This is a genomic window from Pandoraea pnomenusa, assembly GCF_040391475.1.
In the GTDB taxonomy this organism is placed as follows: Bacteria; Pseudomonadota; Gammaproteobacteria; order Burkholderiales; family Burkholderiaceae; genus Pandoraea; species Pandoraea pnomenusa_C.
In genome coordinates this window covers 111,671-155,240 of record NZ_JBEBXS010000013.1, presented here as the reverse complement: position 1 = coordinate 155,240, position 43,570 = coordinate 111,671, and the positions used below count along the sequence as shown (strand labels likewise).

Genomic DNA, 43,570 nt, shown 5'->3' with positions numbered 1-43,570 from the left:
GTGACTTGGTGGGGCGTGAGTGACTCGAACACTCGACCTACGGATTAAGAGTCCGCTGCTCTACCAACTGAGCTAACGCCCCGGTGCTACCGGGAACAAAAAAGGCTGCAAGCGGTGCAGCCATTTTTGGTGTGACTTGGTGGGGCGTGAGTGACTCGAACACTCGACCTACGGATTAAGAGTCCGCTGCTCTACCAACTGAGCTAACGCCCCAACGAGACCGAGATAATATCGGCTCTTCGTTATGGGGTCAACCCTTAAAGGTGAAAATCCGCAAAAAGGTCTCAGGCGAGCAAGGGGACGAGCTCGAACGCGAGCACGGCAAGCACGGCACCAACGACCACGAGCAGCGAACGCCAGCACATTCGAATGGCGCCCTTGCACGGCATGGCACCGACCACGATCGCACCGAAAACCGCGATGGCAAACATGGTCACGAGTTGGGCGTTGGAAAGGTTGGGCACGATCATGGTCGCTCTCCCTGCCGTTAGCACGCAATGTGTGGGGATGCACTTCGAGTATAGAAAACGGCACCCGCCAAGCAAAGCGGCGCGGCAACCGGGATTTCCCCAGTGACCGCGCCGCGCGCACTTTGACTCGTCACGCTGCGCTTCGTCCGATTTCAGTGCTGCCAACGGACGCCGCGCATGCGTATCGATGTTATTCGGGCAGATCGAGAATCAGGATGATCGTCCATGCGTCTTCGCCCTCGTGATGGTACTGACGCTCCACCACGATGAACGGTTGCTTCTTGTCGCCCTGGCCGAGGAACAGCACGTCGCCTTCGGCCGGCATGCATTCGATCGGCGGCAACGCAAGCGGGGTGCCCTTGGGAACGAGACGTTCGGCCTTCTTCGCTGCGCGCTCGGTCCACTCGATATCGAATTCGATCTGACTCACCGGATGATCCTGTCTATGCAAATTGAAACGGCTGCATGGTAGCACGCAGCGTGCGCAGGTCACGAGAAATGCACGAGAGGCAAGCGGCGGGGCGCAGGGATGGAGGTGACGCAACACAGGCTGGCGATGCCGTCCTGCCTGTGTGCGTCACGTCGCGCTGCCGGGGTACGGCAACACGACGAGGGGCGGTGCGAAATGCTACGGCGACCTATGGGGCCGCAGGGCCGCGGGGCCGACTCAGGGATTCGAGTGCTTCATCTCGCCGTTCTGGCGAGCGCGCACGAGTTCTTCGTACACTTGAGCGCGCGTCTTGGCGGCGGCGCTGTTCTGCGCGGTGAGCACCGGGTAGTCGTAATCGTTCTGGGGGATGAGGCCTTGGGCGCGGGCGTCGGCCAGTTCCTGGCGCACCTGTTCGCGCGTGACATGCGACGTCTGCGGCACCCAACCGAATTGCGATCCTTCGGGGTACGCGTCGCTGGTGCGGCCGGCCTGAGCGAAAACCGATCCTGCGGCGGCAACGAGGGCGGCGGACAGCGCGGCCGAGGCGATCAACTTGCGATTCATGGTGAAACTCCTGTTCTTCCGGACTGCGGGGGCGGGCAAGGCATCGGTACCGGTGGTCATTGGGTTTTGACGCGGTATGCGTTGTGCGCGACCGTTGAGAACAGAATAGGGCTTTGGCTATTGCGGAAAAATAGCAATTGAGAGAATAAATACTTAACGCAATCGAAACAATGCGTCGCGCCCGTCTCGATGGCCAAAGAAAAACGCCACCGAAGTCGGTGGCGTTTTTGTGGCCCTTGGGCGGTGGGTCCGTTGCGTCATGCAGATGCGCTGCTGAGCCTTACATCGACCCTCGAAGACTACCGCGTGGCGATCGCGACGGCAGCCCCCGCCATGACCGTGCCTGTGGCGCGATTCAGGCGACGCACGGCGCGTGCGGAGCTCAGCAATCGACGAGCGCGCGCGGCGAGCGCGATATAGGTACCGAAGACGATGGCCAGGACCATCATTGTCACGCCGACGACTTCGATGTAGCCCAGCGGTGTCACCCGTTCCAGGTCGAGCAGGTTGGGCAGCAGTGCGAAATAGAACACCACGACCTTCGGGTTGCCCAACGTGATCGACAGGCCGCCGACGAACGGACGCCACGACCGCTCACGCGGCGCGGCCGCCATCGGTTCGGCCGGGGGAATGGCCGGCGCATGCCACATCTTCCACGCGAGATAGAGCAGGTAAGCGGCGCCGGCGTATTTGATCGCGAGGAAAACCCCCGAGAATGTATGCGCAAGCGCGGCGACGCCGAGCACGGCGAGCGTGAGCCAAACGATGTCGCCGACCGCCAAGCCTGCGGTGAAGGCAATGGCGCCTTGCGTGCCGCGTCCGAGAACGCGCGCCACGATGGCGGCAATGCCCGGCCCGGGCGTACCTGCCCCGACGAACAGGGCAAGGGCGAAAGTCAGCAGGTGTGTCCAGTCCATCGCGGCGTCTCCTCGCGTTGATGACGATTCAGGATTGTCTGATAAAGCTGTGGCACGACACGGTGGGGCGATCCTCGCGGGCGGCGGTGTCCGCCGCCGCGACTTTACAGGTCAGGCGCCGACCCAGGGCAAATTGCGGAAACACCAGCCGCTGACATGCTTGCGATGGCCGGCGCTGTCCTTGTCGCCTTCGAAGCCTTCGAGAATGTCGAACGATTGCGTGAAGCCGGCTTCATAAGCGACCTTGGCGGCCGCCTTGGAGCGCGCGGCACTGCGGCACAGGAACAGCAGCGGGGCGTTCTTGTCGGCCGCCTGCGACGTCAGTTGTTCGAGGAAGTGCTCGTTGGGCACGCCGCCCGGATAGCGAACCCATTCGACGTTGGCGTACTGGCCATCCGGCACTTGTGGGCGGCCGACCCAGTCTAGCTCTGCGCGCGTGCGTACGTCGATCAGGCGCACGTTGGCGTCGGCGTTGAGCAGCGCGAGCGCTTCTTCCGGCGTGACGGCACCCGCATAGGCGAGTTGGCCGCTGGCGCGACGTTGCGTGGCTTGCTCGAGAATGGCTTTGGCGCTTGTCATATTGCTGTGATCTCGTTGGTCGAAGGTTGTCCTTCATTCTAGCGTGCCGTTCGCGCAAAGATGCGCTTTAGGTAACATCCCTGAGTCCGGCGTGACCGAGCATCGCGAGACGTGTGCATGTCGGCGGTGCATGCCGATGCACAACTTCCGGTCGCGCATGACCGTTGAGGGCACTAAAAAGGTGCATAATCGACAAATGCACCAATTCGGTGACATTTCGATGCGAGGTGCACCGAAATGGCGAATTGAGGCCCACGAGCGGGAATTCGGCGCTGGGCGCACCAGAATCGATAATTTCCTTAGAAATCAGTGGGTGACGTTGAAGTGAAGCGGGTCGACGCAGGGCTGGCACGCTTCCTGCTTATCAATGGCGAATCCGAACACGGAGTTCGTTAAGAGGGTGCGGCGACGCAGGCGATGAGCGCCGGCAGCGCCAGATTGAATCTTTCGGGAGATAGCATGAGCAAATCAGTGGCAGATGTGATGAATCTGGTTAAGGAAGAAGACGTCAAGTTCGTCGACTTCCGCTTTACCGACACGCGCGGTAAGGAACAACACGTCTCGGTGCCGGTGTCGCACTTCGACGCCGACAAGTTCGAGAGCGGCCACGCTTTCGACGGCTCGTCGATCGCCGGCTGGAAGGGCATCGAAGCCTCGGACATGCTGCTGGTGCCGGACGCCAACACCGCCTACATCGATCCGTTCTACGAAGAAAGCACGCTGGTGCTGACCTGCGACGTGATCGAGCCGGCCGACGGCAAGGGCTATGACCGTGATCCGCGTTCCATCGCCAAGCGCGCCGAAGCCTACCTGAAGAGCACGGGCCTGGGCGACACCGCCTTCTTCGGTCCGGAGCCGGAATTCTTCATTTTCGACTCGGTCCAGTGGAAGACGGACATGTCGGGCACGTTCGTGAAGATCAACTCGGAAGAAGCGCCGTGGTCGTCGTCGTCCGACTTCGACGGCGGCAACACGGGTCACCGTCCGGGTACGAAGGGCGGTTACTTCCCGGTCGCACCGGTCGACACGTTCCAGGACATGCGCTCGGAAATGTGCCTGTTGCTCGAGCAACTCGGCGTGCCGGTCGAAGTGCACCACCACGAAGTGGCGGGCCAGGGCCAGAACGAAATCGGCACGAAGTTCTCGACGCTGGTCGAGCGCGCCGACTGGACGCAGATCCTGAAGTACGTGGTCCACAACGTGGCCCACAGCTACGGCAAGACGGCCACGTTCATGCCGAAGCCGATCGTTGGCGACAACGGTTCGGGCATGCACATCCACCAGTCGGTCTGGAAGGACGGTCAGAACCTGTTCGCCGGCAACGGCTACGGCGGCCTGTCGGAGTTCGCGCTGTACTACATCGGCGGCATCATCAAGCACGCCCGTGCCCTGAACGCGATCACGAACCCGTCGACCAACTCGTACAAGCGTCTGGTGCCGCACTTCGAAGCCCCGGTGAAGCTGGCCTACTCGGCCCGTAACCGCTCGGCCTCGATCCGTATCCCGTACGTTGCCAACCCGAAGGGCCGCCGCATCGAAGCGCGCTTCCCGGATCCGATGGCCAACCCGTACCTGTCGTTCGCCGCCATGCTCATGGCCGGTCTCGACGGCGTGCAGAACAAGATCCACCCGGGCGAAGCTGCCGACAAGAACCTGTACGACCTGCCGCCGGAAGAAGATGCAAAGATCCCGACGGTGTGCTCGAGCCTCGAACAGGCGTTGGAGTACCTGAACGAAGACCGCGAGTTCCTGACCCGTGGCGGTGTGTTCACCGACGGCATGCTCGATTCGTACATCGCACTGAAGACGGACGAAGCGCGCCGTGTGGCCATGACCACGCACCCGCTCGAGTTCGAAATGTACTACTCGCTGTAATCGAATCGCTGCGCAGGGAATGCGCCGGCATGACGGAACGCCAGCGGCCGACCGTCATGCTCGACGAGCAAGGGGGATGGCCGCGGCCGTCCCCCTTTTTTATCCGCGGCTTGTCCGCAGCGCAAATTCCTTACGTGGCTGGCCATGGACCTATCGCCTCGATCCCTGATGAAAAGTGTTCGCACCGGTGTGAAAGGGCAAAGCCGACATGCTTCGGATGCGGCGGGCGCCGACACCTCTGTCGGCGAGACGCCGGACACCACGGGTACGCCGGAAGCAGAGGGCCACGCCGTGGCGTTGCCGATGAGTGCCGACCCCTGGGAGGCGAAGCTCGCGGCCACGGGCATGCTTGCCGGTCTCGAAGCGCTGCCCACCGTCTTGCTGGTCCTCGAGAAGCATTCGCTGCGCGTGGTGTTCGCGAACCCGGCCGCCGAGGCCTTGCTCGCACTCTCGCGCCGTTCGCTCTCGCAGATGACATGGAACGACGTGTTCACCAACGGCGAGGTTCTGGCGTCGACGATGGCCGACCTCATCGCCAACCAGTTCCAGACGACGCGACTCGATCTGGTGCTCGAACGCACCGCTCAGGAGCCGTTGCACACGCATGCGATCGTGGCGGCCCCCGAGGCGGCACCCGATTTCGTCATCGTCGAACTGATCGAGAACGAGCAGAAGCTCAAGAACGAACGCGAAGAGCGCATCATCGACCAGGCGTTGATGAACAAGCAGCTTATCCGCAATCTGGCGCACGAGATCAAGAACCCGCTGGGCGGCATTCGCGGCGCGGCGCAATTGCTGGAGTTCGAACTCGATCAGCGTGAGTTGCGCGAGTACACGCAGGTCATCATCAAGGAGTCCGACCGGTTGCAAACGCTGGTCGATCGCCTGCTCGAACCGCATCGTCACCCCTACATCGCGACCGATGTGAACATTCACGAAGTCTGTGAGCGGGTGCGTTCGGTGGTGCTTGCGGAGTTTCCGCAAGGGCTGTCGATCGAGCGGGACTACGACGTCAGCCTGCCGGATTTTCGGGGCGACAAGGAGCAGCTCATTCAGGCGCTGCTCAACATTGTGCGCAACGGCGCGGAAGCGCTGCGCGAGCAGATCGCGAGGGGCGACGCACGCATCGTACTGCGCACCCGCGTGGCGCGAAAGATCACGATTGCCAAGCGGCTGCACAAGCTGGCATTGGAATTGCATGTAATCGATAACGGGCCTGGCATTCCCGCCGACATTCGCGATCGCATCTTCTATCCGCTCGTTTCCGGGCGCGATGGTGGAAGCGGTCTGGGACTCACACTGGCGCAGTCGTTCATTCAGCGTCACGACGGTCTGATCGAATGCGAAAGCCGGCCCGGACGGACGGATTTCCGAATCCTGCTGCCCCTGGGCTGATGCGGCCCTCACGCCGTCGGCCGTAACACCTGCGGCCGGGCATAGACGTTACACGGTGAACAATGAAGCCGATCTGGATAGTAGACGACGACCAATCGATTCGATGGGTGCTGGAAAAAGCACTCACCCGCGCCAATCTGCCGGTGCGCAGTTTTACGGGGCCGCGCGAAGCGAGTGCGGCACTCGAACACGACTCACCGCAAGTGCTGGTCTCGGACATCCGCATGGCGGGCGGCTCCGGGCTCGAGCTGTTGCAGACGGTCAAGCAACGGCATCCCGGATTGCCTGTCATCATCATGACGGCATTCTCGGACCTCGACAGCGCGGTCGCCGCATTTCAGGGCGGTGCATTCGAATATCTCGCCAAACCTTTCGACGTGGATCGCGCCGTCGAGTTGATCTTGCGGGCTGTCGAAGAGAGCCTGCGCGAGGCCACGGACGACGAGCGCATTACCGAAGAGCCCGAGATTCTCGGCCAGGCGAGCGCGATGCAGGATGTGTTCCGCGCGATTGGTCGCCTGTCTCATTCGAGCGCCACGGTGTTGATCACCGGGGAGTCGGGGTCGGGCAAGGAACTGGTCGCACGGGCGCTGCATCGTCATTCGCCGCGCGCATCGGGGCCGTTCATCGCGCTCAACACCGCAGCGATTCCGAAAGATCTGCTGGAATCGGAGCTGTTCGGTCACGAGCGTGGCGCGTTTACCGGTGCACAGGCGACGCGACGCGGGCGCTTCGAGCAAGCCGAGAGCGGCACGCTGTTTCTCGACGAAATCGGCGATATGCCGCTGGACCTGCAAACGCGTTTGCTGCGCGTGCTGTCCGATGGCAACTACTACCGGGTGGGGGGGCACAGCCCCATCAAGGCGAACGTTCGCGTGATCGCGGCAACACACCAGAATCTCGAAGATCGCGTGCGCCAGGGGCTGTTTCGCGAGGACTTGTACCATCGTTTGAACGTGATTCGCCTTCGGTTGCCATCGTTGCGCGAGCGCAGCGAGGACATTCCGCTGCTTGTGCGTCACTTCCTCCAGAAGAGTGCTCGCGAGCTGGGTGTCGAGACGAAACGCATCAGCGAAGCAGCGCTCTCGCATCTGACGCGCTTCCCGTTTCCGGGCAACGTGCGACAGTTGGAGAATCTGAGCAACTGGCTGACTGTCATGGCGCCGGCGCAGACGGTGGAAATCAAGGACCTGCCGCCGGAGTTCCAGACACTTGCGCCGGTCGCGGCGACGGGGAATGCCATGGCGCCGGCTTATCCGGGGGCGTCGCTCCCGGCGAACGCCGGATCCATCGCGACGGGCGGGGCCGCGCCGGCTTACGGCGGCGGTCTCGGTGCTGCGGCGGCGAATGGCGTTCCGGCGATGGTGGGCGCGGGCGGTATATCGGGTGTATCGGGTGTATCGGGTGTCGCCGGCGAGATGGCGGGGGTCGAGGGCTGGGAAGCGATCCTGCGCCGTGAGGTTGCGCGGCTGTTGCGTTCGGCGTCGCCTGACGTCATGGACCAGTTGACGCGCCGCTTCGAGACGGCGCTGATCAACGAAGCGCTGGACTTTACCCGAGGACGCAAAGTCGAGGCGGCGAGCCGTCTCGGCATTGGCCGAAACACCATCACGCGCAAAATCCAGGAGCTTGGTCTGGAAACCTGAAGCCAATCGGGGTAGGCTCTCTCGTTTGACTAGTGAGCAACGAGGGAGCCGGATCATGGCAAGACGCATCCTGTTGACAGGCGCTACCGGGCAGGTGGGCTGGGAACTGGCACGCAGCCTGCAAGGCATGGGCGACGTGCACGCGCCCGGGCGTAACGAGATGGATTTGCTCGACACGGATAGCGTTGTACGCACGCTGCGCGACTTTGCGCCCGACGTGATCGTCAATCCGGCGGCTTACACCGCGGTCGATCGTGCGGAGACCGATGAAGCGGCGGCCTATCAGGTGAACGCCGTCGTGCCGGGCATCATGGCCGAAGAAGCCAGGCGCAGCGGCGCGCTGGTCGTGCATTACTCCACCGACTATGTTTTCGACGGCGCGTCCACGACGCCGTATCGCGAAGACGAGCCCACTAATCCTCAGAATGCGTATGGGCGCACCAAGCTGGCCGGCGAAGCGGCCATCGCGGCGAGTGGCGCCAACCACCTGGTGTTTCGCACCAGCTGGGTCTACGGCGCGCGCGGCGCCAACTTCTTGCTGACGGCGCAGCGCCTGGCGCGCGAGCGTGACGAATTGCGCATCGTTTCCGATCAGCACGGCGCGCCGACATGGTGCCGGACCATCGCGGAACTGACGTCGCAAGTGCTGGTGCAAGGACTGAGCGAACCGTCGATCGATGCCGATTTCTGGCGCGAGCACGGTGGCCTTTACCACCTGACGGCGGCCGGGCAGACCACGTGGCACGGCTTCACCGAGGCGATCCTCGATCTGAGTGGCGCGGAGAAGCGCCCGAATGTTGTGCCAATTCCGACTTCTGCGTACCCGCTGCCTGCCAAGCGACCCGCATACTCCGTTCTCGACAACGACAAGCTGTCACGCACGTTCGGCGTGCGGGCGCCCGACTGGCGAGACGCCCTCGCACTCTGTCTCGCCTGAGGCGACGACGCTCCCTGCAGGTGCTGCGCGATTTCGGAAATCCCTTAGCGCGCAGCACCGCATTCCTTCGGCAACATGGTGGCTTTTTGCGCACGCCAACGAGCGCGCGCCAAGGAGCGATGCACCATGCCGTTTCAGCACACCGTCGCCCACCAGGCCCACGCGTTCGCCATCAGCAGCCACTTCGATGGCGGTGCCATGGCATCTGCGGATCTGCGTGCCCGAAGTGATGCGCCTCCGGAGGCGCTGCGTTATGCATGTCTCCATGCCAATGCCGACGAACGGCACATCATTTCCCAGCAGGTAGCCTGGCTGGTTCACGTGTTTGCGCGCGATGGGCAGGCGCCGGCTCGCTTCGGCGGTGCGTCGGTCAGGGACGCGCACGCGGACGCCCGGCGTAGCGACCTGACGTTTGACAAGCAGGCGGTAAAGCGCGCGTGGCGCATGCGCTTCTCGCATCTGTTCGGCAATAGTCAGGCGGAGACGGTCGTGCGCGATCTGTTGCAGTGGTGCCGTGCGCAGCGTGCGGACGCGAACGCGTCGCTTTGGCACTGGCTGCCAGCGGGAGAGGGGGCGCTGGAGGAGCTGGTGGCATGTTCCTCGCGGCCAATGCGCGAGTGGCCCGCGAACTGGCTGAACGTCGCGCTGACGCTTTCCGATTTGCGCGATGCCTTGCTCCCGGATTTACGGCTGCCGAACGCTGATCTACGTGGATTGGTGGCGCCGGGAGCGGAGTTCTGCAACGGGCATTTCAACGGGACGTGGTGGGGTGGCGCTTCGTTGCGCCGCGCGGGATTCGCTTTCACGAATCAATTGCTGGCCGATTTCGAGCGGGCCGACTTGCGAGAGGTGCGCTTTCGCGCGGCGGATCTGAGTGGGGCCAGGCTCGTCAAGGCGGACCTGCGCTGCGCCGAATTCGTGCATACCGTGGCGCGCGGCACCGACTTTGGCGAAGCCCGTTGCCGCGGACTCACGTTCACCAAAACCTGTCTGGATGGGGCGTCGTTTCAACGTGCGGCAATGCGCATGGCGTCGTTCGTCGAGGGCAGTGCCCATGGCGTCGGCATGGTGGGGGCGGACGCAAAGCGGTCGCGATGGACATCCGTGCTGATGCACAACGCGCGCGCCTGTGGGGCAGATTTGCAGGGGGCGGTATTTCATCGGTGCGAACTGCCGGGACTCGACGCGCGCGGCGCCAAACTCAACGATGTGTCGTTCGATGCCTGCGATCTGCGCGGTGCCCGATTCGCTGGCGCGAGTCTGAAGCGCGTGCGAATCGGACCGGGGTGTCGTCTCGACGGCTCGCAATGGCATGACGCCCGGGTTCGTCTGGACGACGTATGGCTACGCCAACTGCCCCCTCCGGAACTCGATCAGGTCGCACGGTCGTGGATGACGTTCCCCTCCGATCAACCCGCAGAACGTGCGGACGTGTTCGTCCAATTGCTGGGTGCCCTCGCGCGACGACCGGTCACGCCGGCACTGGATACGCCGAAGGTGCCATCGCTGCACCGGTTGTCCGACCATGTGAGGAAGAGTGAGTGGCTTGCCGCCCTGATGGTCGCGCCCGCAGAGGAGGGCGGCGTCGGTGAGCAGACGCAATTCGCCGGATTGCGCCACCAGTGGCTGACGCAGCGACTACGCGATCTCGCTCACGTCTGTCAGTCGCCAACGCAAGCGAGTTGGGGGATGGCGGCGCTGGGCGCAGCGTTGCATCGGCAGTGCGGCAGTGGCCAGCCCACGATTGCGTGGTCTGTCGCGGGGGCCATGTGTCAGACGCTCTACTGGGCGGGCGAAGGCGCGGGTGGCGTCGACGCGACATATTCGCAGGCGTTGCGATGCGCATGGTTTGATGCGTTGCCGCCGCAGGTCCATGTGGCGTTGTCGGACGATGGCGTCGATGCTTTCAGCGCCGACCATGCGGTGCTGATTCGTGAAGACGGGGAGCTCGCCATGCGGCTGCCTACCGCAGTGTTGCGAGGCGTGCTCGGCGCGCTCGACGTTCCATCGGGGAACGCGGGCGACGCGCTGCGCGGACACGTTGCGCTGCCCGGGTGGCAATGGCGCGGCACCCGGGGGGTGGCTCGCGACGGCCGATCACACGATTACGTGCCGGCCACCATGGCGCAACTTCACGGGCTGTTGCGCGAGTTCGGTTTCCTTTCGGCCATCTGGCCGGTGCAACATCGACTCGAGGCATTCCACCGCCTGCTCGGGCGATGGTTGGGGGCCGACGGTGCTAGTCGTGCCCGCGCGACGTGTCAGATGACCCCGGTGCCTCCGGGAGCTGCCGGCGGCGTCGGGGTCGCCCGGGCGTCCACCGTGCCGATCGAGCGGATCCAGCAGATCGCTTCGACGGCGCCACTTGCATCGAATGTGTCGGGGGTGACAGAGATCGCCCGGACCCCATTGCGCACGGTCGACCGACACGAGGCCCTGGTGCGCGTGGGTGGTGCGCCGGAGTCTTCCAGGCTTCGGCGCGCCGCGCACCACGATATCGATGAAATCTTTCGCGATATGCCTCTGCACCTGCCCGACAGTGACGGCGGTGTGCCGCAGGCACGGCGGGTTCGTTGGGTTTCGGTCGTTGCAGGGTTGACTTGGCTGGCAACGCAGCCGGAATGGTGCCGTGCGGGACGCCTTGGCCGGGACGTCCCGTCAGGCATGGTGTCCGCCGAAACGCACGAAAGCGAAGGGCGGGACGGCAGAGGGTACTTGCGAGCCTATGCGGTAGCCGCGCTCAATGAAACGATGAGCGGTGATGTCACACGTCAGCCGTTGCCGGAAGCGCTGGCATTGCGCGTCTGTCTGGCGGATGCCGATTGCCCGGCACCGCGTCTGGCGCACGTGCTGGCCGATTGGCTGACGTGTCACGACATCTGCGATCTGCCGGGGCTGGCGCAGGCGTGCGCACAGACACTCCCCTGGTTCTGGGCGATCCGCCTGCCGCTTCGGCCCGATACCCTTTCTACCCTTTCTCACGCAGTGAGCCGATCCGAGCCGTCCGACGGGGCCGTGGCCCGATTTGAGGGTAATTGACGCCGTTTTTGCCCCATATTTCGCCCTCAGAAACCAGCCGCTTTCGTGGTAAAAATACGAACACGCAATACGTTGCCCACTGGGGGCGCGTATCCGGCCGGCCGGACGCGTGGTTTTTCTGGAATTTGCCGACATTGGTGGGGTTCTGGCCACGGATGCCCGCGCGAAGAGGGTCGCCCAAGACGCGATCCCGCGCCCGGGAATGCGGGGAAGGCCAAGACCTCGTTCCCGGGCTTTCAAGGGCTTCGCGCCCTCTCAGGCATCATGCATTCGACTTGTATAGCGTCAGGCTATTCGGGGTTCGTGGCGGTCAATCGTCGCGAGCTTGACGCACATGTTCCACTCTCCTGGCCACTGTTCGACGCCGACGGTACGCCGTTGCTCGCGGCGGGCGAACGTCTGCCGTCCGAGGCCGATCTCGACTGGCTCTTCACCATGTTCGCGCCGCATCGGCCGCTTCCCGAAGGCGCGACGACGGGCGAAGCGGCGGGCCGCACCGAGGCTGCGAACTCGGCGTCACCGCTGGGCGGCGCATCGACCGTGTATTTGCACGGGTTACCGGTGCCGCTGCTGATTGGTGCGTGGCTGCAGGTGCGCGTCTCGCCAGAGGCCGAGACGGTTCGTGTGCGTGCGCGGCTCATCGGCCGGGCACCGAACGGCATGCTGATTATTACCCCGCCATCGTCGGGGGAGACGCGGTTGCCTGTCCAGACGGGGGACAAACTGGCGTTATGGACGTTCCCGGGTGACAACCTGTACGAGTTCACCTGCGAAGTCCATAGCGTGCATCATGGTCCGTTCGACTACCTGGTGTTGTCGCGACCGTCGCAGGTGCGCGAGACGCCGGTGCGTCGTACGCCGCGTGTCGACACGCGTCTGGTGGCGCGCCTCTCGCCGCTCGACGAATCGACTCGCGCGTCGTTCACCCGCATGCTGGCCGATCCGCAGGACACGCCCGAATGGCTCGTACTGGTGCGGGACATTAGCGCCGATGGGGCAGGGATCGTCGCGAAAGCGCCGTTGCCCGACAACTGCCAGCACGTGGCGCTGCAGTTCCGGGTGCCGATCGGCGCCGACGTTGTCCCCATCCTCGGCATGGCGGCCGTGCGGGGTGTCGAAGGACCGCGTGCGGACGGTACCTGGGCGTATGGGCTGGAGTTCATGCAGATGGACATGCGCAACAAGGCCGCCATTCGCTGCTACGTCTACGAATCCCGGCTGTCGGATCCACGCGCCGGACAATGATCGCTCGTGTATCGACGTGATGAAGTGGGGAATACAAAAACGGCACCTGATTCAGGTGCCGTTTTTTATTGCCGCCGGTTCAGTGCGGAACAAGGACCGAATAGCCGAACAAGCGCGGGCTGTCAGTCCTTGAACGTGGCGACAACCGGTGCGTGGTCCGACGGCTGTTCCCACGTGCGCGGCACGCGATCGATCTCGCAACCCGTGCAACGCTCGGCGAGCGCCGACGTCACGAGGATGTGATCGATGCGCAGCCCGGCGTTGCGTCGGAATGCGCCCATGCGGTAGTCCCACCAGCTGAACGTCTTTTCCGGCTGATCGAACATGCGGAACGTGTCGCGCAGCCCAAGGCCTTGCAAACGCGCGAATGCCTGACGTTCCTGGGGCGATACGAGGTTTTCGCCGACCCACTTCGCGGGGTCGTGCACGTCGCGGTCTTCCGGCGCGATGTTGTAGTCGCCAAGCAGCGCGAGTTGCGGATGCCGCTCCATTTCGTCGGAGAGCCAGTGGGTGAGGGCGTCGAGCCAGTTCAGCTTGTAGGCGAACTTGTCGGAGCCGACGGCCTGCCCGTTGGGGAAGTAACCGCAGACGACGCGAACCCCGCCGATGGTTGCGGTGATGAGGCGTTGCTGTTCATCGGCGAAGTTCGGCAGGTTCTTCACGAGATCCGTGGCTTCGCCGACTTTCGCGTGATTGACGAGCAATGCGACCCCGTTATACGTCTTCTGACCGGTGAAGTGCGAGGTATAGCCGAGTGCTGCGATTTCGGTGATCGGGAAGTTCTCGTCGGTGAGCTTCAGCTCCTGCAGGCACAGGACGTCGACCGGGTTGCTGCGCAGCCAGTCTTGTACGTGACCGAGTCGAACCTTGAGCGAGTTGACGTTCCAGGTGGCAAGTTGCATGAAAAATCGTATCTCTTTATTTTATGCGGGTTTCATGGGTGTTTCGCTAAACATATTTTTTCTAGCTACCCATCTAGCTACCCATCTAGCTACCCATGTATTGGGTGGTAGATGGATGTGACGAAACACTTTGGCCCCAGCATTGTAGGCGACTATCCGGTGGGCCGCGATTGTCGAACCAGTTGTTCGATACTCTCGGCCGTAATGCCGCTCGCGTGCTTTCCGATCTTCACCAACGTTAGCCTGCCGTCGGCGACCAGGCGGTAGATCGTCGCCTTCGAGACCCCCAACTGTTGCATTGCCGCTTTCACTCGGTAGAGCTTCGGGGACGTATGCGCGCTCATGTTGCGATTCTCCAATCTCTCGCGGTGACCCGCAGAATTTCGTTCGTACTATCATGGTTGCTCGGCCACTCTCGGGCGCCGCGCCCACCATGCCTTTCCTCAACTTTGTGTATCGCGGTTGCACCGTCGACATCGAGATCGGCGAGCGTGCAACCCTGTGGGACATCACCATCGAGGTCACGCCTTTCGATGGGGTGGAGCTTTTCGAGCCATTCGGTGCCCGCAAACTCAAGCTGCCGAAGACCGAGGAACTCGATGCCATTCAAAACGAACTGGTGAACGAGATTCAGTTGGCAATTGATCGTCGGCTCGTGGGTTGTTGAAATGCCTATTGGCGGCACGCGCGCGCGTCCATGCGCCAATTTGAAACGGTCGTTTGGTTGATCCGGGATTTCCATAATTTCTGCACCAACTGGGCGGAATAAACTGATCTGACCGCGACGTGCCGAATTGCCCCCCGGCGCAGCGGATTCTTGGCCCATCCCCTCGATGGGCCTTTTTCGTTAGGGCCGGGTGGGTGGTCATGTTTCGGTGTCTCAATTCTTCCGATATGTGAAGTGGAAGCCGCCTGCGCCCTCGTGGGCGACAAACGTGACCTGTATGCCGTATGGCTTCGCTTCGTAGTCGGTCAGTCGGCCGTGTACCCAGTCGCGGAGGGCGGCTTTCCATTCGTCCGGCAGTGCGGCAATCACTTGACTCTCTGCCGGGGCCGTGTGATCGAGCGACAGAATGGTGGCCGCGATAACTGCTGTGAACTCCGGGCTTCTAGCGAGCGTGCTTTGGGCCGTCTCCGCAGCGGTCAAGCCGGGGAACGGCCAAGCCTCGAAACGTTCGACTTCCAAAAGCTCGACCCGCTGAACAAGGAAAAGTTGGCCTTGCGCGCCCTGCCGGCAGTCGCCCAGAATGATCTCGTTCTGTCTCATGCTAGGATTCCTCGAAACGAAAGGAGGTCGCTATGCCGGTGAAGTCTTTCGAACACAATGGCCATAACATCGAAGTTTCTGCTGACCAAGACCGGAAAGGTTATTGGAGTTGGTCGTACACAATCGACGGCATCCACTACACGGAAATGCCGGATCGGCCGCTGAAAGCAGAGCATGCCGTCTTGGGCGAAGGAGAGGCCGCCGCAATCCGGCACGCCGACAGATTGGACACATAGCATCACCCCGCCTTAGCGCCGTCGACGCGCGCTGGCCATTCAATGAGCTGTTGATCGCCACGCACATAAAGCGGGTGGCGCGGCGAACCGTCTTTCGTCACGCCCAGACACATCAGCCGGTGCATGCGACCGCCGAAAATCTCGCGCACCGCTTGCACGCGGTCCGGGCGAGCGTTGGTGCCCCATGCGCAAATGACCGTTTCATGCTTCGCCGCGAGTTCTCGCAGATATAGATCGTTGAGCGGCCCGACCGGATCGCCGTGTTTCCATAGCTCAGCCGGATCAGTCGCGCGAAGTGCATAGAGATTCGCCACGACGATCCCGTTGCAGTCCCAAGTGCGTGCGAAGCCGCGGCAGCGGCGGACGGTCGGATCGTCGAGGCTGGCATCGGCCGTGCTCGGGTTGAGCATGATGAAGAGGGCGGTGCCTCGCGTGGTGTACGCGTCGTGCGGCTCGCGGGTCAGGGTGTAGCGGTACTGGCCGCACTGGCTGATGATGGCGCTCACGATTTCCGCTCCTCCGCTGCCTGCGAGGCGATCACTGGCTTCGGCCCAAATACCGATTCGACCCAATAAGGAAGGCGCTCCTCGGGAAATTCTGCTTCGATCTCCGCGAAACATTTGGCGTAGCGCGATCTGGCGTCATTGCGGCGCTTGCTGGCGGCGACTTCTTCGGCACATGCGGCGTCGAATGCATCACCGATCGTGTTCAGTTCTTTCATCTTGTTGATGAATGCCTGCGCTCGCTCTAGCGTTCGCGTGCTCATGCTGTCACCTCACTCTTGGATTTTGCAATGCGCTCTGCTGTGCGGTATGCGCCGTAGCCTTCCTGCTGATTTCCATACCAGCAGTCCATTGCCTTCGTGGCGCATAGGTGTGCCCCCTGCGCAATGATCCAGTCGAAGTGGTCATCACCGAGTACGCGGCGTGCCATGTCCTCGGGCATTGGATCTCGCCAGAAGTCGCTCACGATGCATCCCCCTTCGCCTTGGCGGCAATGGCGGCGTCGATGGCTGCCTCGGCATTGGCCCATCGGCAGCGGTCGATAAAGTTTTCATCACGGGCGGAGGGCAGCGGCTCGTATTCCCAATGGCCGTCGCGATTCAGGCATTCGCTTCCACGCGTGACCTTCCAGAGATCGGGGCCGGTGACCTGCCGTGCGCGCTGAATCTTGACGGGGATGTCTGGATTACCGCCCGGCAATGCATAGGCGTCGATGATCGTGCGGCCCAACCCGCCATCCGCCGACAGCGCGGTGCGGCCGGTCACGCGTGCCTCGATGGCTGCCCACGTCGGTTCGTACTCGGGCCAGTCGCTTTCGACAACAACGCACGCCACGGTAGATATGGCGTTGTCGTGCAAAACGTCGCGCAGGATTTGTTCTTTCGTGCTGGACAGGTTTTTACGTTTGATGACGATGTAACGCTCCTCGCGCTCAAACGCCTCCCTCTCATCCCCGCCCACCTTCGCGGGAGACGAGAGGGCGGCTTGGGCTGAAGCAATCGCCGCGTCAGTCACAGCATTGCGATGCCCCGGCAGGTAGCCGGTCAGGGCCATGAGGGCCTGCTGTAGAGCGCTGCGCATGTTCGGCGCGTTGTCCACCTGCGGCGCATCTGCGGCGCGCTCGCCATCTTCACCAGCTTCCCAGTACCCACAGCCGTTTTCGTTGCAGATGGTCACCGACGACCCTTTACAGCGCGGGCAATGCGACGCCTCATTACCAGCCATCGGGTGATGGCCGCGCTCGCCGCCATTCACGGGCGCGGCGTAGAGCTTAGGCGCGCGGCCTCCATCGGGCATTGCGTACAGTTCGCAATCTCGAGGTTTTCTACCCGTCATCCACCGAAGCTTGCCGCCTTCGGAAACGGCGACATGCTGCAACGCCACCGCCTCTTGCCCTGCGCTCTGTGCGGCTGCCGTGGGGGCGGCGGCGAGCATGGCGGTGTAGATTTCTTCGACGTGAGACTTCCAGCGTCCAGCGGCTGCCATTTCATCGGTCGGCGCCTTCGGCACCAGTTGCCACTGGCTCGCATCGAACGCCACGGTCTTGAGGTCAGACATTTCGGATCTCCTTGTCGGGCGTGACGGGATGGCCCATGCAGCCATGCTCTTTGTGGTCGAAGTTGTCGCACTTGCCGAACGGGATGAAGTTGTGGCCCTTCGACAGTTCTTCGAGCAGCTCGGCTTTCGCTTCGGGGGCCGTCATTAGGCGTCCGTCGTCGTGCTTGAACATGCCTTTGAAGTCCCGGTCCTTCCAGTTCGTAAGTGCGCCGCGAACGTCTAGGCACATGTGGAACTTCTTCGGCACAAACGTGAGCGTCTCCACCACCGAAGGCGGCGCAGGCTCGGTATTCAGCCCTTCGGGGCGTGGGTCCATGTAGGTCATGCCGCTTCCTTCTGGAGGGCCGATTCGACATGGCGCACCAGCGCCGCGCAAATCAACTCGAAATCGCTCTCGTGATACAGCTTCGCGGCCTTGTCGGTCGCCGCGTGCGTGATGCCGAGGCTGGCCAGCCCGTCGGCAGTCAGGCTGATCGGGGCCAGACGCTCGTTGATCTGGCCGAGGCGAAGCGTTGGCGCACCGGTCGGGGTCGCGCGCGGCACCATGTCCCACGGCGGTGACGTGTCAGTCTTGGGCTGCGGCGGTGCTGCCTGGCTGACGGCCACGGATACGGTTGCTGGCGCGGCGGGCGTCGCGTCGGCCTTCTGGGCTTCAGCTTGCTTGTGCTGCTCGATTCGCGTCGTCACGGCCAGCTCGAAGTCTTCGGCTGGCTTCTGAATAAGCGTCTGAAGATCCCGGAACAGGAAGGCGTGGGCTTCGTGCTGGGCAAACCAGGCCAGTTTCTCGCGCAAGTCCCGCGCGGCTGCGTCGGCGGCGATCTTGCCGGCGGCGACCGCCGTATTGATGGCGTCGTGAAGGCTCGCAAGCGTGCGCTTGTTCTTTGCCGCCGCAACGAAGTCCGGTGCGGGAATCACGATCTGGACAGACTTCAGCTCGGCGTTCAGCGCAGCCAAGTGATCCGCGTAAGCCTTACGCCCGCCGACGATGATCTCTCCCTTGATCTCTTCCTTGCGCTTCGTGACGAGTTTGTCGAGGCCCAGCCGCTTTTCGCGCAGTTGTGACTTGATGTAGTCGACTGTGCGGATCAGCTCGTCAATGCTAGACGTCTGCGCGAGTGCCGCGTTTTTTGCGACCTCGAGTTCCTTTTCGGCGGTCTCGCAGAACTTGACCGTCGCTTCGGCGTTCGCGAAGTCCTCGTCGCTCTTCAGGTCGGTCTTGATGCCTTCGATGAAGCGCTCGGCCGCGGCGCGGAACGTCGGCAGGTTGCTCGCGAGCACCTCGCCGCGGATCTGTACGGCAAGCGCCGGCAACGCCATGATCGCGTCGGCCTGTGGCTTCTCGACAATTTCGACGGGCGCGTAGCTCGCGAGGTCGTTCGCGAACTGTTCCCATCCTGCCTGCAGTCGCTCGAACCATTCCGCATCCGGTTCGATTTCGATGCGCTCCATGTTGTCGGGCGTGCCGTCCGAGACAACGAAAATCACCTTCTTCGCACCGGTCACGAGCATGACCTGCTGGCATTGCGGCCAGTACTCTTCGGGCAACTCGCCAGCGCGCACAGCGTTGGCCAGTCCGGCGTTCCACTGCTTGTGTTCGAACGCGACGTCTTCGGACATCGTCAGGCCATCGCAAGACGCCGAAAGGCGCCCCAGCGAGCAGGTAACCGGATACAGGTCGTCGCCGATGAGGCCCTCTACGATCGGGCGCGCCAGCGCTTCGACCTCGTGGCCGTAGTCCAGAATGTTCTTCTGGACCCAGTCCGAGAACTCGCGTGGCGTGCCGACGTACTTCATTTGCAGCAGCTCATTGCGCTTGGTCTTCGTCGAGAGGCCGAGCATTGCGGCAGCTTCGCTCGCGCCGAAGTGTTCCAGGCGGAACTGCGCCCATTCGTCGGATCCCTGAACCAAGTTGTGAATGATGCGTTCAGTCATTTTCGTGGCTCCAAGCGTCGATCGTCAGCTTCTGGTCTTCGGTGAGGCGTAGCCGCGTCTCAATCATCGCGATCAGGTCGGCGGGTGTTTTGGTCTTCTCGATGATTTGCTTCCGCCATCCATCCTTCTTTTTGGCGAAATCTTCGGCTGTGCAGGTGGGGATGGCCTTGCCTTCACCCTGTGTCGCCGCGCCGGCTGCGTCGCCGCCTTGTTGCTCTGCGCGATTTTCCATCACCGACTTCCATGTGGCTTCGCCGTCCTTGATGGCACCGTAGATGCCACGCAGATCGACGAGCTCGGTAGGCGAGCAGGTGTCAAGCGAGTGGCCGAGGTACTTCGTCAATTCCTCAGCCTTCACGCCGATCTCGTGGAACGCGTCCGCAATGCGCTTGCGCTCTGCCGCCGGATCGCGCGCAGCTTCGTCCATGCGAACAGCCTTGATGATCTCCTCGGCTTCGTCCTGCAAGTCGCCGGGGATAATGCGCAGGCCGAGCGTCCGGATAGCCTTTGAAATCAATGCCGCCCGCTTATTGAGCAGATCGTCATCGTTTGCCGGTACGGTGTAGACCAGCTTCTTGTAGCTGTTCGTGCGCACCGAGATGTACGACCCGTCGTCCATCGGCTTCGAGCGCTCGACCGTCTTCGAAACACGAACGTCGAGCGGGTACGTGATGTTCGATTCAAGGTCGGTCACGCTGACGCGGTGCACTTCTTTGGCGTCATCTTCGAAGATCATCGTCGTCTCGACCAGGACGTTCGACATGCAGCGCAGCGCCACCTCGACGAAGCGGATGCCAAGCCCTTCGACACCGTTGCCGATGGGCTTGCGGTAGAACGCGCTCTTGTTGTGGGCGAATGACGGCCGACGGCACTCGCTGAGAAGATCCTGGCGGACCCGGTCCCAATTACGGGGCCGCTGCATCGCCATGATGTAGCGAGCCTCAACCATCGCTTTGGACTGGGCGGCGACTGCCGACGATGCGGTCTCGACGACGGCCATTGTTTGATGTTGCGCGCCGAACTCGTTGCGCGTGGTCAGTGCATTGGTCATGGTCACTCCTGCGGGGCGGCCGGCGCCGCCTCGATCTTCACGTAGGGATACTTTTTGGCGAAAGGCTTGATGGCCTTGTAGAAGTGCGAGCCGATCGACTCGGCGGTGTCGAACGCGATGAAGTCGGCGACCGACACGTGCGAGTAGTGATAGAGCGAGGAGGGGGCGCCATCCTTCGTCTTGAAGCGAACTGCCAACGTGTTCGATGCTGCGTCGTGGCCGATGCTGTGGATCTGCGACGACTGGACTTCCTTCATCTCGATTTGCACGACGCTCGCGTGCTGGGCTTGGTTGTCGATCATGGTGGGTCTCTCAGTGGATGCGGACAAACTCGGGGCCGGTGACGAGCCAGCGGCCAGTGAGGCGGTAGCCGGCCGCGCGCTGCAGGCGCACGTAATCGGCCCAAGTGATTTCGATATGCACGTCAGTTCTCCCAGGTGGTCAGGCAGTACGTCGTTGCGTGGGCCGCGCGGCAGGCGTTCCAGCTCGTGACCTCGCGCCACGCCACGAAGGCGAGGGCGGAACAAATCAGCGAGAGGGCGAGCGCGAGTCGCACGGCGGTGGCCATTACGCGGTGCGCCCGTAGGACGGGACGTCGGCGGCATACGAGTCGGCGCCGTATTTGAAGACGCCGACGAGCAGGAACAGGAAGGCGAGAACCGCGAGCATGCGCACGCAGAATCGGCTGAAGTCGAGGGCGAGCCGGATCATGCGGCACCCCCGTCTTGGGCGTAGCGCACTTCCAACTTGAAATACGTGGCGCGGTGCACGTCGCGCATGTGGTCTGCAAGTCCGGCGGCTTTCACGCGGCGCCCGCAGTCAGGGCAGTAGCACTTCGATGCCTTGTTCGGCTGGTCGAAGGTCGACTCGTCTTGGCAGTCGCAGCAGCGGCGCGGGAAGCCGTCGCCATCACCATCCAGCGCAACACCACACCCTTCGCAGAGCGTGCCGTCGAGCATCATTTCGGCGATTTCGCCCATCTCATTCCCCCGTAGCACGGCGCACGAGCAGGCGGCGCAGGTCACCGCTGATCGAATCGGGGTCGCGCAGCTCGTCGCGCGCTTCCTCGATCGTCAGGCCGTGCTCTTCCGCGTAGGCAGCCAGATCGTCGGCCACGTCGAGCGAGGTCTGGTACCGCTGTTCCTCGATGCTCTCGACGTAGCTGACGTTCATCGCGCTGGCCCCTTCGTGCGTTCACTTCCGAATGCGCTTTCGCGCGGCTGGCGCAGCTACCGGTTCCCGGCCCGGTGACCCCGCGTCATGACTCGTCAGTCAGCGGATTGGGGTGGGTTGTGTGCTGCGTTGGAATGAATGATAGATAATCTATCTTTTGCGGGCAAGAAAAACTGGCATTGCGGGATAGAAATTCTATCTATTGGAATTCGATGTTCGATAGTGGAACTCGTGGGGACGCAAAAAAGCCCGCTTGGGGCGGGCTTGCGGGAGCGTCAGGCAAGAAAAAACCCGCCGAAGCGGGGTGTTCATGCTTAGGCGCGTAAAACGTTTACGTTACTCAGAGTGCGTCAAACTGCACTTTCTGTTGTTCGATTGCGTTCATCATTGCCTCTTTGTTTGCGGTTAGGGATGAAATGAGCACTTTATTGAACTCAAGTAGAACGTGAGTAGGAATGCTGAGGACGGCAACAATATCCCGCTCGCCTTCTGCCTCACCGTCAGTCGCTACTCGCTGCTGAACAAGGCAAAGTTTCGTCATCGGATAGCCGATCATCGCGGGACCAATGCCGTCCGCGTAGATATCGACGATCCCGTCTGGAAGGATGCTGGCCGTTAGCGTCCCTGACGCGGTGGTTTGAGTGATACGTTTGCTCATAGTGAGTTTAGATTGATTCAGTGGTTTCGATGAAAAACGAACCGACTCGGGGGGAATTCGTCGGGCCTACTTTTACGAAGAATTCCTCTGTGCCTCCGCCGATAACGACGGGGGTAACGTAATTCATCTTACAAATCGAACTGCCATCCACCGTGAGCTGTACGGCAGTTGTCGGCTCTCCGGACTCATCAAACTCCTTCTCGTACGAAAGCGGCGTAAGTGCTTGTGGTGAGAGGTCGGCCGTGCGTTTCAAAACGGACGAGAACGAGACAAATTCGGCCCAAAAAGCTACGTCGAAAGATTTTGCGATTCGATGGAGAACGGAGAACGAATATTTCCCGTAGTCTGGATCTTCTAGCCGGGCGATAGCGCTCTGCCGTGACCCAATGCGTTTGGCAAATTCTGACTGACTTAGTCCGTGACTCTCACGCAACAAGCGAATTTGAATCGCAAGTCGATTCGATACATTCGCCTCCGCCATAGCTTCTCTATACGCTTTGCTGCGCATCTTCTGTAGACGCTTGCTAGGCTTAGTCGATCTCGATCTCTTCAGTTCGGCACTTGTTTTCGCAGACACATTCGAATCTGCGCTTTGCAAGTTCGCAGAAGTTCGATGGTTTGTATTGAGATCCTTTATGAGTCGCCCAGACCATAATTGAGAACTCGTCGCTTCCCTGACCAAAATATCCCATTGGCCGCTGCTGGACGCGTCCCGCCTCGAATCTGATTTCATAGATCCCTTGGCAAAGTTTGTCATTTTCCCAACTCAATTTTTTCGCGTGTGGGTCTTTCCACATGTGCGGAGGCTGATCGCGAAGATAGCGGAGTCGCTCGTCACATCGGGCTTGGCCCTTCGCATCCAAGCGGTCGTAGTGCTCCGTGAACTCCGAAGTCTCGTTGCCCTGCTTGACCCAGGCGAGTATCTTATATCTCACTTTAGCACAAATTTGTGATGGTTATTTTGCGGTCAGTCGAGGTAGACGAATAAGCGGCGGCCGCATTCGGGATGCCGCGTGGCGACGCAGATCTTTGCTGTCTAGTACGCATCGCATGCATATAGGCGTGACTACCGTCGCCGGTATCGTCTGTGTTCGACCATCACCCCAACTATGCGAATCGGGTTGCTTTCATTGCTGATCGTCGGGTAGTCGGGGTTCAGCGGCACCAGTTCAAAAATCTCGGTACCAGTTGCGTTGGCGCCCCGAGGCCGATACGTCTTAAACGTTGCTTCGTCGCGTCCATTGGTGGCCACAACGAAATCCCCGGCGATCGGTCGGACCGCCGGATCCACTAGAATCCTGTCACCTTCTCGAAAATCCGGTTCCATCGAACGTCCCTCGATCTCGAGCGCGAAAGCGCTGTCCGACAGGTCGAGATCCGTGAGCAGATATTCGAACGCGCCGCCAGCGGGGAAGGGCGTGACGGTCTCGTGCATCAGACCTGCCTGCACGCTGCTGATCAACGGCACGCGCCGCTTTCCGACTTCGGCTGGGCGCACATTTGCCGCGCCTTCCATAGGACCGGTCCCGTCCCGCAGCCAGTCAGATTCGACACGCAGGAACTTGGCCAGCGCGGCCACCTTTTCTTCTTCGACCGAGTCGACAGCGCCGCTAAACCATAGCGTGACGGCGGCCGCACTGATGCCGCCAGCTTCGGCAATATCCGATTTCTGTCGGACGCCGCGCAACCCCATCGCGTAATGCAGCCGTGCGGTGAAACTCTCAGGCTGGTAGGAATTGAGGTATTTCGGTGCAGCTTTCTGCCCCGGCCCGATGAGCGAAGGAATGCGCTGATTCCCTCGTCCTGTGATCAGCCAGAACATGTTAAAGCCGTATGCTTCTTGAATTCGGGCGGCCTGGTCGTGGCCAATATCCAGCAGTTCGCAGGAAAGCCATTTCGCCACGATGCCCGGCGCCACACCTGCGGCTGCTTCGAGGGCTTCGTGCGTGATCGAGGCGTCGTTCAGAAGGGCCGCAATGCGCTGGGCAACGCCCTCACGTGCCCGCGTTGCGGTGTGTCTGATCTCGGCGTTCGTGGGCACGTCAAATCCTAACGGCGATGGTATTGCCTGTGTTCGATCATCACCCCGTTGAGGGGCGGCCTACGGCTAGCGCTTGTCCAGGTTCCCCATGGGCATCCAGAACGAAACTTTCTTTCTTTCGTCGTTGACCCAAACAACGTTGCTGTCGGTGTCGACGTTCAATATGGTGACAGTTGATCTGTTGGGACCAGAAGCGCAGCGGGCAACTGCCTGATCGAATGTTGAAACACCTGCGCCCCTTCTCAATCCGTCAAGCATGAGGCGCGTCCGGTTTGGTTGACCGCCTTGATCTCGATATTCGGGCTCGCCCGTCTTATCGGAGATGTTCGGGAACGTACCAGACAGGGCCACTTGCATTTGGATCAGACCCACGACCGTATTAGTGTAAGACGCTAGCTCCCGGTTCGGGCATGCGAAGAAGGGATCCTGTTTTGTCGCAACTGTCACCACTTTGTCGCCCACGCTGCACTTCTTCACCAAGCATGAACGATCATTGTCGGCCAATGCACTCGCGGAAACAGTCGCCGCGAGAAGCGCCAAGACGCCCCCAAATCTGGTCATCAAGTCTTATCCTTTTCACTGGTGAAAAAACGCTGGCTGTGGACTTCAGCGTGCAATGTCCAACAAAAATGTCATTCTGGATTGACCTATCGCCTGCGATATCGCCGGTGCTCAACCATCACGCCGATAATCCGAGCCGGCTCGTGTTCGCTGTTGATGGTCGGGTAGTCGTCGTTCAACGGAACAAGCTCGAATACTTCCCGTCCGTCGGCCCCCACGCCACGCGGCCTGTATTTCTTGAAGGTGGCTTCCTCGCGGCCATTCTTCGCGACGACGAAGTCACCGGGCTGTGGCCGCAGGGCAGGGTCCACAATTATCCGATCACCTTCGTTGAAGTCCGGCTCCATTGAACGGCCCTCGATCGCCAGCGCAAACGCGTGCTCGGACAACTTCAAGTCTGTTAGCAGATACTCGAACGCCGCGCCCGCCGGGAATGGCTCAAGTGCCTCGCTCATCAGTCCTGCCTGGACACTACTAATCAGCGGAATGCGGCGCTGGCCTATTTCGGCAGCACTCACATTTCTGTGAGGCTCCGACTCCATGCCTGGAATAGGCACAGCGTGCTTCGTCAATCGAGCGATTTCGAGGATCTGACTGTAGCTCGGCTCATGCCGCCCGTTTTCCCACGCGGAAATATTGCCGCGCGTCTTCCCAAGCTTCTCGGCGAGCTCGTCCTGCTTCAACTGGGCGGCCTCGCGGCTCGCCCGAATCCATTGCGCGATGTCCATATCGCGAATGTAAAGAAAATCTAACCTAGCTTGCGCCATATTTTCTTGCTTTTTGTGTATAGAATTTCTATCATTCGGTCTGATATCAACTTCGCAGAGTGTCGACATGGATCATCCTTTGGATCGAGCGTTGAAGGCGGCGAACCTGAGCGCACAGGGTTTGGCCGACGCGCTCGGGGTAACTCGTTCGGCGGTCCTTCAGTGGAAGCAAGAGGGGCGCCGCGTCCCGGCTGAGCATTGCCCGAAGATCGAAGACTTGGCCGGCGGGGCGGTGCATTGTGAGGATCTCAATGACCGGGTCGACTGGGCATACGTCCGGACCCATCCGGTACCCGAAATGACCGCCGCATGACGAAGGTCACCCCGATCCGCCGCCGCACCCGCCTGCTCGACACCGTCGCCGCGCTTTTCAGTGCATGGCGGCTGCATCGTGCTGACCGAATCCATTCGCGAGGCCGTTGCTGATGTCGCCGCGTATCTCGTTGTTCTTTTCATGTCCCTGCGGCGATTGCGCGCCGTTCCGTCGTTTCGTTGGATTCCATCGTATGAGTCACGTCGAGCACTTGGGAGCAGCGCATGCGTAGCCTCGAAAGCCTCGTGATGAACCGCGTTGCTCCCATGACCCAGAAGAAGGTCGCAGAGCTGATTGGCGTCGAGCCAACGAACTTCTCGCGGTTCCTGAACAACAACGGTCACAGTCTTCCGTTCGCGAAGTTTTGCGAGCTGTTCGATGTCCTTGGCATCGAGGCCGTAGCGGCGGACGACAGCAGCACCGTGACCATCTCGCGCGAGGAATATGAGTCCCTGCGCTTCTTCGCCCGCAAGGGCATCGGGGGCTGAAATGGCACTGCGCTGCAAACCCGGTGATCTGGCGTACATCACGCACAGCGACTATCCGTCGAACATCGGTCGGATCGTCACTGTCATTGAGTGCGTCGGCGTGCAGTACGGCCAGGTTCATTGGGAAGTTGAAGGCCACGGCACCTTTGACGCATGGGACGACGACGAACAGCGAGACACTCGCGCCGATTACTTATTTGTGCCGGACGAACACCTCCGCCCGATCGGCGGCACGCCCGTCCACGATGACATTCGCGACGAGGTGCCCGCATGAGCCGGCACAAGAAGCCCCGCAACAAACCGTACCGCCCGGGCCGCACTGGCTGTGGCATTCGCCTGCGCGCGGAGCCGTGGAAGGTGGCCGCGACGTTCGACCCGGTCATCGCGATCATCGACGAGTTGGAACAGCAGGGGACCGTGAACGTCGACGAGAAGGGCCGGGCCATTGTGCGAAATGCCGCGGACGGGCAGTGGTACACGGCGTGCGACTCGATCATGGGCATCGTCGACGCGTTCGAGATTCACCAATCACGCTGCGGCCGTGCAATGCCGCTGGAACCGCTTCGCCTGCTGGTCCGCAAGCTCGACGCGGGCATGCCGCTGTTCGACACCGACACGGTGCCGGCGCGCGCCGCGCTGGCCACGCTCAAGGCGGAAGCTATGAACATGCGCGCCGATTACGCGCGCGACCTGGCGAACACCGTTTCGATCCAGGACAAACTGCAACAGGTCACGTCATGCACGCCGACATCCCACCGCTGACGCCGGCCGATTGCGACCTGCGTGATTTCGCATTCATGCCGCTCGACGTTGTCCGTCTTCGGGACAGCGATATGACGGCCCTTGTCTCTGGGGACGAGTTCCGCTCGGCCGTGCTTTTGTGGTGCGCGTCCTGGCATCAGTCCCCGGCGGCGTCCCTTCCTGACGACGACCGTGTCCTGTCGAACTTGGCCGGCTTCGGCTTTGCTGTCGACTCGTGGCGGGCCATCAAAGCGGGCGCGTTGCATGGCTGGATCAAGTGCGCGGACGGTCGGCTGTATCACCCCGTGGTGGCTGAAAAGGCCCGTGAGGCTTGGCGCGGCAAGCTAAAGCAGCGTTGGGAAACCGAGAAGGCACGGGTAAAGAAGCACAATCAGCGCCACGAGACGAACTACGTTGTCCCTGACTTCGATGAGTGGTTGTCCTTGGGGCGTCCCGCAACTGTCCTTGGGGACACTCCGCATTTGTCCCCGGGGACACAAGGGGACTGTCCCGGCGCTGTCCCCCCTAAAAGTGCATCCAAGGGACAGGGAGAGGGACAGAGACAGGGACAGGGATATAAATCATCTTCTCCGCGAGAAGACGGGGACGACGACAGAGACCGACTGCCTGACGACTGCGTCCCGGCAAATGCAGCCGAATGGGCGGCCTACTTCGGGCACGAGCACGGCGTCAGCATCGACCCTGCCAGCTCCCACGAGCGAAAGCGATTCGTGCCACTCGCGACAGCGTGGTGCAACGCACGCGTGTCGATCGGCCGCATGCGACAGGCGATCACGAAGGCGCAAGCTGAAGCCACCGAGCCGATTGTGTTCCTGCCTGCCTACGTCGACCGCGTGCTCGCCAGCATGGCCTCACCGCGTGCCTCGCCGCGCAGCGCCGAGAACGCAGCAATCCTCGCCGGCCTCGCCGGTAACCCCTTGGGAGACGAGCATGGGTATGACCCCGGCACCATCGACGTCGACGCGACTGTCATCGGCTGACTGGCCGCACGACGCGGCACCGCAAAGGCTCATCGAGCGCTTGTTTGCCATCCTTGGCCAGCGCTACGGGGCACGACTTGCGGACATGTGGCGCGGCGGTGACCCGTCGAAACCCGAGACCGTGCGGCAGCACCTCGACGGCGTGAAGCGACAGTGGGCGCTCGATCTCGCCGACCTGAACGCAGCAGAGTGGCAGCGCGGCATCGCAGCATTGCGCGATCGCCCATACGTGCCGACTTGCCCAGAATTCCGGCTGCTGTGTCGCCCGCGCCAGCACGTCAATGAACTGCTCGACTACGCCGTCGCGCAGTTGCACCGTCGCGCCACCGACGGCAGCGACGCCTGGCCCGATCCCGCGCTCTACTGGGCGGCGCAGCGCGTCGGCGGGTACGAGATGCGCACACTCGGTCGTGATGTCCTCGTGAAGCGGTTCGCCGCAGCTATCGACGCCGTGCGAGACGAGGGCAGCATGCAGCCGGTGCCCGCCGCTATGGCCGCATTGCCCGCACCCGGCAAAGCCACGACGGACAAGGCGACCGGCCGTGCCCACCTTGCCGCGATTCTGGCCGGATGCAAGGGGCGCTCAGAACGCTCGCTCTCGCGTACGCGCGAGGCGTTGCTCCCGGTTGCAGATCGCCCCGACGCCGTGGCGAAGTTGCTCCCCGATTCTGTCCTCGCGTACGCGCGAGAGGCAGAGAAGGGCGCGCAGCGCTCGCCGCGAGGCTGACGATGGACCTGTGCCCGCTGTGCCGCGCCAACGCCGGACGCCTCGACTTCACGAAGCAATGCTGTCGCGTCCGGCACCTGATGGCGTTGCCGAAGGTGGAAATGCGCCGCGCGACGCTGGACCGGTGGCGCGGGCAGTTGGGGGAGTCAGCCGTGATCGAGATCGAGAACGAAGTGAAAGCCCGATGGGCAGCGAGGAAAGCATGACCGAAAACCGCCTGTTGTTCGATGACGCCCGGCTCCGCCGGGTTGTTTTCTCCGTGCCCGGCCAGCCGGTGGCGAAGGGGCGGCCGAAGTTCGCGCGGCAGGGCGGCTTCGTGCGCACGTACACGCCCGAGAAGACCGTGAACTACGAGACGCTCGTGAAGCTGGCCGCCGGCGCGGCGATGGCCGGCGCCAAGCCCATCGACGGACCGGTCGAGCTTTGGCTCGACATCGAGCTGACGATTCCTGCGAGTTGGTCGAAGAAGAAGCAGGCGGCGGCCGTGGCCGGAAAGGTGGCGGCGACGAAGAAGCCCGACGCCGACAACGTGCTCAAGGCGGTCAAGGACGGAATGAACGGCATCGTCTGGAACGACGACGCCCAGGCGGTCGAGTACCGCATCAGCAAGCGTTACAGCCTGACACCCGGCGTGCGGGTGCAGGTCGAGCAGTTGCCGCTGGAAGCGGCGTAATGGATTGGCACTTTTGACGGGGGAACAGGCCAATGAACGAAGCATTTCAAGACACGCGGCAGGCGCTACACGTGGCGTACCTCGTTCTGTCGCTACCGCCGCGCCAGAAGGCGCCGTTCCGGAACATGCTGATCCGGATCCTCGAAGCCATCGACCGGCCCACGAAGGCGCAGGAAACATGGCTCAACGAGCTGCGCGGGCCGCAGGGCGAATTCGACCCCGAGCGGCTGACGCTTGAGGAATACCGCGCTCAGTGCGCCATGATCGCGGACGCGGCACGCACGCGCCTGCCGTCGCCTGAGTACGCGGCGGTACTCGCGCGCTTCGCGCACGGCGACGAGAAGGTGACAGGCATCAATACGCTGGCAGTCTGGTCGCGGAAGTCGAGCGGCATCACGGCCGTGGCCCTGCTGCGAGATCTGGCGGCGTGGAACTACCTGCCGCGCACCCAGCGAGAAGGGGCGTCGATTCGCGATCTGGCCGATCGGCACAAGGTGACGAAGGACAAGGCTTTCCGCGCCGCGAAGTGGATGGCGGGGCGCTTTACCGAACTCGAAAATCTGGCGGTCGCGCGCCTCGAATCGGGTTTCGTCCTGCACGGGGTGGTGCCCTCTGCAAACCGTCCCGCGTGCGACTTCCCGCAGTCCGTTGCAGCGTAAGGACTTCGAAGGAAAAAACGCTTGCAGTTTTGCGACAAAGCACCTAAGATTTGCCCATACTCACCGCGAGTACACCCAAAGCCCGCTCAATGCGGGCTTTTTCTCGGTACTTACAGCATTCGGTCGCTTGCGTATTTGACGCCGAACGAGATTGCTTCTTCTGCGAGCTTTCTCGCAAGTCCCTTGGCGCCGTCCTTAACGGCGGAGGACATGCGAGATCCCAGTGGCTCTCGACTTTCGATCACGTCAGGGACTGCGCGCAACGCCATTAGTCCCTTGTGCGTCAGGACGACATTCAGTACAAGCAGCGGCGAGCCAAAGCCTTCCGCGCGAATGTAGCCTTCGGCCTCAAGCCATTGCAAAGTTCCATACACGAACGTTTCGTCATCCCCTAGCCAGGTTTCCTCGGCGATGTAGTGGTCCATCGCGAGATCCGTGGGCACAGGGAATTCTTCATAAAGCAAAGCGAAAGTCGTCGACACGACGTCGTTGAATCGATCGATGTTGTCTTGCGACATACGGTCTCCGTGAGCTGATGACTTATGCGTGTTCCATCTCGCGCTGTGCCGCGAGAGCCAGAAACGCCGAGCGCGACATATGCCGCTTCTCGGCCACAGCGTCGATCTGATGCACGAGACGCTCGGGCAGGCTGATGTTCAGTCGTACAGCCTTGCTGCTGACCTTCGACAGATCAATGTCGACGAACATCCAGCAGCCGTTTCCGTCGTCCACCTCGTGCGCATGCAGCTTGTGGATGTCATACGTCGGCGCCGGAATCGCGTCGGCGCTGTCTTCGTACATGAGTTCAACGGCTTCCTGCGCCATACGCTCAAGTTCATCGAGCGTATCCGCAGCAGTGTGCACTCCCGGAAGATCCGGGAACGCGGCGCCGAAGGCGCTATCGCCTTCTTGCCACACGTAGATCGGATATTTCATTCGCTTCTCCAGTCAATGCCCGCTTGCTTGAAGATCGAGCGGGCGGTGCCTATCGGCATGTCCTTTTTCGGGTGCGGGACGATCACCACTCGACCGTTCTCGTGCCGAAACTTGTGATGGCTGCCTCGCACCGAGACTTCGGTGAACCCGGCGGCTTTCAGTCGTTTGATGATGTCTGCGCTTGTCATGTGTGTAACTTTACACAATACACAACGTTGTGTAAAGAAATATTTGCGCAGGGTGACGTGTATCGGTCGATTCGCCCGTCTGGGCACAGACCATAACGCCGCGTCTCTGCCCGGGCCAGCCGGCCAGTGTCCGATCCTTTCCGAATAACCCCGGCAGCGCGCCACGTGTCGCCACTCATACCTCCTGTGAGTGAAGAGCGGCGGGGGCGCGTGGCAGTACGAAGCAATGCAATCGTCAGTGTATGATGGGCCCTCACACACGGGGGACCTATGGCTTTTATGGACAAGTTGAACGTTCCGGTGTCAGTCGTGCCGGGCGGTGCTGTGCGGATGTATGAAGATTCTGGATATACGTGGTCAACATTCAACGGGAAAGTTGCTTCGAAGGGCTGGGAAGTCGTAAGGGCCATTCCGGAAAAGCTCCTGCGCTGGCTCGAGCAATCCAAGTTTTCTAATGCCAGTCTTGGGGATCGGTTCGATGGGTTTCACCCGTACCCTCATAAGCTCGCCGAACTCGAGTCGTTGAAAAAGGGGCAGGGTCGGGACTTGGACATGACGTTGGTCGTCCAGAAAACGGAATGGTCTTATGAGTTTGTCAATGGGCGGCACCGTGCCTATTGGCTCGCCGCGAATGGCGCCGAATTCGTCCCAATTTTGGTCCCTGTGCATCAGGTCGCTCATTTCACGTCGGTCCTGATCTGAATAGCGCGATCTAAGGCCGCACTCGAAATGCGATACTCCACGGCTGCCTATGGGCGGCCTTTTTGCTTTTGCCTTGAATTTTTCCCGTCTATGAAAAAGCCCGCTCAACTCGCGATCGTCTACCGGTCGACCGATGAGCTGGCGAAGTACGAGAACAATGCCCGCACGCACAGCGCGGCGCAGGTCGAGCAGATCCGCGAATCGCTGCGCCAGTTCGGCTGGACTAATCCGGTCCTGATCGCTGACGGTGAGATCCTCGCCGGGCACGGCCGCATCGAAGCGGCAACCGGCATGTGGGAAGCAGGCGAGAACATCGCCATGTGCCCGAAGCCGTTCGAAGTGCCGACGGTCGACCTGTCGCACCTCGACGCCACGCAGCGACGCGCATACATCCTCACCGACAATCAGCTTGCGCTGAATGCTGGCTGGGATGAAGAGCTGCTGGCGGCCGAACTGGCCGATTTGAAGGCCGACGGCTTCGACCTGTCGGTCATCGGCTTCAGCGACGCCGAGCTGCGCGAACTATTCATGGAACCCGGCGAACCCAGTCCCAGCGGTGCTGGATCGCTCGCTGAACTATTCATGGTGCCGCCGTTCAGCACCCTCGATGCCCGCGCGGCGGCGTGGCAGGACCGTAAGGACGCGTGGCTGGCGCTGGGCATCCAGTCCGAAGTCGGGCGCGACGCCCCGGCCTATGGCGACGCCAGCGAGACGCAGAAAGCAGCGCGCGGTGCGACGGCGCAGCACCGAACCAGCGTGTTCGACCCGGTGTTGTGTGAGCTCGCGTATCGCTGGTTCTGCCCGGAAGGCGGGACTGTGCTGGATCCGTTCGCCGGTGGCAGCGTGCGCGGCATCGTCGCGGCGCGCCTCGGGCGTCAGTACGTCGGCATGGAACTGCGCGACGAGCAGGTCGCCGCCAACCGCGAGCAGCTTCACCTGATTGCTGCGGACGATCCGGCACCCGCCTGGACAGTTGGCGACAGCCGGAAGATCGGCCACGCCTTGACGGGCGTCGAGGCTGACTTCCTGTTCTCGTGCCCGCCATACGCGGACCTTGAGCGCTACTCGGACAGGCCGGAAGACCTGTCCAACATGAAATACCCCGAATTCCTTGCCGCCTACCGCGATATCGTCGCGGGCGCGGCGGCGCTGCTGAAGCCTGATCGCTTTGCCTGCTTTGTTGTGGGTGACGTCCGGGCGCGCAGCGGCGCGTATCGCAACTTCGTGTCCGACACGATCGCCGCCTTTCTCGACGCCGGGCTGACGCTCTACAACGAAGCGATTCTGCTGACTGCGTTGGGCAGCGCGCCCATCCGCGCAGGCAAGCAGTTCGCTGCGAGCCGCAAGCTGGGTAAGGTGCACCAAAATGTATTGGTCTTCCTGAAGGGCGACTGGAAGAAGGCAGTAGCCGCGTGCGGCACGGTCGATATGACGAACGTTGAATTTCCCGATCCCGACGAGTGATCGGCGACCGCACCCAGCGGTTCTGCAAGAACACCCCATGCAAGACGGGCCGGGGGCTCGTCGATAGGAGGCCCCGATGGCTCGACTGTGCGGGGCGAAAACCCGCTCGGGCGAGACCTGTAAGAACGGGGCCATGGCCAACGGGCGGTGCCGGATGCACGGCGGGAAAACGCCCAAGACCAACCAGAACGCGGCAAAGCCGGGTTCGCTGTATAGCAAGCACCTGACCGATGAGGAACAGGCCCTATTCGACGCGATCGAGTTGGGCAGCCTTGACGATGAAATCCGCCTGACGAAGATTCGTCTTGCTCGCGCGTTGGCGCAGGAAAACGAGCGCGGCGGCAAGCTGGAACTGGAATCGGCGGTGAAGCGACGCGGCCCGGGGAAGGATGACAAGCCGGGACCGGAATCTACTGAAGTGCACACCAAGGCGCGCGACTATGTCTCGGTGATCGACCGACTGACGGCGCGCATCGCCTCGCTTGAAGCGCGTCGGGCAGCGATGCTGAACATGTCGCTCGACGCCGAGTTGAAGCGTCTCGAGCTGAAGGATCGCGGCGACGAACAGAATCCCGAGCCGCCCGCGTCGCGCTCGTTCACCTTCGTGGTGAAGGACGCCAGGCGCAGCGCGGAAGCTGCCAAAGATGACGCCTAATCCGACTCTCAACGTTCCGCAGGCCGAGTTCCTGCAAATGCCGCACAAGTTCCGCGCCTATGTGGCGGGGTTCGGGTCCGGTAAGACGTGGGTTGGCTGCACCAGCATCTGCCAGCATTTCTGGCAGTGGCCGAGGATCAACCAGGGCTACTTTGCCCCGACTTACGCGCAAATCCGCGACATCTTCTATCCGACGATGGAAGAGGTGGCGGCGGTCATGGGGCTTGCGGTCAAGATCAACCAGACGAACCACGAGGTTCACGTCTACGAGGGGCGCAAGTTTCGCGGCACGGTCATCTGCCGGTCGATGGAAAAGCCGGAAACGATCGTCGGCTTCAAGATCGGTCACGCGCTGATCGATGAGCTGGACGTGATGCCGCTAAAGAAGGCTCAGACGGCCTGGCGAAAGATCATCGCGCGGATGCGGTACAACGTGCCCGGGCTGTTGAATGGCATCGACGTCACGACGACGCCGGAAGGCTTCAAGTTCGTCTATCAGCAGTTCGTCAAGGCGGTGCGCGAGAAGCCAGAGCTGGCCAAGTTGTACGGTCTGATTCAGGCCAGCACATACGACAACGAGCTGAACCTACCGGACGACTACATCCAGTCGTTGTACGAGTCGTACCCAGCACAGCTGATCGCCGCCTACTTGCGCGGGCAGTTCGTGAACCTCGCAAGCGGCAGCATCTATGCCGATTTCGACCGGAAGAAGAACCACACGGACGCCGTGATCGCGCCGAAGGAAACGCTGCATATCGGCATGGACTTCAACGTGCTGAACATGACCGCGACGATCAACGTCGTGCGCGACGGGATGCCGCTGATGTTGCTGGAACGCACGAAGGTGCGCGACACGCCGGCTATGGCACGGATTCTCAAAGAGGACTTCGCGGCACTGGGTCACGGCATCGTGATCTATCCGGACGCGTCAGGCGGCAACACGACGTCGAAGAATGCCAGCGAATCGGACTTGTCGATCCTGAAGCAAGCAGGGTTCAAGGTCGACGTGAACTCGGCAAATCCCGCCGTCAAGGACCGGGTGAACGCCTACAACGCCATGATCCTGAACGCGGCCGGCGAGCGCCGCTTTCTGATCAACACACACGCGTGCCCGGTCACCACCGAGGCGCTCGAGCAGCAGGTTTGGGGGGAGGATGGTCAACCCGACAAGAAAACGGGCCATGACCACCCCAACGACGCCAACGGCTATTTCATCGTGAAGAAGTGGCCCATCGTGAAGCGCATGACGACTGTCAGCGCGCTTAGCGGCTAGTGAGAATACGAGAATGTCCAACGTCCGCACCCCGACCGAAGCGGTAGCAAACGCGGCCGAGGATCTGGCCCTGATTGCCGCCTTGATGGGCGGAACGCGCGCGATGCGCGCGGCCGAAAAGGCTTATTTGCCCCAGTGGCCGAACGAGGCAGACGACGCCTACAAAGCGCGGGTGAAGACCGCGACACTGTTTCCGGCTTTCGCTCGCACGGTTGAGGTGCTTGCGGCAAAGCCGTTCTCTCGCCCGATCACCCTCGGCGACGACATTCCGCCTCGCTTGCGTGAGTGGACGGAAGATATCGACCTTCAGGGTCGCAGCCTGCATAGCTACGCGGCGTCTCTCGCCGATGCCGTGCTTGCCGAGGGGATGGCCGGAATCCTGGTCGATTACCCGACGAAGGACAAGGGCGTGAAGACGGTTGCCGACGAACGTCAGGCCGGGCTGCGGCCGTACTTCGTGCACATCCGAAAGGGCGACATCCTCGGCTGGCGGTCGAAACGAATCAGGGGTGTCGAAACCCTCACGCAGCTGCGACTGCTTGAGCAGGCGACGATCGACGACGGCCCGTTCGGCGAAAAGGCGATCGAGCAGGTTCGCGTTCTGTACATCGGGAAGTGGGAAGTTTGGCGCGAGACGGAAAAGGTCGATGCTGACGGGAAGAAGATCTGGGTGATTCACCAGTCCGGCACCACGACGCTCAAGCGCATTCCCTTTGTTCCGGTGTACGGCAAGCGCACGGGTTTCATGACGGCGGTCCCACCGCTGATGGAACTCGCGCACGCGAATGTCGAACACTGGCAGTCGAAGAGCGATCAGCAGACGATTCTGCACGTTGCGCGCGTGCCCATCCTGTTCGCGAAGAACTTGGGCGACGCGCAGATCGTCGTCGGCGCTTCGACCGCAATCAAGGCGGACGGCCCCGACGCCGACATGAAGTTCGTCGAGCACACCGGAAAGGCCATCGAGGCCGGGCGCCTGTCGCTGCTTGACCTCGAAGACCGCATGCGTCAGGCCGGCGCGGAACTGCTCGTCATCAAACCCGGCAACGTCACCGAAGTGCAGACCCTCGCTGATAACGAGCAGGGCATGTGCGCCTTGCAACGAATCGCTCACGACGAGGAAGACGCGATCGACGTGGCACTGCAACTGATGGCCGAGTGGGTCGGCGAGCAGCAGGGCGGACACGTCACAATTTACAAAGAATTCGGCGCGGCGACGCTCGCGCAGGCATCGCTCGAACTGCTGCGCGATATGACCATCGACGGCACGCTGTCGGACGAAACACTGTTCCGTGAAGCCCAGCGACGCGGGGTGATCAGTCCTGAACTGGATTGGAACGGCGAAAAGGACCGCATCGCCAAGAATCTCAAACGTCCAGCCGCACCTGTACTTCAGGACTGAGCGGCACGACGCGATTTACCGAAGGCCCCTAGCAATCCGCCTGGGGCCTTTTTCTTTGCTCGACCGGCGGATGCCGAGGGGCGCAACGCGGCGGATGCCGCACGGAATTGAGGGCGGATGCCCGAGGAAAGTCACCATGCCATTTAAATTCGATGCCGACGGGAAGATCGTCACGCAGGAAGTCAACGGCCAGCAGTTGCCGGTGTTTATCAACGCGAGCGGTGGCGAAGCCCCGTTCGACGCGGATGCAACGCTCGGCAACATTTCCCGACTCAATGGCGAGGCCAAGAGCCATCGCGAACGAGCAGAGAAGGCCGAAGGCACCCTGAAGGCGTTCGAAGGGATCGCCGATCCGGCGGCAGCCATCGCCGCCTTGGAAACGGTCAAGAACCTGAACGACAAGAAGCTGGTGGACGCCGGCGAAGTCCAGAAGGTGAAAGACCAAGCGATCGCATCGGTTCGTGCCGAGTATGACCCGATCGTGAAAGAACGCGATTCGCTGAAGACGGCGCTTTTCGACGAGAAGATCGGCGGCGCTTTCGCGCGCTCGAAGTTCATCGGCGAGAAGGTCGCCATCCCGGCGGATTTCGTTCAGGCGTCGTTCGGCAAGCATTTCACGATCGAGGACGGAAAGATCGTCGCCAAGGATGCGAGCGGCAATCAGTTATTCAGCCGCACGCGCCACGGCGAGCCGGCCGACTTCGAGGAAGCGCTGTCGATCCTGATCGACGGGCACCCGCAACGCGACAGCATCCTGAAAGGTTCGGGGGCGAGCGGCGGGGGTGCAAGCGGCGGCGGCAGCGGTGGCGGCGGTGGCAAGCGCACCATCACGCGCTCGCAGTTCGAGGGCATGGGCGCAGCCGAGCAGGCCGCCGCTGCGCGAGACGCGAACGTGACCATCACGGACTGAACCGTCCGAATCCAATCTGAGGCCGCCTTGAGCGGCCATTTTCTTTTGACGAGGCTCATTTACATGAAGCGTTTCCTTTCCAATCTGCGCCGTACGGCGCTGGTCGCTATCGCGCTCGCGGTTGTGGCCTACCCGATCGCGACTGTGGCAAAGGTCGCTTCGATGGCTGTCGGCTGGTTTCATGGGCTTGCGGTGCGCCCCACCGGCGGCGGCATGGTGCTCGGCGCCAACACGCTGACCAGCCTCGTGCCCGATCTCTACGAGGCGCTCGACGTTGTGTCGCGCGAACTGGCCGGGTTCATCCCGTCCGTGACGCTCGATGCAACCGCCGAGCGAGCGGCGCTCAACCAGGCGATCCGAATTCCGATCACGCCGGCCTCTGCAGCTGAAGACGTGACGCCCGGCCAACTGCCGCCGGACGACGGTGACCAGAATGTCGGGAACACCCCGTTCACCATTACGAAGTCGCGGACGGTGCCGTTCCGCTGGTCGGGTGAAGAGCAGAAGGGCCTGAACACCGGTCCCGGCTACAAGACCATTCGCCGCGACCAGATCGCTCAGGCGATGCGCACCCTTGTCAATGAAGTCGAAGTCGACCTCGGCAGCCTGTTCGTCGGGGCATCACGCGCTACGGGTACCCCGGGCACCACGCCGTTCGCGTCGAACCTGGGCGACACCGCGCAGCTGCGCAAGATCCTGTCGGACAACGGCGCGCCGCTGAGCGACCTGCAGTGTGTGATCGATACCACGGCCGGCGCCAACATTCGCACGCTGGCACAGCTGACGAAGGCAAACGAAGCGGGCACGAAGGAGCTGCGCGAGCAGGGCACGCTGCTCGAGCTGCACGGGTTCTCGATGCGGGAATCGGCCGGCGTGGCAACGCGTGCTACGGCTGGCACCGGTGCCAGCTACGTGCTGAACGGCGCGCATGCGAAGGGCGCCACGACCATCAACGTGCAGACCGGCACCGGGACCGTGCTCGCAGGCGACGTGGTGACGTTCAGCGGTGATCCGCGCAAGTACGTGGTCGCGGCAGCATTGACGGGGGGCTCGTTCACCATCAACGCGCCCGGTCTGATGCAGAACGCCGCAACTGGCGCCACCGTGACGCTCGCTGCGGTCGCAACCTGCAACATGGGTTTCAGCCGATCGGCAATCGTGCTCGCCACGCGCGCCCCGGCGCTGCCGGAGGAAGGCGACATGGCAACGGACCGGATTCTGGTTACGGACCCGCGCACCGGTCTGACCTTCGAAGTCGCGATGTACCCGCAGTACCGCCGCGTGCGATACGAGGTTTCGCTGGCGTGGGGTAAGGCGAACATCAAGCCCGCCCACACCGGCATCCTGCTCGGCTAACCCGCCGCGCGAGAGCGTTCCGACGCCGGGGCGTAAGCCCCGGCCAACCAGTGAACAGGAGATTCCGACATGGCAGGTTTGACGAAGGCGCAGAAGGCTGCGCGAGCCGAGAAGGCCGCGGCTGAAGCACGCGCGAAGGCACTTGCAGCCGCTGGCGTGACCGAAGAGCAGTTCGCTGCCCTGGGCGACGAAGAGAAGGCCAAGATTCAGGCGACGATCGAAGCCGAGGTCGTGCCGCCCGCTGGGGGCGACGATGGGGACGAAGGCCCCGTGCTCGTGAAGATGGTCCGCGACGCGGATCTGTATCCCGAGCCGCATGAAGCGCAGGTGCATCCGGACGAAGTGGACAACTATCGCGCTGGTGGCTGGGGGGAAGCGTAAATGCTGACTGACCAGCAGTTGGCGGACGTTCGGCGCCATGCTGGATACCCGCTGCTGGCCGACACGCAGGTGGATGACTCCCGGGACTTGGCCTATGGCTGGGTCTCGCCGGGCATTTGGCAGACGCTGAATCACCGGCTGACGCACCTGCGGCCCGAAGAGGAAAGCATCATCGTCAATACGTACCTGACGAAGCTGGCCGCCCTCGAAACGGCTGTCACGGATGCCAGCGACAACCTGGACACCGCCAAGGCGGCTGTCTGGACCCACAACGATAACGAAGTTCGTGACCGGCTCGCTTTGTTCGATACTTGGCGCCGCCGCATGTGCGCCTTTATCGGAATCGCGCCCGGCCCGATGCTAGGCCCGGGCGGGTCGACAATTTCGCTCAGCCGCGGGTAACTCGCATCATGGACGCAATCACGCTTCAGAACCGGATCTATGCCGGCTATGCCAAGGCGGCGAAGCGCGTCGGTTTGGGCTACGCCCAGTACCGGCCAGCGAGTGCGGCAAACCCGCTGGCGGTTCAGCAGGGCAGTCTGCTCGCAGCGTTCAACGCGGAAGACATGACCTATGGCAAGCCGAATCGCTACGGAAATCCCGTGTGGTACGGCTTGTTTGACGGGCGTGTGACCCAGACCGGCGATTACCTCGTCGGCCCGGGCGGCACGTTCTTCGTCGCCAGTCAGCAGTTGCATCTGCCGATTCAATGCGTCGAGTGCAACGTCACGGTGCGCGTGAGCCGGGTTGCTGCACAGTCGGGCGTAGGGGCGGTCGGTTATGGCGGTCCCTGCGGTGAGCCGGGCGCGGACGGTGACGGCTTCCTGATCGGCGACGAGACAGGTGCGGGCTGGCCGGCTTCTATCCTGCTGTTCGGACAACGCGAGAAGTCCATCAGCGGGTTGCCGTCATCGTCCCAGCAGATCGGCTGGCGGATCCTGCTGCCGAAGTCGGTGCCTTCATCGATCGTCTTCCAAGCGTCCGATATCGTCTCGTGCAGTCTCGGGCGGCGGTACGTCGTGCAGGGCGCGGAACTGACGGACATGGGCTGGCGGCTGACCACCACGGAGTTGCACGCGTAATGGCAGACCTATCCGACGTCAGCAACCTCATCGTGGCCCAGATTGCCGCGTACCTGTATCCGAACGGCACCGCGAACCAGATCTCGCCGATCACCGGTTGCGCGGTCAAGGTTTTCCCAGGCTGGCCACAGCCCGAGGCGATGCGGCAGGACTTCGACGCGAACATCGGGTATGTGTCCGTCTACCCGTTGCCGACCGAGACAGTGCTTCGCACGACAGTGCGAGAGTGGGGGCTTCAGTCGGTTGCCGAGCCCACCATCACCGCTGTGGTGACTGACGCCACGGTAACGCTTGACGGCTTCGTGTCGGCACCGCAAAACGTCGCAGCCGTGGTCGATGGGCGTCCGTACGTGTACGGCGTGCAGGCGTCCGACACTCTCTCGGGCATCGCCACCGCGCTGGCCGCCATGATCAACGCAGATCGTCCCGCGACGTCATCCGGGCCGACGCTGACAACGCCAGGCGCGCATGCCCTCGAAGCGCGCGTCGGCTCGGCCGGCCGCATCATCCGTGAACTGCGGCGGCAACGAAAGGGCTTTCAGGTCACAGCGTGGGGCAATTGCTTCGACGTACGTGATCGGCTCGGCATGGCGATCGACCAAGCGCTGGGGCCACTCGTGCGCGCGACGCTGCCCGACGGCTCGATGGCGATCTTCCACTATCAGAGCACCCGGCAAGACGACTCGCAGCAGAAGCAGCGCATCTATCGCCGAGACGTGATTTACGGCGTCGATTATTCAACCACCCAGCTCGACAACGCCTTTGGCGTCGTTGCCCCGCAGGCGTTCATCGTCGGCGGCATCGATGCGTTGGGCGTGTCCACTTCGTGAGGCACTCATGAACCTCGTTGTTTTGCACGCCTTCGGCGACTACCAGAAGGGCGATCGGATCACCGACGCCGAAAAGGTTGCGGCCATTCTCGACTCGGAACAGGCCGCGTATGTGGTGAAGGTCGCCGCGCCGGACGAATCGAGCAGCGCCAAGCCGAAGACCGGCAAGTAACACCTCGATCACCAGACTTCACGAACCGCCTCCGGGCGGTTTTTTCGTTTCCGGAGGCACAAATGCCGGTTTCTCAAGAAGGCGCGCTGAATACCACCGCGCTGATCGTCCCGGACGTCTACGTCCAGATTCTTTCCCCGCGCAATACCCTGATCAACGGTCTGCCGACGAACATTCTCGGCATCGTTGGCACGGCGCAGTGGGGCCCGGTGAACTCGCCGACGATCGTCGGTGACATGGCGGGCTACGCGCAGAATTTCGGCGCCGTGATGGCCCGGAAATACGACATGGGCACGCAGGTGGCTGTGGCCGCACTGCAGGGGGCCAACAACTTCCGCTGTGTGCGGGTCACGGACGGCACTGACGTCGCGGCCAGCGCAGCTATCGGCACGTCGCCGACGAGTATCACGTTCACGGCCAAATACACCGGCACATTGGGCAATAGCTTGGTCGTGACACTGGGCACCGGTTCAGCCGCGAATTCGTGGCGTGCGGTGGTGGCAATGCCCGGGCAGGTGCCCGAAGTGTTCGACAACATCACTGGCACCGGCGCCGCGCTGTGGGCGAACATCGCCGCGGCCATCAATTCGGGCCAATCGGGCCTGCGCGGTCCGTCGCAATTCATCGTGGCTACCGCAGGCACCGGTACGACGGCACCGAATGCCGGCGCCACGACGCTCACGGGGGGCACCGACGGCGCAACGACGATCGCGAGCGCGACGCTGCTTGGCGTTGACACCGTCCCCCGCAAGGGCATGTATGCACTGCGCAATACGTTCACGAGCATCGCCATGCTCGCGGATTGTGACGAGTCAACGAGCTGGACGACGCAAGTCGCTTTCGGCTTGTCCGAGGGCATCTACATGATCGCCGTCGGCCCGGCGGGCGACACGATCGCCAATGCTGTCTCGACCAAGGCCAGTGCCGGTATTGACAGCTACACGATCAAATTGCTTTTCGGTGACTGGATCTACTGGCAGGACACGGTGAATAACGTGATCCGCCTTGTCTCGCCGCAGGGCTTCGTGGCGGGGCGCCTCGCCAATCTCTCGCCCGAGCAGTCCAGCCTGAACAAGCCACTGTACAGCATCGTCGGCACGCAGAAGTCGATGCAGAACCAGGTGTATTCGGTGACTGCAGAAATCGGCGCGTTGGCTCAGGCAGGCATCGACGTGATCACCAATCCGATTCCCGCAGGAGACTCGTTCGGTGTGCGGATTGGGCACAACGCGAGTAGTAACCCGGTTATCAACGGCGACAACTACACGCGGATGACGAACTACCTCGCATACACGCTGAACAGCGCAATGGGCAAGTTCATTGGCAAGTTGCAGTCGACACAGAAGAACGACCCGCTTCGACGACAAGCCGGTTCCACGATCAGTTCGTGGCTCGAGACGATGAAGGGCGACGGCGACAACGTCGGCATGATTGATGATTTTTCCAATCAATGCGACGACCGAAACAACCCGCAGAATCGGGTTGCACTCGGTTACATGCAGGACGACTGCAAGGTCCGCTATCTCGGTGTGGTGGAGAAATTCATCATTAACCTCGAAGGCGGGCAGTCGGTCACCGTAGCGCGCCAGAGCACCCAGCCGGCGTAACTGTTCAAGTGCCGCGGCTAGGTCAGGCCGACCGAAGGGCGCGCGTCCTGGGCGCGCATGCCGCGGCACACCATTTTCCCCGGGCTATCCGCAGGTGATAACGATGAGTGAATTTCTTGGGCCGCTCGTGACGGCAATTGACGGGGAACCCCGCGCGTCCACGACGATCATCGCCCGAGGCGTGCGGCAGCAGCACGCCAGCGTGATCCGCATGGTGCGGAAATACCAAACCTCCTTCGCTGAATTTGGCCACGTGGATTTCAGA

General features: G+C 62.1%; 58 protein-coding genes and 2 tRNA genes (1 of these 60 only partly in view). 30 read left to right on the top strand and 30 right to left on the bottom strand.

Going from position 1 to position 43,570, the window contains the following annotated elements; translation table 11 throughout:
* Positions 1 to 6: 6 nt before the first annotated feature.
* From ABWO90_RS15765 to ABWO90_RS15735, 7 genes are all read right to left on the bottom strand, one after another.
* Positions 7 to 82: transfer RNA gene (locus tag ABWO90_RS15765), tRNA-Lys, on the bottom strand.
* Positions 83 to 137: 55 nt separating this feature from the next.
* Positions 138 to 213: transfer RNA gene (locus tag ABWO90_RS15760), tRNA-Lys, on the bottom strand.
* 71 nt (positions 214 to 284) lie between these two features.
* On the bottom strand, positions 285 to 470 hold the full coding sequence (locus tag ABWO90_RS15755; RefSeq protein ID WP_353192163.1) for a hypothetical protein: 186 nt from the start codon (positions 468 to 470) through the stop codon (positions 285 to 287).
* Between the two features lie 190 nt (positions 471 to 660).
* The gene (locus tag ABWO90_RS15750) at positions 661 to 900 is read right to left on the bottom strand and encodes a hypothetical protein (protein WP_039410578.1); all 240 of its coding nucleotides are present in this window, start codon (positions 898 to 900) and stop codon (positions 661 to 663) included.
* 237 nt (positions 901 to 1,137) lie between these two features.
* Positions 1,138 to 1,464, bottom strand: a complete 327-nt coding sequence (locus ABWO90_RS15745; RefSeq protein WP_353192162.1) for a DUF4148 domain-containing protein — start codon at positions 1,462 to 1,464, stop codon at positions 1,138 to 1,140.
* 299 nt (positions 1,465 to 1,763) lie between these two features.
* Complete coding sequence (locus tag ABWO90_RS15740) at positions 1,764 to 2,381, bottom strand: LysE family translocator (protein ID WP_353192161.1); 618 nt, start codon at positions 2,379 to 2,381, stop codon at positions 1,764 to 1,766.
* A gap of 111 nt (positions 2,382 to 2,492) precedes the next feature.
* On the bottom strand, positions 2,493 to 2,960 hold the full coding sequence (locus ABWO90_RS15735) for a rhodanese-like domain-containing protein (RefSeq protein WP_353192160.1): 468 nt from the start codon (positions 2,958 to 2,960) through the stop codon (positions 2,493 to 2,495).
* A gap of 459 nt (positions 2,961 to 3,419) precedes the next feature.
* Between ABWO90_RS15735 and glnA the strand changes: the two genes are divergently transcribed.
* From glnA to ABWO90_RS15705, 6 genes are all read left to right on the top strand, one after another.
* Positions 3,420 to 4,835: a type I glutamate--ammonia ligase gene (gene glnA, locus ABWO90_RS15730; protein ID WP_353192159.1), complete on the top strand. Its 1,416-nt coding sequence runs from the start codon at positions 3,420 to 3,422 to the stop codon at positions 4,833 to 4,835.
* A gap of 303 nt (positions 4,836 to 5,138) precedes the next feature.
* Positions 5,139 to 6,230, top strand: a complete 1,092-nt coding sequence (glnL, locus tag ABWO90_RS15725) for a nitrogen regulation protein NR(II) (protein WP_353192170.1) — start codon at positions 5,139 to 5,141, stop codon at positions 6,228 to 6,230.
* 62 nt (positions 6,231 to 6,292) lie between these two features.
* Positions 6,293 to 7,876 carry a nitrogen regulation protein NR(I) gene (ntrC, locus tag ABWO90_RS15720; RefSeq protein WP_353192158.1) on the top strand — a complete coding sequence of 528 codons (1,584 nt, stop codon included), beginning with the start codon at positions 6,293 to 6,295 and terminating at the stop codon, positions 7,874 to 7,876.
* 55 nt (positions 7,877 to 7,931) lie between these two features.
* Positions 7,932 to 8,813, top strand: a complete 882-nt coding sequence (gene rfbD / locus ABWO90_RS15715) for a dTDP-4-dehydrorhamnose reductase (protein ID WP_353192157.1) — start codon at positions 7,932 to 7,934, stop codon at positions 8,811 to 8,813.
* 126 nt (positions 8,814 to 8,939) lie between these two features.
* The gene (locus tag ABWO90_RS15710; RefSeq protein WP_353192156.1) at positions 8,940 to 11,852 is read left to right on the top strand and encodes a pentapeptide repeat-containing protein; all 2,913 of its coding nucleotides are present in this window, start codon (positions 8,940 to 8,942) and stop codon (positions 11,850 to 11,852) included.
* Positions 11,853 to 12,155: 303 nt separating this feature from the next.
* Entirely contained in the window at positions 12,156 to 13,097 is a 942-nt protein-coding gene (locus tag ABWO90_RS15705; RefSeq protein ID WP_353192155.1) for a flagellar brake protein, read from the top strand.
* 122 nt (positions 13,098 to 13,219) lie between these two features.
* Here ABWO90_RS15705 and xth read toward each other — a convergent pair whose 3' ends face one another.
* Positions 13,220 to 13,999, bottom strand: a complete 780-nt coding sequence (gene xth / locus ABWO90_RS15700; RefSeq protein ID WP_353192154.1) for an exodeoxyribonuclease III — start codon at positions 13,997 to 13,999, stop codon at positions 13,220 to 13,222.
* 152 nt (positions 14,000 to 14,151) lie between these two features.
* A complete protein-coding gene (locus ABWO90_RS15695; RefSeq protein ID WP_353192153.1) occupies positions 14,152 to 14,343 on the bottom strand; it encodes a helix-turn-helix transcriptional regulator in 192 nt (63 codons plus the stop codon).
* An 89-nt stretch (positions 14,344 to 14,432) separates the two neighbouring features.
* On the opposite strand from ABWO90_RS15695, the gene ABWO90_RS15690 reads away from it, so the two are divergent.
* Positions 14,433 to 14,666 carry a hypothetical protein gene (locus ABWO90_RS15690; protein WP_353192152.1) on the top strand — a complete coding sequence of 78 codons (234 nt, stop codon included), beginning with the start codon at positions 14,433 to 14,435 and terminating at the stop codon, positions 14,664 to 14,666.
* 213 nt (positions 14,667 to 14,879) lie between these two features.
* Here ABWO90_RS15690 and ABWO90_RS15685 read toward each other — a convergent pair whose 3' ends face one another.
* The 18 genes from ABWO90_RS15685 to ABWO90_RS15595 all read right to left on the bottom strand — a co-directional run bounded on the left by ABWO90_RS15685 (position 14,880) and on the right by ABWO90_RS15595 (position 25,814).
* Positions 14,880 to 15,266 carry a hypothetical protein gene (locus tag ABWO90_RS15685; RefSeq protein WP_353192151.1) on the bottom strand — a complete coding sequence of 129 codons (387 nt, stop codon included), beginning with the start codon at positions 15,264 to 15,266 and terminating at the stop codon, positions 14,880 to 14,882.
* Positions 15,267 to 15,504: 238 nt separating this feature from the next.
* Positions 15,505 to 16,008: a DUF1643 domain-containing protein gene (locus tag ABWO90_RS15680; protein WP_353192150.1), complete on the bottom strand. Its 504-nt coding sequence runs from the start codon at positions 16,006 to 16,008 to the stop codon at positions 15,505 to 15,507.
* The gene (locus ABWO90_RS15675; RefSeq protein ID WP_353192149.1) at positions 16,005 to 16,268 is read right to left on the bottom strand and encodes a hypothetical protein; all 264 of its coding nucleotides are present in this window, start codon (positions 16,266 to 16,268) and stop codon (positions 16,005 to 16,007) included. Before ABWO90_RS15675 ends, ABWO90_RS15680 begins: the two co-directional genes overlap by 4 nt.
* Positions 16,265 to 16,471: a hypothetical protein gene (locus tag ABWO90_RS15670; RefSeq protein ID WP_353192148.1), complete on the bottom strand. Its 207-nt coding sequence runs from the start codon at positions 16,469 to 16,471 to the stop codon at positions 16,265 to 16,267. Before ABWO90_RS15670 ends, ABWO90_RS15675 begins: the two co-directional genes overlap by 4 nt.
* The gene (locus tag ABWO90_RS15665) at positions 16,468 to 17,562 is read right to left on the bottom strand and encodes a hypothetical protein (RefSeq protein WP_353192147.1); all 1,095 of its coding nucleotides are present in this window, start codon (positions 17,560 to 17,562) and stop codon (positions 16,468 to 16,470) included. Before ABWO90_RS15665 ends, ABWO90_RS15670 begins: the two co-directional genes overlap by 4 nt.
* Positions 17,555 to 17,887: a hypothetical protein gene (locus tag ABWO90_RS15660; protein WP_353192146.1), complete on the bottom strand. Its 333-nt coding sequence runs from the start codon at positions 17,885 to 17,887 to the stop codon at positions 17,555 to 17,557. The genes ABWO90_RS15665 and ABWO90_RS15660 overlap by 8 nt, the downstream gene beginning before the upstream one ends.
* On the bottom strand, positions 17,884 to 19,494 hold the full coding sequence (locus ABWO90_RS15655; protein WP_353192145.1) for a YqaJ viral recombinase family protein: 1,611 nt from the start codon (positions 19,492 to 19,494) through the stop codon (positions 17,884 to 17,886). The genes ABWO90_RS15660 and ABWO90_RS15655 overlap by 4 nt, the downstream gene beginning before the upstream one ends.
* On the bottom strand, positions 19,487 to 20,545 hold the full coding sequence (locus ABWO90_RS15650) for a hypothetical protein (RefSeq protein ID WP_353192144.1): 1,059 nt from the start codon (positions 20,543 to 20,545) through the stop codon (positions 19,487 to 19,489). The genes ABWO90_RS15655 and ABWO90_RS15650 overlap by 8 nt, the downstream gene beginning before the upstream one ends.
* A 2-nt stretch (positions 20,546 to 20,547) precedes the next feature.
* Positions 20,548 to 20,847, bottom strand: a complete 300-nt coding sequence (locus ABWO90_RS15645; RefSeq protein ID WP_353192143.1) for a KTSC domain-containing protein — start codon at positions 20,845 to 20,847, stop codon at positions 20,548 to 20,550.
* Between the two features lie 122 nt (positions 20,848 to 20,969).
* Positions 20,970 to 21,113: a hypothetical protein gene (locus ABWO90_RS15640; protein WP_353192142.1), complete on the bottom strand. Its 144-nt coding sequence runs from the start codon at positions 21,111 to 21,113 to the stop codon at positions 20,970 to 20,972.
* Positions 21,113 to 21,256 carry a hypothetical protein gene (locus ABWO90_RS15635; protein WP_353192141.1) on the bottom strand — a complete coding sequence of 48 codons (144 nt, stop codon included), beginning with the start codon at positions 21,254 to 21,256 and terminating at the stop codon, positions 21,113 to 21,115. The genes ABWO90_RS15640 and ABWO90_RS15635 overlap by 1 nt, the downstream gene beginning before the upstream one ends.
* The gene (locus tag ABWO90_RS15630; RefSeq protein ID WP_353192140.1) at positions 21,253 to 21,525 is read right to left on the bottom strand and encodes a hypothetical protein; all 273 of its coding nucleotides are present in this window, start codon (positions 21,523 to 21,525) and stop codon (positions 21,253 to 21,255) included. The genes ABWO90_RS15635 and ABWO90_RS15630 overlap by 4 nt, the downstream gene beginning before the upstream one ends.
* Before the next feature lies 1 nt (position 21,526).
* Positions 21,527 to 21,718, bottom strand: coding sequence for a hypothetical protein (locus tag ABWO90_RS15625; protein WP_353192139.1), 192 nt, complete (start codon positions 21,716 to 21,718; stop codon positions 21,527 to 21,529).
* A 340-nt stretch (positions 21,719 to 22,058) separates the two neighbouring features.
* Entirely contained in the window at positions 22,059 to 22,376 is a 318-nt protein-coding gene (locus ABWO90_RS15620) for a hypothetical protein (protein ID WP_353192138.1), read from the bottom strand.
* Positions 22,377 to 22,383: 7 nt separating this feature from the next.
* Positions 22,384 to 22,884 (bottom strand): helix-turn-helix transcriptional regulator, encoded by a 501-nt coding sequence (locus ABWO90_RS15615; RefSeq protein WP_353192137.1) that lies wholly within the window; start codon positions 22,882 to 22,884, stop codon positions 22,384 to 22,386.
* 558 nt (positions 22,885 to 23,442) lie between these two features.
* Positions 23,443 to 24,417 carry a LexA family protein gene (locus ABWO90_RS15605; RefSeq protein WP_353192135.1) on the bottom strand — a complete coding sequence of 325 codons (975 nt, stop codon included), beginning with the start codon at positions 24,415 to 24,417 and terminating at the stop codon, positions 23,443 to 23,445.
* 66 nt (positions 24,418 to 24,483) lie between these two features.
* Complete coding sequence (locus ABWO90_RS15600) at positions 24,484 to 24,978, bottom strand: hypothetical protein (RefSeq protein ID WP_353192134.1); 495 nt, start codon at positions 24,976 to 24,978, stop codon at positions 24,484 to 24,486.
* Positions 24,979 to 25,064: 86 nt separating this feature from the next.
* A complete protein-coding gene (locus ABWO90_RS15595) occupies positions 25,065 to 25,814 on the bottom strand; it encodes a LexA family protein (RefSeq protein ID WP_235210124.1) in 750 nt (249 codons plus the stop codon).
* Between ABWO90_RS15595 and ABWO90_RS15590 the strand changes: the two genes are divergently transcribed.
* The 9 genes from ABWO90_RS15590 to ABWO90_RS15550 all read left to right on the top strand — a co-directional run bounded on the left by ABWO90_RS15590 (position 25,813) and on the right by ABWO90_RS15550 (position 30,347).
* Positions 25,813 to 26,058, top strand: a complete 246-nt coding sequence (locus tag ABWO90_RS15590) for a transcriptional regulator (protein ID WP_353192133.1) — start codon at positions 25,813 to 25,815, stop codon at positions 26,056 to 26,058. The two genes, ABWO90_RS15595 and ABWO90_RS15590, sit on opposite strands and share 2 nt — an antisense overlap.
* A gap of 224 nt (positions 26,059 to 26,282) precedes the next feature.
* Entirely contained in the window at positions 26,283 to 26,546 is a 264-nt protein-coding gene (locus tag ABWO90_RS15585) for a hypothetical protein (RefSeq protein ID WP_144347356.1), read from the top strand.
* A gap of 1 nt (position 26,547) precedes the next feature.
* Positions 26,548 to 26,820 (top strand): hypothetical protein, encoded by a 273-nt coding sequence (locus ABWO90_RS15580; protein WP_353192132.1) that lies wholly within the window; start codon positions 26,548 to 26,550, stop codon positions 26,818 to 26,820.
* A gap of 83 nt (positions 26,821 to 26,903) precedes the next feature.
* Complete coding sequence (locus ABWO90_RS15575; RefSeq protein ID WP_353192131.1) at positions 26,904 to 27,308, top strand: hypothetical protein; 405 nt, start codon at positions 26,904 to 26,906, stop codon at positions 27,306 to 27,308.
* Positions 27,284 to 28,288, top strand: coding sequence for a DUF1376 domain-containing protein (locus ABWO90_RS15570; RefSeq protein ID WP_353192130.1), 1,005 nt, complete (start codon positions 27,284 to 27,286; stop codon positions 28,286 to 28,288). The genes ABWO90_RS15575 and ABWO90_RS15570 overlap by 25 nt, the downstream gene beginning before the upstream one ends.
* A complete protein-coding gene (locus ABWO90_RS15565) occupies positions 28,239 to 29,015 on the top strand; it encodes a hypothetical protein (protein ID WP_353192129.1) in 777 nt (258 codons plus the stop codon). Before ABWO90_RS15570 ends, ABWO90_RS15565 begins: the two co-directional genes overlap by 50 nt.
* Before the next feature lie 2 nt (positions 29,016 to 29,017).
* Positions 29,018 to 29,221, top strand: a complete 204-nt coding sequence (locus tag ABWO90_RS15560; protein WP_353192128.1) for a hypothetical protein — start codon at positions 29,018 to 29,020, stop codon at positions 29,219 to 29,221.
* The gene (locus ABWO90_RS15555; RefSeq protein ID WP_353192127.1) at positions 29,218 to 29,688 is read left to right on the top strand and encodes a RusA family crossover junction endodeoxyribonuclease; all 471 of its coding nucleotides are present in this window, start codon (positions 29,218 to 29,220) and stop codon (positions 29,686 to 29,688) included. The genes ABWO90_RS15560 and ABWO90_RS15555 overlap by 4 nt, the downstream gene beginning before the upstream one ends.
* A 32-nt stretch (positions 29,689 to 29,720) precedes the next feature.
* Positions 29,721 to 30,347: a hypothetical protein gene (locus ABWO90_RS15550; RefSeq protein WP_353192126.1), complete on the top strand. Its 627-nt coding sequence runs from the start codon at positions 29,721 to 29,723 to the stop codon at positions 30,345 to 30,347.
* A gap of 110 nt (positions 30,348 to 30,457) precedes the next feature.
* Here ABWO90_RS15550 and ABWO90_RS15545 read toward each other — a convergent pair whose 3' ends face one another.
* Genes ABWO90_RS15545 through ABWO90_RS15535 form a run of 3 tightly spaced genes read right to left on the bottom strand, consistent with a single transcriptional unit; the run spans position 30,458 to position 31,471 of the window.
* On the bottom strand, positions 30,458 to 30,865 hold the full coding sequence (locus ABWO90_RS15545; protein WP_353192125.1) for a hypothetical protein: 408 nt from the start codon (positions 30,863 to 30,865) through the stop codon (positions 30,458 to 30,460).
* A 22-nt stretch (positions 30,866 to 30,887) separates the two neighbouring features.
* Positions 30,888 to 31,283 (bottom strand): type II toxin-antitoxin system HicB family antitoxin, encoded by a 396-nt coding sequence (locus tag ABWO90_RS15540; protein ID WP_353192124.1) that lies wholly within the window; start codon positions 31,281 to 31,283, stop codon positions 30,888 to 30,890.
* Positions 31,280 to 31,471 carry a type II toxin-antitoxin system HicA family toxin gene (locus ABWO90_RS15535; protein WP_010806546.1) on the bottom strand — a complete coding sequence of 64 codons (192 nt, stop codon included), beginning with the start codon at positions 31,469 to 31,471 and terminating at the stop codon, positions 31,280 to 31,282. Before ABWO90_RS15535 ends, ABWO90_RS15540 begins: the two co-directional genes overlap by 4 nt.
* Before the next feature lie 279 nt (positions 31,472 to 31,750).
* Between ABWO90_RS15535 and ABWO90_RS15530 the strand changes: the two genes are divergently transcribed.
* From ABWO90_RS15530 to ABWO90_RS15465, 14 genes are all read left to right on the top strand, one after another.
* Positions 31,751 to 32,173: a plasmid fertility inhibition factor family protein gene (locus ABWO90_RS15530; protein ID WP_353192123.1), complete on the top strand. Its 423-nt coding sequence runs from the start codon at positions 31,751 to 31,753 to the stop codon at positions 32,171 to 32,173.
* Positions 32,174 to 32,263: 90 nt separating this feature from the next.
* Positions 32,264 to 33,637, top strand: a complete 1,374-nt coding sequence (locus tag ABWO90_RS15525) for a DNA methyltransferase (RefSeq protein WP_353192122.1) — start codon at positions 32,264 to 32,266, stop codon at positions 33,635 to 33,637.
* A gap of 76 nt (positions 33,638 to 33,713) precedes the next feature.
* The gene (locus ABWO90_RS15520; RefSeq protein ID WP_353192121.1) at positions 33,714 to 34,292 is read left to right on the top strand and encodes an HGGxSTG domain-containing protein; all 579 of its coding nucleotides are present in this window, start codon (positions 33,714 to 33,716) and stop codon (positions 34,290 to 34,292) included.
* Complete coding sequence (locus tag ABWO90_RS15515) at positions 34,282 to 35,565, top strand: terminase large subunit domain-containing protein (protein ID WP_353192120.1); 1,284 nt, start codon at positions 34,282 to 34,284, stop codon at positions 35,563 to 35,565. The genes ABWO90_RS15520 and ABWO90_RS15515 overlap by 11 nt, the downstream gene beginning before the upstream one ends.
* Before the next feature lie 13 nt (positions 35,566 to 35,578).
* Positions 35,579 to 36,967 (top strand): DUF4055 domain-containing protein, encoded by a 1,389-nt coding sequence (locus ABWO90_RS15510; RefSeq protein WP_353192119.1) that lies wholly within the window; start codon positions 35,579 to 35,581, stop codon positions 36,965 to 36,967.
* A 136-nt stretch (positions 36,968 to 37,103) separates the two neighbouring features.
* Complete coding sequence (locus tag ABWO90_RS15505) at positions 37,104 to 37,877, top strand: DUF6651 domain-containing protein (RefSeq protein ID WP_353192118.1); 774 nt, start codon at positions 37,104 to 37,106, stop codon at positions 37,875 to 37,877.
* A gap of 63 nt (positions 37,878 to 37,940) precedes the next feature.
* Complete coding sequence (locus ABWO90_RS15500; RefSeq protein WP_353192117.1) at positions 37,941 to 39,233, top strand: major capsid protein; 1,293 nt, start codon at positions 37,941 to 37,943, stop codon at positions 39,231 to 39,233.
* 69 nt (positions 39,234 to 39,302) lie between these two features.
* Positions 39,303 to 39,614 carry a hypothetical protein gene (locus tag ABWO90_RS15495; RefSeq protein WP_353192116.1) on the top strand — a complete coding sequence of 104 codons (312 nt, stop codon included), beginning with the start codon at positions 39,303 to 39,305 and terminating at the stop codon, positions 39,612 to 39,614.
* On the top strand, positions 39,615 to 40,016 hold the full coding sequence (locus tag ABWO90_RS15490; protein ID WP_353192115.1) for a hypothetical protein: 402 nt from the start codon (positions 39,615 to 39,617) through the stop codon (positions 40,014 to 40,016).
* Between the two features lie 8 nt (positions 40,017 to 40,024).
* Complete coding sequence (locus ABWO90_RS15485) at positions 40,025 to 40,696, top strand: hypothetical protein (protein ID WP_353192114.1); 672 nt, start codon at positions 40,025 to 40,027, stop codon at positions 40,694 to 40,696.
* A complete protein-coding gene (locus ABWO90_RS15480) occupies positions 40,696 to 41,526 on the top strand; it encodes a hypothetical protein (RefSeq protein WP_353192113.1) in 831 nt (276 codons plus the stop codon). The genes ABWO90_RS15485 and ABWO90_RS15480 overlap by 1 nt, the downstream gene beginning before the upstream one ends.
* A 7-nt stretch (positions 41,527 to 41,533) precedes the next feature.
* Entirely contained in the window at positions 41,534 to 41,698 is a 165-nt protein-coding gene (locus ABWO90_RS15475) for a hypothetical protein (protein WP_353192112.1), read from the top strand.
* A gap of 62 nt (positions 41,699 to 41,760) precedes the next feature.
* Positions 41,761 to 43,305 carry a phage tail protein gene (locus ABWO90_RS15470; RefSeq protein WP_353192111.1) on the top strand — a complete coding sequence of 515 codons (1,545 nt, stop codon included), beginning with the start codon at positions 41,761 to 41,763 and terminating at the stop codon, positions 43,303 to 43,305.
* Positions 43,306 to 43,408: 103 nt separating this feature from the next.
* Positions 43,409 to 43,570: the 5' end (the start) of a Rha family transcriptional regulator gene (locus tag ABWO90_RS15465; RefSeq protein ID WP_353192110.1), read on the top strand. Its footprint extends 348 nt past the window's final position; 162 of the gene's 510 nt are visible here — the first part of the coding sequence; it begins with the start codon at positions 43,409 to 43,411; its stop codon lies off the right edge, out of view.

Coding starts and splice junctions, on each gene's coding strand:
- ABWO90_RS15745 (WP_353192162.1), bottom strand. CDS start 1,464: ATGAATCGCAAGTTGATCGCCTCGGCCGCGCTGTCCGCCGCCCTCGTT.
- ntrC (WP_353192158.1), top strand. CDS start 6,293: ATGAAGCCGATCTGGATAGTAGACGACGACCAATCGATTCGATGGGTG.
- ABWO90_RS15510 (WP_353192119.1), top strand. CDS start 35,579: ATGTCCAACGTCCGCACCCCGACCGAAGCGGTAGCAAACGCGGCCGAG.
- ABWO90_RS15570 (WP_353192130.1), top strand. CDS start 27,284: ATGCACGCCGACATCCCACCGCTGACGCCGGCCGATTGCGACCTGCGT.
- ABWO90_RS15755 (WP_353192163.1), bottom strand. CDS start 470: ATGATCGTGCCCAACCTTTCCAACGCCCAACTCGTGACCATGTTTGCC.
- xth (WP_353192154.1), bottom strand. CDS start 13,999: ATGCAACTTGCCACCTGGAACGTCAACTCGCTCAAGGTTCGACTCGGT.
- ABWO90_RS15470 (WP_353192111.1), top strand. CDS start 41,761: ATGCCGGTTTCTCAAGAAGGCGCGCTGAATACCACCGCGCTGATCGTC.
- ABWO90_RS15640 (WP_353192142.1), bottom strand. CDS start 21,113: ATGGCCACCGCCGTGCGACTCGCGCTCGCCCTCTCGCTGATTTGTTCC.
- ABWO90_RS15535 (WP_010806546.1), bottom strand. CDS start 31,471: ATGACAAGCGCAGACATCATCAAACGACTGAAAGCCGCCGGGTTCACC.
- rfbD (WP_353192157.1), top strand. CDS start 7,932: ATGGCAAGACGCATCCTGTTGACAGGCGCTACCGGGCAGGTGGGCTGG.
- ABWO90_RS15515 (WP_353192120.1), top strand. CDS start 34,282: ATGACGCCTAATCCGACTCTCAACGTTCCGCAGGCCGAGTTCCTGCAA.
- ABWO90_RS15555 (WP_353192127.1), top strand. CDS start 29,218: ATGACCGAAAACCGCCTGTTGTTCGATGACGCCCGGCTCCGCCGGGTT.
- ABWO90_RS15530 (WP_353192123.1), top strand. CDS start 31,751: ATGGACAAGTTGAACGTTCCGGTGTCAGTCGTGCCGGGCGGTGCTGTG.
- ABWO90_RS15505 (WP_353192118.1), top strand. CDS start 37,104: ATGCCATTTAAATTCGATGCCGACGGGAAGATCGTCACGCAGGAAGTC.
- ABWO90_RS15590 (WP_353192133.1), top strand. CDS start 25,813: ATGGATCATCCTTTGGATCGAGCGTTGAAGGCGGCGAACCTGAGCGCA.
- ABWO90_RS15710 (WP_353192156.1), top strand. CDS start 8,940: ATGCCGTTTCAGCACACCGTCGCCCACCAGGCCCACGCGTTCGCCATC.
- ABWO90_RS15630 (WP_353192140.1), bottom strand. CDS start 21,525: ATGGGCGAAATCGCCGAAATGATGCTCGACGGCACGCTCTGCGAAGGG.
- ABWO90_RS15585 (WP_144347356.1), top strand. CDS start 26,283: ATGCGTAGCCTCGAAAGCCTCGTGATGAACCGCGTTGCTCCCATGACC.
- ABWO90_RS15520 (WP_353192121.1), top strand. CDS start 33,714: ATGGCTCGACTGTGCGGGGCGAAAACCCGCTCGGGCGAGACCTGTAAG.
- ABWO90_RS15580 (WP_353192132.1), top strand. CDS start 26,548: ATGGCACTGCGCTGCAAACCCGGTGATCTGGCGTACATCACGCACAGC.
- ABWO90_RS15695 (WP_353192153.1), bottom strand. CDS start 14,343: ATGAGCGCGCATACGTCCCCGAAGCTCTACCGAGTGAAAGCGGCAATG.
- ABWO90_RS15740 (WP_353192161.1), bottom strand. CDS start 2,381: ATGGACTGGACACACCTGCTGACTTTCGCCCTTGCCCTGTTCGTCGGG.
- glnL (WP_353192170.1), top strand. CDS start 5,139: ATGAGTGCCGACCCCTGGGAGGCGAAGCTCGCGGCCACGGGCATGCTT.
- ABWO90_RS15625 (WP_353192139.1), bottom strand. CDS start 21,718: ATGAACGTCAGCTACGTCGAGAGCATCGAGGAACAGCGGTACCAGACC.
- ABWO90_RS15645 (WP_353192143.1), bottom strand. CDS start 20,847: ATGATCGACAACCAAGCCCAGCACGCGAGCGTCGTGCAAATCGAGATG.
- ABWO90_RS15480 (WP_353192113.1), top strand. CDS start 40,696: ATGGCAGACCTATCCGACGTCAGCAACCTCATCGTGGCCCAGATTGCC.
- ABWO90_RS15540 (WP_353192124.1), bottom strand. CDS start 31,283: ATGAAATATCCGATCTACGTGTGGCAAGAAGGCGATAGCGCCTTCGGC.
- ABWO90_RS15655 (WP_353192145.1), bottom strand. CDS start 19,494: ATGACTGAACGCATCATTCACAACTTGGTTCAGGGATCCGACGAATGG.
- ABWO90_RS15490 (WP_353192115.1), top strand. CDS start 39,615: ATGCTGACTGACCAGCAGTTGGCGGACGTTCGGCGCCATGCTGGATAC.
- ABWO90_RS15685 (WP_353192151.1), bottom strand. CDS start 15,266: ATGAGACAGAACGAGATCATTCTGGGCGACTGCCGGCAGGGCGCGCAA.
- ABWO90_RS15485 (WP_353192114.1), top strand. CDS start 40,025: ATGGACGCAATCACGCTTCAGAACCGGATCTATGCCGGCTATGCCAAG.
- ABWO90_RS15560 (WP_353192128.1), top strand. CDS start 29,018: ATGGACCTGTGCCCGCTGTGCCGCGCCAACGCCGGACGCCTCGACTTC.
- ABWO90_RS15690 (WP_353192152.1), top strand. CDS start 14,433: ATGCCTTTCCTCAACTTTGTGTATCGCGGTTGCACCGTCGACATCGAG.
- ABWO90_RS15495 (WP_353192116.1), top strand. CDS start 39,303: ATGGCAGGTTTGACGAAGGCGCAGAAGGCTGCGCGAGCCGAGAAGGCC.
- ABWO90_RS15600 (WP_353192134.1), bottom strand. CDS start 24,978: ATGACCAGATTTGGGGGCGTCTTGGCGCTTCTCGCGGCGACTGTTTCC.
- ABWO90_RS15475 (WP_353192112.1), top strand. CDS start 41,534: ATGAACCTCGTTGTTTTGCACGCCTTCGGCGACTACCAGAAGGGCGAT.
- ABWO90_RS15565 (WP_353192129.1), top strand. CDS start 28,239: ATGGGTATGACCCCGGCACCATCGACGTCGACGCGACTGTCATCGGCT.
- ABWO90_RS15660 (WP_353192146.1), bottom strand. CDS start 17,887: ATGACCTACATGGACCCACGCCCCGAAGGGCTGAATACCGAGCCTGCG.
- ABWO90_RS15545 (WP_353192125.1), bottom strand. CDS start 30,865: ATGTCGCAAGACAACATCGATCGATTCAACGACGTCGTGTCGACGACT.
- ABWO90_RS15735 (WP_353192160.1), bottom strand. CDS start 2,960: ATGACAAGCGCCAAAGCCATTCTCGAGCAAGCCACGCAACGTCGCGCC.
- ABWO90_RS15550 (WP_353192126.1), top strand. CDS start 29,721: ATGAACGAAGCATTTCAAGACACGCGGCAGGCGCTACACGTGGCGTAC.
- ABWO90_RS15620 (WP_353192138.1), bottom strand. CDS start 22,376: ATGAGCAAACGTATCACTCAAACCACCGCGTCAGGGACGCTAACGGCC.
- glnA (WP_353192159.1), top strand. CDS start 3,420: ATGAGCAAATCAGTGGCAGATGTGATGAATCTGGTTAAGGAAGAAGAC.
- ABWO90_RS15615 (WP_353192137.1), bottom strand. CDS start 22,884: ATGCGCAGCAAAGCGTATAGAGAAGCTATGGCGGAGGCGAATGTATCG.
- ABWO90_RS15595 (WP_235210124.1), bottom strand. CDS start 25,814: ATGTCGACACTCTGCGAAGTTGATATCAGACCGAATGATAGAAATTCT.
- ABWO90_RS15675 (WP_353192149.1), bottom strand. CDS start 16,268: ATGAGCACGCGAACGCTAGAGCGAGCGCAGGCATTCATCAACAAGATG.
- ABWO90_RS15635 (WP_353192141.1), bottom strand. CDS start 21,256: ATGATCCGGCTCGCCCTCGACTTCAGCCGATTCTGCGTGCGCATGCTC.
- ABWO90_RS15650 (WP_353192144.1), bottom strand. CDS start 20,545: ATGACCAATGCACTGACCACGCGCAACGAGTTCGGCGCGCAACATCAA.
- ABWO90_RS15665 (WP_353192147.1), bottom strand. CDS start 17,562: ATGTCTGACCTCAAGACCGTGGCGTTCGATGCGAGCCAGTGGCAACTG.
- ABWO90_RS15500 (WP_353192117.1), top strand. CDS start 37,941: ATGAAGCGTTTCCTTTCCAATCTGCGCCGTACGGCGCTGGTCGCTATC.
- ABWO90_RS15525 (WP_353192122.1), top strand. CDS start 32,264: ATGAAAAAGCCCGCTCAACTCGCGATCGTCTACCGGTCGACCGATGAG.